At 68.7% G+C, this 44,732-nt stretch carries 38 protein-coding genes and 1 pseudogene; 28 read left to right on the top strand and 11 right to left on the bottom strand.

Going from position 1 to position 44,732, the window contains the following annotated elements:
• Positions 1 to 94 precede the first annotated feature (94 nt).
• From ACWDNU_RS29600 to ACWDNU_RS29570, 7 genes and pseudogenes are all read left to right on the top strand, one after another.
• Positions 95 to 730 (top strand): annotated as a pseudogene (locus tag ACWDNU_RS29600) (SRPBCC family protein); the annotation flags it as partial.
• Positions 731 to 951: 221 nt separating this feature from the next.
• Entirely contained in the window at positions 952 to 2,166 is a 1,215-nt protein-coding gene (locus ACWDNU_RS29595; protein WP_449671318.1) for a diguanylate cyclase, read from the top strand.
• A 38-nt stretch (positions 2,167 to 2,204) separates the two neighbouring features.
• Positions 2,205 to 3,260 (top strand): NAD(P)-binding domain-containing protein, encoded by a 1,056-nt coding sequence (locus ACWDNU_RS29590; RefSeq protein WP_449671317.1) that lies wholly within the window; start codon positions 2,205 to 2,207, stop codon positions 3,258 to 3,260.
• 280 nt (positions 3,261 to 3,540) lie between these two features.
• Positions 3,541 to 5,184, top strand: a complete 1,644-nt coding sequence (locus ACWDNU_RS29585; protein WP_449671316.1) for a discoidin domain-containing protein — start codon at positions 3,541 to 3,543, stop codon at positions 5,182 to 5,184.
• 9 nt (positions 5,185 to 5,193) lie between these two features.
• A complete protein-coding gene (locus ACWDNU_RS29580) occupies positions 5,194 to 6,429 on the top strand; it encodes an MFS transporter (protein ID WP_370939519.1) in 1,236 nt (411 codons plus the stop codon).
• Positions 6,426 to 7,370, top strand: a complete 945-nt coding sequence (locus tag ACWDNU_RS29575; protein ID WP_449671315.1) for a hypothetical protein — start codon at positions 6,426 to 6,428, stop codon at positions 7,368 to 7,370. Before ACWDNU_RS29580 ends, ACWDNU_RS29575 begins: the two co-directional genes overlap by 4 nt.
• Positions 7,371 to 7,437: 67 nt before the next feature.
• Positions 7,438 to 8,256 (top strand): alpha/beta fold hydrolase, encoded by an 819-nt coding sequence (locus ACWDNU_RS29570; RefSeq protein ID WP_449671314.1) that lies wholly within the window; start codon positions 7,438 to 7,440, stop codon positions 8,254 to 8,256.
• A 31-nt stretch (positions 8,257 to 8,287) separates the two neighbouring features.
• Here ACWDNU_RS29570 and ACWDNU_RS29565 read toward each other — a convergent pair whose 3' ends face one another.
• The 4 genes from ACWDNU_RS29565 to ACWDNU_RS29550 are packed head-to-tail and all read right to left on the bottom strand — an operon-like array spanning position 8,288 to position 11,974.
• On the bottom strand, positions 8,288 to 9,058 hold the full coding sequence (locus ACWDNU_RS29565) for an ATP-binding cassette domain-containing protein (protein ID WP_449671313.1): 771 nt from the start codon (positions 9,056 to 9,058) through the stop codon (positions 8,288 to 8,290).
• Complete coding sequence (locus ACWDNU_RS29560; RefSeq protein WP_370939515.1) at positions 9,055 to 10,083, bottom strand: ABC transporter permease; 1,029 nt, start codon at positions 10,081 to 10,083, stop codon at positions 9,055 to 9,057. The genes ACWDNU_RS29565 and ACWDNU_RS29560 overlap by 4 nt, the downstream gene beginning before the upstream one ends.
• A complete protein-coding gene (locus ACWDNU_RS29555; RefSeq protein ID WP_449671312.1) occupies positions 10,080 to 11,072 on the bottom strand; it encodes a sugar ABC transporter substrate-binding protein in 993 nt (330 codons plus the stop codon). Before ACWDNU_RS29555 ends, ACWDNU_RS29560 begins: the two co-directional genes overlap by 4 nt.
• A gap of 29 nt (positions 11,073 to 11,101) precedes the next feature.
• Positions 11,102 to 11,974: a sugar phosphate isomerase/epimerase family protein gene (locus tag ACWDNU_RS29550; RefSeq protein WP_449671311.1), complete on the bottom strand. Its 873-nt coding sequence runs from the start codon at positions 11,972 to 11,974 to the stop codon at positions 11,102 to 11,104.
• Positions 11,975 to 12,072: 98 nt separating this feature from the next.
• Between ACWDNU_RS29550 and ACWDNU_RS29545 the strand changes: the two genes are divergently transcribed.
• Complete coding sequence (locus ACWDNU_RS29545) at positions 12,073 to 13,083, top strand: LacI family DNA-binding transcriptional regulator (RefSeq protein ID WP_449671310.1); 1,011 nt, start codon at positions 12,073 to 12,075, stop codon at positions 13,081 to 13,083.
• Positions 13,080 to 14,081 (top strand): Gfo/Idh/MocA family protein, encoded by a 1,002-nt coding sequence (locus ACWDNU_RS29540; protein WP_449671309.1) that lies wholly within the window; start codon positions 13,080 to 13,082, stop codon positions 14,079 to 14,081. The genes ACWDNU_RS29545 and ACWDNU_RS29540 overlap by 4 nt, the downstream gene beginning before the upstream one ends.
• A 1-nt stretch (position 14,082) precedes the next feature.
• On the opposite strand, the gene ACWDNU_RS29535 is transcribed toward ACWDNU_RS29540, so the two are convergent.
• Positions 14,083 to 14,817: a hypothetical protein gene (locus tag ACWDNU_RS29535; protein WP_449671308.1), complete on the bottom strand. Its 735-nt coding sequence runs from the start codon at positions 14,815 to 14,817 to the stop codon at positions 14,083 to 14,085.
• 121 nt (positions 14,818 to 14,938) lie between these two features.
• Positions 14,939 to 15,535 (bottom strand): TetR/AcrR family transcriptional regulator, encoded by a 597-nt coding sequence (locus tag ACWDNU_RS29530; RefSeq protein WP_449671307.1) that lies wholly within the window; start codon positions 15,533 to 15,535, stop codon positions 14,939 to 14,941.
• A gap of 61 nt (positions 15,536 to 15,596) precedes the next feature.
• Here ACWDNU_RS29530 and ACWDNU_RS29525 point away from each other — a divergent pair, with 61 nt between their 5' ends.
• Together ACWDNU_RS29525 and ACWDNU_RS29520 are read left to right on the top strand one after the other, a co-directional pair.
• On the top strand, positions 15,597 to 16,256 hold the full coding sequence (locus ACWDNU_RS29525; protein ID WP_449671306.1) for an SDR family NAD(P)-dependent oxidoreductase: 660 nt from the start codon (positions 15,597 to 15,599) through the stop codon (positions 16,254 to 16,256).
• 53 nt (positions 16,257 to 16,309) lie between these two features.
• Entirely contained in the window at positions 16,310 to 16,813 is a 504-nt protein-coding gene (locus tag ACWDNU_RS29520; protein WP_449671305.1) for an N-acetyltransferase family protein, read from the top strand.
• Positions 16,814 to 16,925: 112 nt separating this feature from the next.
• On the opposite strand, the gene asnB is transcribed toward ACWDNU_RS29520, so the two are convergent.
• Complete coding sequence (gene asnB / locus ACWDNU_RS29515) at positions 16,926 to 18,767, bottom strand: asparagine synthase (glutamine-hydrolyzing) (RefSeq protein WP_370939507.1); 1,842 nt, start codon at positions 18,765 to 18,767, stop codon at positions 16,926 to 16,928.
• A 424-nt stretch (positions 18,768 to 19,191) separates the two neighbouring features.
• Here asnB and kdpF point away from each other — a divergent pair, with 424 nt between their 5' ends.
• The 12 genes from kdpF (at position 19,192) to ACWDNU_RS29455 (ending at position 33,715) form a co-directional block, all read left to right on the top strand.
• Positions 19,192 to 19,293, top strand: coding sequence for a K(+)-transporting ATPase subunit F (kdpF, locus tag ACWDNU_RS29510; RefSeq protein WP_037358287.1), 102 nt, complete (start codon positions 19,192 to 19,194; stop codon positions 19,291 to 19,293).
• 1 nt (position 19,294) lies between these two features.
• A complete protein-coding gene (kdpA, locus tag ACWDNU_RS29505) occupies positions 19,295 to 20,956 on the top strand; it encodes a potassium-transporting ATPase subunit KdpA (protein WP_449671304.1) in 1,662 nt (553 codons plus the stop codon).
• Entirely contained in the window at positions 20,953 to 23,046 is a 2,094-nt protein-coding gene (kdpB, locus tag ACWDNU_RS29500) for a potassium-transporting ATPase subunit KdpB (protein ID WP_449671303.1), read from the top strand. Before kdpA ends, kdpB begins: the two co-directional genes overlap by 4 nt.
• A 1-nt stretch (position 23,047) precedes the next feature.
• A complete protein-coding gene (locus tag ACWDNU_RS29495) occupies positions 23,048 to 23,659 on the top strand; it encodes a potassium-transporting ATPase subunit C (RefSeq protein WP_449671302.1) in 612 nt (203 codons plus the stop codon).
• Positions 23,660 to 23,663: 4 nt separating this feature from the next.
• On the top strand, positions 23,664 to 26,222 hold the full coding sequence (locus ACWDNU_RS29490; protein WP_449671301.1) for a DUF4118 domain-containing protein: 2,559 nt from the start codon (positions 23,664 to 23,666) through the stop codon (positions 26,220 to 26,222).
• Positions 26,219 to 26,917, top strand: a complete 699-nt coding sequence (locus ACWDNU_RS29485; protein ID WP_370939502.1) for a response regulator — start codon at positions 26,219 to 26,221, stop codon at positions 26,915 to 26,917. Before ACWDNU_RS29490 ends, ACWDNU_RS29485 begins: the two co-directional genes overlap by 4 nt.
• A 75-nt stretch (positions 26,918 to 26,992) precedes the next feature.
• A complete protein-coding gene (locus ACWDNU_RS29480; RefSeq protein WP_449671300.1) occupies positions 26,993 to 27,574 on the top strand; it encodes a hypothetical protein in 582 nt (193 codons plus the stop codon).
• 269 nt (positions 27,575 to 27,843) lie between these two features.
• On the top strand, positions 27,844 to 28,140 hold the full coding sequence (locus ACWDNU_RS29475; RefSeq protein ID WP_370939500.1) for an acylphosphatase: 297 nt from the start codon (positions 27,844 to 27,846) through the stop codon (positions 28,138 to 28,140).
• A gap of 179 nt (positions 28,141 to 28,319) precedes the next feature.
• On the top strand, positions 28,320 to 31,922 hold the full coding sequence (smc, locus tag ACWDNU_RS29470; protein WP_370940538.1) for a chromosome segregation protein SMC: 3,603 nt from the start codon (positions 28,320 to 28,322) through the stop codon (positions 31,920 to 31,922).
• Positions 31,923 to 32,059: 137 nt separating this feature from the next.
• Positions 32,060 to 32,593 (top strand): hypothetical protein, encoded by a 534-nt coding sequence (locus tag ACWDNU_RS29465; RefSeq protein WP_449671299.1) that lies wholly within the window; start codon positions 32,060 to 32,062, stop codon positions 32,591 to 32,593.
• Positions 32,594 to 32,761: 168 nt separating this feature from the next.
• On the top strand, positions 32,762 to 33,103 hold the full coding sequence (locus tag ACWDNU_RS29460) for a beta/gamma crystallin domain-containing protein (RefSeq protein ID WP_449671298.1): 342 nt from the start codon (positions 32,762 to 32,764) through the stop codon (positions 33,101 to 33,103).
• Positions 33,104 to 33,226: 123 nt separating this feature from the next.
• Positions 33,227 to 33,715: a hypothetical protein gene (locus tag ACWDNU_RS29455; RefSeq protein WP_370939497.1), complete on the top strand. Its 489-nt coding sequence runs from the start codon at positions 33,227 to 33,229 to the stop codon at positions 33,713 to 33,715.
• 51 nt (positions 33,716 to 33,766) lie between these two features.
• Here the strand turns inward: ACWDNU_RS29455 and ACWDNU_RS29450 are convergent, their stop codons facing one another.
• Both ACWDNU_RS29450 and ACWDNU_RS29445 read right to left on the bottom strand, forming a co-directional pair.
• Positions 33,767 to 35,332: a sodium:solute symporter gene (locus ACWDNU_RS29450; protein WP_449671297.1), complete on the bottom strand. Its 1,566-nt coding sequence runs from the start codon at positions 35,330 to 35,332 to the stop codon at positions 33,767 to 33,769.
• Positions 35,333 to 35,341: 9 nt separating this feature from the next.
• Positions 35,342 to 36,556 carry an anhydro-N-acetylmuramic acid kinase gene (locus tag ACWDNU_RS29445; RefSeq protein ID WP_449671296.1) on the bottom strand — a complete coding sequence of 405 codons (1,215 nt, stop codon included), beginning with the start codon at positions 36,554 to 36,556 and terminating at the stop codon, positions 35,342 to 35,344.
• 140 nt (positions 36,557 to 36,696) lie between these two features.
• Here ACWDNU_RS29445 and ftsY point away from each other — a divergent pair, with 140 nt between their 5' ends.
• Both ftsY and ACWDNU_RS29435 read left to right on the top strand, forming a co-directional pair.
• Positions 36,697 to 38,058: a signal recognition particle-docking protein FtsY gene (gene ftsY / locus ACWDNU_RS29440; RefSeq protein WP_449671295.1), complete on the top strand. Its 1,362-nt coding sequence runs from the start codon at positions 36,697 to 36,699 to the stop codon at positions 38,056 to 38,058.
• A complete protein-coding gene (locus ACWDNU_RS29435; protein WP_449671294.1) occupies positions 38,006 to 38,548 on the top strand; it encodes a GNAT family N-acetyltransferase in 543 nt (180 codons plus the stop codon). Before ftsY ends, ACWDNU_RS29435 begins: the two co-directional genes overlap by 53 nt.
• On the opposite strand, the gene ACWDNU_RS29430 is transcribed toward ACWDNU_RS29435, so the two are convergent.
• Positions 38,541 to 39,305, bottom strand: coding sequence for an IclR family transcriptional regulator (locus ACWDNU_RS29430; protein ID WP_370939493.1), 765 nt, complete (start codon positions 39,303 to 39,305; stop codon positions 38,541 to 38,543). The genes ACWDNU_RS29435 and ACWDNU_RS29430 overlap by 8 nt on opposite strands.
• Before the next feature lie 108 nt (positions 39,306 to 39,413).
• Here ACWDNU_RS29430 and aceB point away from each other — a divergent pair, with 108 nt between their 5' ends.
• Together aceB and ACWDNU_RS29420 are read left to right on the top strand one after the other, a co-directional pair.
• On the top strand, positions 39,414 to 40,988 hold the full coding sequence (aceB, locus tag ACWDNU_RS29425) for a malate synthase A (RefSeq protein ID WP_449671293.1): 1,575 nt from the start codon (positions 39,414 to 39,416) through the stop codon (positions 40,986 to 40,988).
• On the top strand, positions 40,988 to 42,184 hold the full coding sequence (locus tag ACWDNU_RS29420; RefSeq protein WP_449671292.1) for a DUF6986 family protein: 1,197 nt from the start codon (positions 40,988 to 40,990) through the stop codon (positions 42,182 to 42,184). Before aceB ends, ACWDNU_RS29420 begins: the two co-directional genes overlap by 1 nt.
• Positions 42,185 to 42,203: 19 nt before the next feature.
• Here the strand turns inward: ACWDNU_RS29420 and ACWDNU_RS29415 are convergent, their stop codons facing one another.
• A complete protein-coding gene (locus ACWDNU_RS29415; RefSeq protein ID WP_449671291.1) occupies positions 42,204 to 42,623 on the bottom strand; it encodes a nuclear transport factor 2 family protein in 420 nt (139 codons plus the stop codon).
• A gap of 127 nt (positions 42,624 to 42,750) precedes the next feature.
• Between ACWDNU_RS29415 and htpG the strand changes: the two genes are divergently transcribed.
• The gene (gene htpG / locus ACWDNU_RS29410; RefSeq protein WP_449671290.1) at positions 42,751 to 44,637 is read left to right on the top strand and encodes a molecular chaperone HtpG; all 1,887 of its coding nucleotides are present in this window, start codon (positions 42,751 to 42,753) and stop codon (positions 44,635 to 44,637) included.
• The last annotated feature ends 95 nt before the right edge of the window (positions 44,638 to 44,732 follow it).

Genomic DNA, 44,732 nt, shown 5'->3' with positions numbered 1-44,732 from the left:
CAGGTCGGCGCGGAGGTGCGGAGCGCGCTCGCGCTGATCCGCCGCGTGTATGACGACCTCGGCCTGAAAGCCGCACGCTACCGCCTTTCCTTGCGCCCCGTGCATGCCGGGCGCCTCGCTCACCAAGGTGGAGGGCGACACCTTCGCGGGCACGGTCAAGGTCAAGCTGGGGCCGATTTCGCTGCTGTACAAGGGAACCGGCGAGTTCCTGGAGAAGGACGAGGCGGCCCGCAAGGTCGTCATCAAGGCGTCCGGCAAGGACTCGCGCGGCGGCGGCACCGCGGCCGCGACGGTCACCCTCACGCTCACCGAACGCGACGGCGGCACCCACGGCGCGGTCGCCACCGACCTGGCGATCACCGGACGTCCGGCGCAGTTCGGGCGCGGGCTGATCTCCGAGGTGGGCGGCAAGATCCTGGACACCTTCGCGGGGAATCTCGCGGCCTCGCTGGAGACTCCGGCCGAGGACGCCCCGGCTGCGGCTGCGGCTCCGGCTTCCGAGGAGAAGGCCGCGGAAAAGCCTGCCGAAAAGCCCGCTGAAGCACCGGCGCCCGAGGAGAAGCCGCACTTGCGGAGCGTCCCGGCAGGCGGTTCGACCGGCGAGACCGAGGCGATCGACCTGCTCGACTACGCGGGCCAGTCCGTCGCGAAGCGGCTCGCCCCGGTGGCCGCGGGCGCGGTCGTGCTGCTGATCGTGCTGGCGATCGTGCGGAAGCTGCGCCGCCGGTAACCGGCCAGGAGGTTGCCCGGTCGCTCTACTCAGAGCGTGCCCAGCGGGCAGTGAACAGGGTGGTTTTTCCCTCGGTTCGGCTAGATCCGGAGCGGACCCGCTACCCTGGGCAACTTCCGTAGGCCGAATTTCGCGTGGGGGCGCCCGTGACGCAGGCACCTGTCCCCATCGGGGTGCGCGGCGCGGTGACGGCCTGGCGCGGCTGGCCGCCGCGCTGGACGATGTGGGCGGTCGCGCGGCGGCGCTGGATCGGCTACGCCATGGTGTGCGAGGCCGTCGCCGTGGCGCTCACGGTGACGGGTCTCGCGACCGGCTTCGGCGGCCCGGTGCAGTTCAGTTCGTTCGGGGTGCTCGTCGGGCTCGGCATCGCGCAGGCCGAAATGTCGCGGCGGATCGAACGCCTGCGGCGGTGGATGAGCGGGCAGACGCACATCAACGTCACGTCCGTCTGGTACCTCGCCGGCGCGTTCCTGCTTCCGCCGGCGTGGGTGGCGTTGCTGGCGTTGGTGCTGTATCTGCATCTGTGGCTGCGAGTGTGGCGACACGTGCGTACGCGGCCCGCGCATCGCTTCGCGGCGAGTACCGCGTGGGCGATGCTGTCGTGCTTCGCGGCGTCTGCGGTGTTGACCATCGGCGGTCTGGATCAAGCACGGCTCGACACTGCGTACGGCGTCCTCGCGCTCGTACTGGCGGCAGTTGCCTTTGAACTGGTGAACGTCGTGCTTGTCGCGACGGGCATCTACCTGTACACGAACAGCCGCTCTCCCGCGGACCTCATCGGCACCTGGGAGGACAACGCCTTCGAGATCGCGACGCTCTGTCTCGGCGGGCTCGCGGCGCTGGCGTTCGTCCATCAGCCCGTGCTGGTGGTGTTCGTGCTGCCGCCGTTGTTGTTGCTGCACCGCTATCTCCTGCTGAAACAGCAGTTGCAGGTGGCGGTCGTGACCGACGAGAAAACCGGGCTGCTCAACACCGCGGGCTGGCACGAACTGGCGACCCGCGAGTTCACTCGCGCCCGGAGACGGGGGACCGGCAGCGGGTTCGCCGTCTTGATGATCGATCTCGACCACTTCAAGCGCATCAACGACACGTACGGTCACCTCACCGGCGACGAGGTGCTGGCCGCGGTTGCCGTCGCGATCGAGGCTTCGGTGCGGCAAAGCGACACCGTCGGCCGGTTCGGCGGCGAGGAATTCGTGGTCCTGCTGCCCGCGACCGGCGACACCGACGTGCTCGGGATCGCCGAACGGGTGCGGATCGCGGTGGGGGAGCTGACGGTCGCGGTGGGAGGTCCGCTGCGGATCAGCGGACTCTCCGTGTCCGTCGGCGTCGCGTGCTACCCGCAGGCGGGCGCCACGCTCGACGAGGTGTTGCGGTCGGCCGACGCCGCGTTGTACCGGGCGAAGGACGGCGGCCGGAATCGCGTGGCGGTCTGAGCCGGAAATACCGGGCGCGGGCAATTGTTGAACGTTGTATGAGCACTGCGGATCACGAGACCGACGTCGTGGTGATCGGGGCCGGGCAGGCCGGGCTGTCGGCGGCGTATCACCTGCGCCGAGCCGGGTTCGCCAACGAACGCGGGTTCGTCGTGCTCGACCACGGCAAGCGCGCGGGCGGCGCTTGGCAGTACCGGTGGCCGTCGCTGGTGGTCGGGAAGGTGCACGGGATCCACGACCTGCCGGGGATGGCGTTCGGGACCCCGGATCCGACGCGGCCGGCGAGCGAGGCGGTGTCGGAGTATTTCGGGCGCTTCGAGAAGACGTATGACTTGCCGATGCACCGTCCGGTCGACGTGACCGCGGTGCGGCGCGCGGGGGAGCGGCTGGTGGTCGAATCGCCCGCGGAGACGTGGGCGGCGCGTGCGGTGATCAGCGCGACGGGGACGTGGGACCGGCCGTTCTGGCCGCGGTATCCCGGGACTTTCGCCGGACGGCAGTTGCACACGGCGGATTACCGCGGTGCGGAGGAATTTCGTGATCAGCGCGTGGTGGTCGTGGGCGGCGGGACGTCTGCGGTGCAGTTGCTGATGGAGATCGGCCCGGTCGCGCGTTCGACGGTGTGGGTGACGCGGCGTCCGCCGGTCTGGCGCGAGGAGGAGTTCAGCGAGGACTGGGGACGCATGGCGGTGGCGAAGGTCGACGAGCGGGTGCGGGCCGGGCTGCCGCCGGAGAGCGTCGTGAGCGTGACGGATCTGCCGGTGACGCCGCAGGTGCTCGCCGGGCGCGCGGCGGGATATCTGGAGCGGCGGCCGATGTTCTCGCGGCTGGTTCCCGACGGGGTCGTCTGGGAGGACGGCAGTTTCGAGCCCGCGGACATGATTCTGTGGGCGACCGGGTTCCGGGCTTCGATCGATCACCTTGCGCCGCTGCACCTGCGGACGTCCGGCGGCGGGATCCGGATGGACGGGACTCAGGTGGTCGCGGAGCCCCGGTTGCATTTGGTCGGGTACGGGCCGTCGGCGAGCACGGTGGGGGCGAACCGGGCCGGGCGCGCGGCGGTGCAGGAAGTACGGCGGCTGCTGCGGAGCTGAGGTACGTGAAGGTGGCCCTCACTCACTGGCGCAAGTACGTGAGGGCCACCTTCACGGAATCTGATTCCCTCAGGGTTCCCCTCACGGCACTTCCGCGAGACAGGAGAGGGGCGTTCCGCTGATCGGGCGGTCTTGATCGTTTCACGTCCGTTCCGGGCTTGTCGGGAGAAACCGGGCCCGCTACTCTGCCGTTTTAGTTAGGAAACTTTCTTAACGCAACGAGACGCCGCAGAACCGTAACGCCGCCGCCCTGTTCCCGTCCGGCCCGAAGGAGTGCGACGTGTCCTCGTCCCGTGTCCGAAGTCTCGCCCGGTTCGCGTTACCGGCCGCCGCGGTGGTGCTGTTGCCCGCGGCGGTCTCGCCCGCGCGCGACGCCCATGCCGCTGCCGCCGATGTGCTGCTGTCCCAAGGGAAACCGGTCAGCACCTCGACGCTTGAGACGTCCACGCTCGGCGGCGACAACGCCGTCGACGGGAACCTCAAGACGCGCTGGGCCAGTGCGGTCAGCGCCGACGCGCAGTGGCTGCGCGTCGACCTCGGCCAGGCCGCCACGGTCCACCGGGTCAAGCTGAACTGGGAAGCGGCCTACGCCAAGAAGTACCGCGTCGAGATCTCCGACGACGGCGAGAACTTCAAGACGATCGCGACGATCACCAACGGCGACGGCGGCACCGACGACCTCACCGGGTTGTCCGGCCACGGCCGGTTCCTGCGCTTCGTCGGCACCGAGCGCGCCACGAAGTACGGCTACTCCCTCTGGGAGCTTCAGGCGTACGGCACCCCGGACTCGTCCGGCGACACCCAGGCGCCCACCACGCCGTCGAACCTCGCCGCGGGCGACATCGGCTCCAACAGCGTCGCGCTGACCTGGGCCGCCGCGACGGACAACGTCGGCGTCAGCGGGTACGACGTGCTCCGGGACGGCCAGTCCGTCGCCACCAGCACGTCCACGTCCTACACCGACAACGGCCTCTCGCCGGACACCGACTACACCTACACCGTCCGCGCGAAGGACGCCGCCGGCAACACTTCGCCGGCCAGCACTTCGGTCAAGGTGCACACGAAGCCGGGGACCGCGGGCAACACCTTCGTCCTCGCCGCAGCCGGCGACATCGCCGAGCAGTGCACCGCCAGCAGTTCCAGCTGCGTGCACCCGAAGACCGCGAAGCTGGTCCAAGGGATGAATCCCGCCGCCGTGATCACCATGGGCGACAACCAGTACGACGCCGAGGACACCGGTCTGACGCTGCAGAACTTCAAGGACTACTACGACAAGACCTGGGGCAAGTTCAAGAGCATCACGCACCCGATCCCGGGCAACCACGAGACCTACGACGACAACAAGCCGTTCGAGGCCTACCAGCAGTACTTCGGCAAGATCGCCACGCCGAACGGAAAGCGGTACTACAGCTGGGAAATGGGCAACTGGCACTTCATCGCGCTCGACTCCAACGGCTTCGTCGACGACAAGGACGGCGGCGAGCTCCAGGACACCGACCAGATGAACTGGATCAAGCAGGACCTGGCGAAGAACACCAAGGGCTGCGTCGCGGCGTACTACCACCACCCGCGGTGGAGCTCCGGCGACCACGGCGACCAGCGCGGTTCCAAGCAGCTGTGGGACCTGTTCGCGCAGAACAAGGTCGACCTGATCCTGAACGGCCACGACCACCACTACGAGCGGTTCGTCCCGCAGGACGCGAGCGGCAAGGCGAACCCGGCCGGTCCGGTCGAGATCATCGGCGGCATGGGCGGCGCGAACCCGTACCCGGTCCACTCCGCGCACCCGACCACGGCGAAGCTGCTCAAGGACACCTTCGGCGTGCTGAAGCTGACGATGACCGACAACACCTTCTCCGAGCAGCTCATCGGTCTCGACGGCAAGGTCCAGGACAGCAGCCCGACCTACACCTGCCACAACTAGGGGCCGGTCATGTACATCGCGACAAGCCGTAGTTCGGACGTCGCGGCGGGCACCGAGCGGAAGGCCGGCCTGCGCCGGGTGTCGGCGAACGTCGTCGCACTCGGCGCGGTCAGCCTGGTCACCGACATCTCCTCGGAGATGGTGACCGCGGTGCTCCCGCTGTATCTGGTGCTCGGCCTCGGGCTCAACCCGCTGCAGTTCGGCCTGCTCGACGGGCTTTACGCGGGAGCCACCGCCGTGGTCCGCGTGCTCGGCGGGCACCTGGCCGACCGGTGGAGAAGGCTCAAGGCGGTCGCCGGGTTCGGCTACGGCTTGTCCGCGGTGTGCAAGCTCGGCCTGGTCGCGGCCGGTTCGTCGGTCGCGGCGATCGGCGTGGTGCTCGCCGCCGACCGTACCGGCAAGGGGCTGCGCACGGCCCCGCGCGACGCGTTGATCTCGCTCAGCAGCGAGCCCGACACACTCGGCCGGTCGTTCGGCGTGCACCGCGCGATGGACACAGTGGGCGCGTTCCTCGGTCCGCTGGTGGCGATGGCCGTGCTCGCGTTAAGCCTCGGCAGCTACACATCGGTGTTCTTCACCAGCTTCTGCATCGCGGCGATCGCGGTGATGCTGCTGGTGTTGTTCGTCCGCGACCACAAACAGGAAATCGCTGACCGGGCTGCGGTGTCCGTGCGGGCGGCGTTCGGATTGTTGCGGGACCGCGGTTTCCGCCGCGTGGCGGTGTGGGCGGCGCTGCTCGGGTTCGTGACTCTCGGCGATTCCTTTGTGTACCTGGTTCTTCAGCGGCGCTGGGACGTCGCGGCGACGTTCTTCCCGTTGCTGCCGCTCGGCACCGCCGGGATCTATCTGGTGCTGGCCGTTCCGCTGGGCAAGCTGGCCGACCGGATCGGGCGCTGGCCGGTGTTCCTCGGCGGGCACGTCGCGCTCGTCGCCGCGCTGATCGCACTGTGCGGGCCGGTGTCCGGATTCTGGCTCGCGGCCTTGGCTTTGGGGCTGCACGGCGTGTTCTACGCGGCTACCGACGGGGTGCTGATGGCCGCCGCCGGACCGTTGGTGCCCGCTGATCTCCGGGCGACCGGTCTCGCGGTGGTCCAAACTGGACAGGCCGCCGCTCGGATGCTTTCGTCTGTCCTCTTCGGACTCGCTTGGACGTTGTGGGATCTCCAGCCCGCAGTTCTCGCGGCGGCCGGAGCGCTCGCTGTCGTGGCGCTCGGCGCCGCTTTCGCAAGGCCGGTGCGCAAATGAAAAAGGCTCTTCTTGCTGTTGTCGGCACTGTGGTGCTCGCGGCCGCGGCGGTGGTTTACACGGTTGCCGCGCGGCCTAGTCCGGCCGAACCCGCGAAGGTGGAGCATCTTTCGTTCGCGCCTGGGCAGTTGTTCTTTCGCAGCACGAAGACGGGTAACGTCGGGGTCGTTCCGCTGGCGAATCCTAGTGCGGCACCGAAGTTCAGCGATCTGAAATGCGACCGGTTCGCGGTGTCCGGCACGACTGGGATGTGTCTCGCGGTGCGTCCCGGCACCTTGCCCGCGGTGAGCGATTTCAGCGTCCTCGACCGGAATCTCACCACCACGCACAAGGACTATCTGCCGGGCACGCCGAGCCGGGCGCGCGTTTCGCCGGACGGCAAACGGGTGTACTGGACGCTGTTCGTCACCGGCGATTCCTATGCTGCCACTGGGTTTTCGACGCGCGCCGGGGTTTACCAGCTGGACAACGGCGAGCTGGAGAAAACGATCGAGGAGCTGCCGGTCCTGGTCGACGGGAAGCGCTACTTCTCCTCCGACGTCAATTACTGGGGCATCACGTTCGCCAAGGACGGCAAACGGTTCTTCTCGACGCTGGGTTCCAAGGGCAAGACGTATCTGATCGAAGGCGACTACGACACTTACCGCGGCAAGGCGCTCCGGGAGAACGTGGAATGCCCCTCGCTGTCGCCGGACGAGACACGGATCGCGTTCAAGAAGAAGGTCGGCGAGGGCGTCTGGCGGCTGTCCGTGCTCGACCTCAAGACGATGCACGAGACCGCGCTCGCCGAGACTCGCAGCGTGGACGACCAGGCGTTGTGGCAGGACGACCACACGATCCTGTACGGGCTGGAGAACGCCGTGTGGTCGGTGCCCGCGGACGGCTCCGGAGCCCCGCGCAAGCTGGTCGACGAAGCCTCCTCGCCTGCCGTCACCAGCTGATTCGACATCTCTTTACGTCGTATAGTACCCTCGTGCTCCGAGATACTTTACGACGTAAAGAGATGAGATGGCTGAAGCTGCTCTGCACGACGGAACGCGGATCGAAGCGCAGGTGCACGGGGACGGGCCGGTGTTGCTGCTCCCCGTCGACCCCAGGCCTGCCGAGGGACCGGAAGCTGAGGCGGCCCGGCAGTGGGGCACTGATCCGGAGCTGGGTCGCTCGCTGATCGAGGGATTCAGCGGGTTCCGGGTGGTGGCCTTCGACTACCAGGGGCATCGGATGGCGCATCCGGCCGACCTCACGCCGGACGTGCTCGCGGCCGATTTCCTGGCGGTGGCGGACGCGGTCGGGGCGGATCGGTTCTCGTATTACGGCTACTCGTGGCTGGCGTTGTCCGGGTTGCAGTTGGCGTTGCGCACGGATCGGCTGGACGCGTTGGTGATGGGCGGGTATCCGCCGTTGGACGGGCCGTATGCGGCAATGCTCGCGGTGACCCAGGCGACGCACGAGATGGCGCTCGCTGGCCCGTCGGCCGAAACTCAAGCTGAGCCGGGGGACTGGGATTCGGTGGACGTCACGTTGTCGACGGGCCAGACGAAGCAGTTCGTGACGTTGTACGAGGCGTTGCAGGACTTCGACGACCGGGCGGTCGAGCTGTCGTGCCCGCGGTTGTGTTTCGTGGGGTCGGAGGATCGGATCGTTTACAGCGAGCGGTGGGGCGGGGTGACCGTCGACATCGCCGGGCCGTTGCTGCGAGAGCGGGCCGAACTGGAGGCGCGTGGGTGGGCTGTCGAGGTGCTCGACGGGCTGGACCACATGAGCGCGATGCAGGCCGCCGCCGTCCTGCCGGTGGTGCGGCCGTGGCTGGAGAAAGTGACCTCGTGAGTGGAATCACGGTTCTAACCGCGATTGCCACTCACGACCGCAACTCGTGCTCCAGCGCTTCTAGTTCCGCGCCGCCCGCCATTTGCCGGGTCAGCTCGGCTAGTTCGATGTCTGGCTTTTCGTAGGAGCCGAGTGGCGCGCCGCGTTTGAGGAGCAGGAAACGGTCGGCCACCGGGTACGCGTGGTGCGGGTTGTGCGTGATCAGGACGACGCCCAGGCCCCGGTCGCGGGCCTGGGCGACGTACTTCAGCACCACTCCGGCCTGTTTCACGCCCAAGGCGGCCGTCGGCTCGTCCAGGATCAGCACCTTCGCGCCGAAATGGATGGCCCGGGCGATCGCCACGCACTGCCGTTCGCCGCCGGAGAGCGTGCCGACCGGTTGTTCGACGTCGCGCAGGTCGATGCCCAGGTCGGCGAGGGCTTTCTTCGTCAGCTCCCGGCCTTTGCGCCGGTCCAGCGCGCGGAACGGGCCGAAGCCGACGGTCGGTTCGGAGCCGAGGAAGAAGTTGCGCCACACGCTCATCAGCGGCACCACCGCGAGATCCTGATACACCGTGGCGATTCCGCGATCGAGCGCTTCGCGAGGCGAGGCGAACCGCACCGGGGAGCCTTCGACCAGGAACTCGCCTTCGTCGTGTTGGTGCACCCCGGCGAGGATCTTGATCAAAGTGGACTTTCCAGCGCCGTTGTCGCCCAGCACGCAGGTGACCTCGCCCGCGTTGACCACTGTGGACACTTCGCGCAGCGCGACGACGGTGCCGTAACGCTTGCCGACGTCCTTGACCTCGAGGAGAGCCTTCATCGCCGGACCCTTTCCGCGCGCCGCCGCAATGCGTTGTTGACCAGGACCGCCGCCAGCAGCATGATCCCGAGGAACAGCATGAACCAGTCGTTGTCCCAGCCGGCGAACACGATGCCCTGGCGCGCCATGCCGAAGATCAGCGCGCCGATCGCCGCGCCGACGGCCGAGCCGAAGCCGCCGGTCAGCAGGCAGCCGCCGATCACCGCGGCGATGATGTACTGGAATTCCAGCCCGATGCCCTGATTCGCCTGGACGCTCGCGAAGCGCAGGATGTTGATCGAACCGACGAGCCATCCGGCCAGTGCGGTGCCCATGAAGAGCAGGATTTTGGTGCGCACCACCGGAACGCCGACCGAACGGGCGCTGGCGGCGGAACCGCCGACCGCGAAGATCCAGTTGCCGAACCGGGTCCGCAGCAGCAGCCACGCGGCCACCGCGATCGCGCCGAGCCACCAGACGATGGAGATCTGGAACGGTGTCCCTCCGACGTCCACTGTGGAGGCGAAGACGAACCCGGCGGACGCGTAACCGTCGGTCGAGCGCATGCCCGACACCTGGACGGTACCGGTGACCAGCCGCGTTACGCCGAGGTTCAAGCCTTGCAGAGCAAGGAAAGTGCCGAGGGTGACGATGAAGCTCGGCAGGCCAGTTTTCATCACGAGCCAGCCGTTGAACGCGCCGACCGTCAGCGCGAACACCAGCGAGACGAGCAGCGCTAGCCACACGTTCCAGCCTGCTTGGGTGGCGAGGATCGCGGTGACCAGCGATGTCGACGCGGTCATCACGCCTGCTGACAGGTCGAATTCGCCGCCGACCATCAGCAGCGACACCGCGACCGCCATGATGCCCAGCGTCGCCGCGTCGTCCAGCCAGGTCGCGGCTCCGCTGGCGCTGAAGAACTTGTCGGTGGCGAAGGTGAAGAACAGGAACACCACGACCGCGCCGAGCAGCGCGCCGATTTCCGGGCGCACCACCAGCCGGTCGGTCAGCCGCGGTTTCGCCAGGCGTTCGTCGAGGGTCGTCATCGGGTGCCCCTTTGCACGTACTGGCCGACCTTGTCCACTGTGGATTTGTCGACCAGGTCGGGTCCGGTGAGCACCGGCTTGCCGCCGCCGACGATGTTCGCGTTGTCCCGGTACAGCTTCAAAAACTGCACCGGGAGATAGCCCTGTTCGTACTGTTGCTGGTCGACCGCGAACAGCACGTCGCCCGCCTTGATCGCGGCCACGACGTCGGAGTTGAGGTCGAAGGTGGCGACCTGAGCCTTCGAGTTCACCGACTTGATCGCGCTCACCGCACGGGCGGCGACCTGCGAGTTCAGCGTGAGGACCGCGTCGATCGACGAGTCGGTCTGCACCGCGCCGCGGATGCGGGACTCGGCGTCGGTCGGGTTGGAGATGTCCACCTGCAGGGTTTGGACGGTGCCGGCGAACCCGGTCTTCGCGCCATCGCACCGCTGCGCCTGTCCGACGTTTCCGGCCTCGTGGATCACGCACAACAGCTTGTGTTTGCCGAGGTCCTTGAACTTCCTCCCGGCTTCCTGACCGGCGATCGACTCGTTCTGCCCGACGTGCGTGAGCGCGCCGTACGCCGCGCTCTTTTCCTCGCCGGAGTTGATGGTGATCACCGGGATTCCGGCGCGCACCGCGGCCTCGATGGACGGGCGCAGCGCCTCTGGGTTCGCCATCGACACCACGAGTCCGCCGGTCTGCTGCGCGACTGCGTTGTCGATCAGCTTCGCTTGTGCGCCAGGATCGCCGTCCGAGGTGTATTCCACTTGCACGCCAAGGTCTTTGCCTGCTTGCTCGGCACCGTTCTTCACTACGTTCCAGAACGCGTCGCCCGCGGTGCCGTGCGTGATGACCGAAACCTTCAGCGGCCCGGACGGTGTCGGGGCCGCGGCGGGCGCGGTGGTCTTCGGCTCGGCGGCCGGACCGGTGCAGGCCGTCAGCAGCAAGCCCGCGGCCAGCAGGCTTGCCATCGCGCGGCCCGCGCGCTTCCAGCGATGGGACATCGTTGTCTCTCCTCGCTTGGTTTTCACGGTCAGCCGGTGATTTTCCGCAGGTACGAGAGGCTGGTCGCGACGTCCTGGCCGGGACGGTCCACTGGGCTGTCGTCGCTCAGCGCGGTGTCCTGCTCCAGCACGTACCAGCCGTCGTAGCCCGCTTCGGTGACGGAGCGGACCATGGCTTCGATGTCCACGTCGCCTTCGCCGAGCGGCACGTAGAGACCTTTGCCGACGGCTTCGGTGTACGGGAGCTTCCCGGTGCGGACGGCGTCGGCCAGTTCGCCGCGGACGTCCTTGAGATGCAGATGACCGACCCGCCCGGGGTGCCGCTGGGCGAGCGCGACCGGGTCGGTGCCGCCGATCAGGAGGTGGCCGGTGTCGAGGCAGAGCTGGAGATCGGAGTCGGCGAGGAAGCGTTCGACCTCGGCCTCGGTCTCCACGTGCGTGCCGACGTGCGGGTGCAGGACGGTTCGGAGTCCGTGTTTTGCCGCCGTGTCCCGGATCTTGGCCGCTGTGCTGACCAAAGTGGACCATTCGGCGTCCGTGAGAGTGGGCCGTTCGTCGTAACCGTCGAGGCCGGTTGCGGCGGCGAGGACGAGCGTTCCGCCACCACAGGCCGCGAAGAGCGCCGCCGATTCTTCTGCTTCGGCGATGGCCGAGTCCGGATTTTCGTGCAGTGGAACGGCGAGGAACCCGCCGACGAGTTCGAGCCGATGACTTCCCAGGAGCGTCTTCAGCTCGGCCGGTTCGCGGGGAAGGTAGCCCGGCGGACCCAATTCCGTTGCGGTGACGCCCAGTTCGGTCATTTCGCTGAGCACTTGCGGGGCGTCCAGCACTCGGCCCCAGCCGGGCACCTCGCAGACTCCCCACGAGATCGGGGCGGCGGCGACGCGGATCTTCGCGGTCATGGATCCCTCTCCGGTCGGGGGACACGCCTTGATTAGAGCGCTCTAAGCTTGTAGCGTCCGACCCGTCGCGTCAAGCGCTTCTCCGGGGAGGTTTTCAGATGGGGAAGCCCACCATGGAGGATGTCGCCGCACGCGCCGGGGTTTCCCGGGCGCTGGTTTCGCTCGTGATGCGCAACGCGCCGAACGTCTCGGCGCAACGGCGCGCGGCGGTGCTGAAAGCGGCTGAGGAACTGGGTTATTCGCCGCATGTGATGGCACGGTCGCTCGCGAGCCGGACGTCGACGGTGCTCGGCGTGATGGTGAACGACCTGCGCAACGCGTTCTTCGCCGATGTCGTGGAGGGCCTGGACGCGGCGGCCCAAGCGGCCGGTTTCGACTTGATCCTCAACACTGGCGGCCGAATCCCTTCGCGGGAAGGCGCGGCGCTGCGGAGTCTTCTGTCCTTCCGGCCCGCCGGCGTGGTGCTGCTGTCGCCAGTGGTTCCTGCCGCCGCGATCGAAGCTGCCGCGCGACAGTGTCCAGTAGTGTTGGTGTCACGAACTTCTCGATTGTCCACTGTGGATACCGTGAACGACGACGGCGAGGCTGGTGCGACGTTGGCCGTCGAACATCTGGTTCAGCTGGGACATCGCCGGATCGCACACCTCGACGGCGGGGGAGCGGCCGGTGCCGCGGCTCGGCGTCGAGGTTTCCGGCAGGCAATGCAGGCGCACGGTCTGGAACCGATCGTGGTGCGCAGCGAACACACCGACACCGCAGGCGAAAAGGCGGTGCAGGAGTTGCTGTCTTCGTATTCTCCGGCACCGACCGCGCTGCTGGCAGGCAACGACTTCAACGCCGTTGGCGCGATCTCAGCGCTCGAAGAACACGGTTTGCGGGTGCCGGAGGACGTTTCGGTCGTCGGCTACGACAACACGTCGCTGGCTTCGCTGCGGCACATCTCACTGACCACAGTGGACCAGCCGCGCGCGGAAATGGCACGGCTGGCCTTTGACGCGTTGTTGGAACGGGTACGGGGTGAACGCACTGAACCGGTGCGGCATCTGCTTCATCCGTCCCTGGTCGTTCGGGAGACCACGGGGCCGAACTCAGGGGAGGCACAGCGATGAGGTTGGGACTGGCCGGGGCCGGGCGGATCGGCGCCGCGCACGCGGAAACGCTGGCGGGCTTCGACGAGGTCACGTCGGTGGTCGTCGCGGACGTGGATCCTGCGCGCGCGCAGTCCGTCGCCGCTCAGCTCGGGACCGAGGCGGCCGAAGGAATCGACGCACTGTTCCGGGCTGACCTCGACGGCTTGGTCATCGCGGCAGCCACGGACGCGCATCCGGAGCTGATCATCCAGGCGGTCGACGCGCGGGTGCCGGTGTTCTGCGAAAAGCCGGTCGCCGCGGACATTCCCGGCACGCTCGCGGTGATCGACCGGATCGCGGACTCGGATGTCCCGGTGCAGATCGGCTTCCAGCGCCGGTTCGACGCGGGCTACCAGGCCGCGCGGGTCGCGGTGGAGAGCGGGGAACTGGGCTGGCTGCACAGCGTCCGGGCGACCACTTTGGACCCAGCGCCGCCGCCTGCCGCCTATATCGCGCATTCCGGCGGCCTGTTCCGGGACTGCGGGGTGCACGACTTCGACATCCTCCGCTGGGTGACCGGGCGGGAGGTCGAGGAGGTATTCGCGTTGGGGCACAATAAAGGCGAGCAGTTCTTCGCCGACGCTGGAGACGTCGACACAGCGGCGGTCGCGATGACCCTCGACGACGGAACCCTCGCGACGGTCTCCCTGACGCGCTACAACGGCGCGGGCTACGACGTGCGCTTCGAGGCCCTCGGCTCCTTGGGGAATGTCGTGGTGGGCTTGGACGACCAAGCTCCGCTGCGGTCGGTGGAGCCTGGCGTCGAGCCGTTGCCGGGACCGGCGTATCCCGGGTTCATGGAACGCTTCCGTCCGGCGTATGCCGCCGAGTTGCGGACCTTCCTGGACGTGGCCGCTGGTCGGATGCCGTCGCCTGCGGGGGCGGGGGATGCGTTGGAGGCGTTCTACATCGCGGAGGCGTGCGAGGTCTCGCGACGGGAGAACCGCCCGGTGAAGGTGGCGGAGGTGCGGCGCTAGGTCATGGTTTCGGGAAGTAGGTGACGACCTCGGCGAGGGTGTTGAGTTCTTCGGCATCGAAGCGACCGGTGGCGGTGTCTGCCTCGCCGATGACGATCGTCCGCCCGAGATGCCTGGGGTGGTAGTGGAGGCCGGTGAAGCGGAATCCGGCCAGTTCGAGCGGCGCGCCGCCGAGCGGAGTCACGTCGCCGTTGCCTTGCACCTGCTCGACCCGCTCGAAGGCGGCGGCGTCTTTCTTGGTCCGGAATCCGACCCAGGCCACGGAAAGCACCGCGGCGTTGCCGTGCCCGTCGCCGACCGCGTACAACCGCATGACGAGAGAGGCGCACGGGGTGCGGGTGAAGAATTCCCGCACCTTGCCCGTGGAATTGAGCAGGCACTTCAGGTCGCGTTTCACCGTCCGCTTCAGCTCTTTGAGCTTGAACCTGCTGAACGTTTCGGCGGATTTCCCTCGTTGGGCGGACTTCCGGCCTTCCGTTTTCCTGACCGAGGGAGAACGGCCGGGCAGCGAATCGGCGACGTCCCCCGCGAGGTTGCCAGGCAGCGCCTCCGCGGCTATCCCCGCGCCTCCCTCGACCGCGGCACCGCCGCCGATCGCGCTGACCCCACCTGCTCCGATGGCGACGGCGACTCCAGCTGCGACGACGATTCCGCCGCCGCCGCGTTTCCCTCGCCCGTCGCCGTCGGGAATGCGGCGCCTGCGTCCGAACTTATCCGTATACCAGTCATCAGCCATGCCAGCGATCCCCTCCGTGCCCCTCGATCGGCTGTGCGTGGAGAAAATCCAACTCCGATGAAGGCGCGGAATGAAACGGAATCTGGCAAGTTCACCTAAATGTCGGAATCCGCTGATTAACTCAAGCTCGCGGACGAAGCAGCTTCTCCGCCAACGTATCCACCAAATCCCCCGGCACCGCGGCCCCCGTCAGTGCACAGTAGACGATCGGCCCCAGCAGAGCGTCCATTGTGGCCTCCGGATCCAGTACCGGAGAAATCTCGCCTGCCTCGGTGGCCGCCGTCAGCATCTCGCGTTCGGCGATCTGCCGCGGTTCCAGATAACGCTCATGGAACCGCGCGGCGGTCCCGACATCGTGCTGTGCCTCGGCCAGCAGGGTGAGATGACATTTCCCAGCCGGGTCCTCGGTGAGGAAATCCGCGAAATTCCGCAGGTACGCACGGATGCTCTCCGCCGTAGGGAGTTCCGTCGGCACGGGCAGGCGTTTGGCGCTGTCCTCGATCAGCGTGTCCAGCAGGATTTCGACCTTGGACGGCCACCAGCGGTAGATCGTCTGTTTCGCGACCCCGGCGCGGCGCGCGATCGCTTCGACAGTCAGCGCGCCGAAGCCGTGTTCGACCAAGAGATCGTCGGCGGCGTGGAGCACGGCCAGGCGCGCGGCCTCGTCCCGCCGGTTGCCGGAGCGTGCCCTGCGGGGCTGGGAATTCACTGCGGGCATACCGGGCACCTTACCGTGCTACTGTCTAGACGTGACGTCTCGTCTAGACAAGGGAGGGGCCATGGCGATACGCCGGGCATTGGTGGTCGGAGCTTCGCGGGGGCTGGGATTGGTGCTGGTCACCGAGCTGGACCGGCGCGGGTGGGAGGTCATCGCGACCACTCGCGACGGTGCGGTGCCGTACGAAGGGATGCGGACCGAACAGCTCGAGATGACTGACGAAGCACAGATCGCGGCGCTAAGAGACAGAGTGGACGGTCCGCTCGATCTGCTTTTCGTGAACGCGGCGATCAACCAAGGCAATCTGCCGATCAGCGAAGTGCCGACGACGATGTTCACCGAAGTCATGATCACCAACGCGTTGAGCCCGCTGCGCGTCCTCGAAGGACTGCGCGATCTCGTCGCGCCGGGTGGCACGGTCGCGGTGATGTCGTCCGAGCAGGGCAGCATCTCGATGAACGTCGAACCCGGATACGAGCTGTACAAGGCGAGCAAGGCCGCGCTCAACCAGTTCATGCGCAGCTACGCCACCCGCCACGAGGGCGACGGGCACACCAAACTGCTCATCGACCCCGGCCACAACCGGACGCGGCTCGGCGGGCCGGACGCGCCGTTGCTGCCCGAGGAAAGCGTTCCGGCGGTCGTCGACGTGCTGGAAGCGCAGGCAGGCGAGCCGGGGCTGCAGTTCCTCGACCGGTTCGGCAAGCCGGTTCCCTGGTAACGACTGGGCCGATCGGGTAGCGCACGGCGGCTTCGCGTGCCAAGCTGCGGGGCGTGCCTGGATCCGGAGAATCCGAGATCGTGCTGATCCCGCTCGACGAGCCGGGGCTCGAGCGGCTTCTGGAAGCCGCGGTGGCCGACGCCGAACCGACCGAGGTCATGCCGCCGGTGGAAGGTCCCGCCGGCTGGACCGAAGCCCGCCGCGAAGCGTTTCTCGCGTTTCACCGCCGACGATCCCTCAACCCGGACACCGCGATCGAGACGACGTGGGTCGTGGAGGTCGACGGCCGGGTCTGCGGGGCGGCCCGGCTGCGACCGGTGTCCGGGCGGTCCGCGCTGGAGGTCGAGGCCGGGGTCTGGCTCGGCCGTTCGGCGCGCGGACGCGGAATCGGCCGCAAGGTGACCGCGGTGCTGCTGGACGCGGCCCGCGACGGCGGCGCGGCGAAGTTCGTCGCGACGACCACTGTGGACAATGCCGCGGCCCGGCGGCTGCTCAGCGGAACCGGCGCGGAGCTGGACGTCCGCGGCACCGAGATCGACGCGCACCTCGACTTCTGACCGCCCGCCCCGCAAGCGCCCCAATGTGGCATTGGGTGCGTTAGACGCACCGAACGCCGCATTGGGTGCGGGGGATGCACCCAATGCGGCATTGAGGGGCGAGCGGAGCGGGTCAGTCGATTTCCAGCTCCGGCGAGTACATGTCGAACCAGTGGTGCAGGTCCAGCGCCCGGTCCATGCCGACGCGCTGCGCCTGGCTGATCGCCGACGGGTCAGTCTCCGCCGACTGCTGCAGCCATTCCCGGCCGACCATCTGGAACACCGGGTTGTCCTTCTGCGCCAAGGCTTCCTTGATCTGCTGCTGCAGCGCGATCGCGTACCCCGGGTCCTGAGTGGACGGATACGGGCTCTTCACCCGGTCCCGCACCGACGCGGGCAGCACGTGCTTCGTCGCGTGCCGCAGCAGGCTCTTTTCCCGGCCGTCGTAGGTCTTCAGCGACCACGGCGTGTTGTAGACGTACTCCACGAGCCGGTGGTCGCAGAACGGCACGCGCACTTCCAGGCCCACCGCCATCGACATCCGGTCCTTGCGGTCGAGCAGCTGCCGCACGAAACGGGTGAGGTGCAGGTGGCAGATGACCCGCATCCGGGACTCCTGCTCGGATTCGCCGTCCAGAAGGTCCACTTCGGACACCGCGGTCCGGTACTGGTCGGCGATGTAGGAATCGAGATCCAGCTTCGCGGCGAGACCCGGTTCGAGCAGCGAACCCCGCTCGTCCATCAGGCTGTTGCGGAACGCCAGCCACGGGAAGGTGTCGGCCTTGACCGCGGCCTCGTCGTGGAACCAGCGGTACCCGCCGAACACCTCGTCGGCCGATTCGCCGGACAGCGCGACCGTCGATTCGCCGCGGATCGCCTTGAACAGCAAGTACAACGACGTGTCCATGTCGCCGAGCCCGGACGGGATGTCGCGGGCGCGCAGCACCTTGCGGCGCACCTCGGGGTCGCTCAGGTCGGCCGGGTTCAGCATCACGTCCTGGTGCGCGGAACCGACGAGCTTGGCGACGTCGCGGATGTAGGGCGAGTCGGGGGTGTCGCGCATCTCGTCGGGCTGGAAGTTCTCCTCCTGCCCGAAAAAGTCGACCGAGAACGTGCGCAGCTGTTCGCCCTGCTCGGCCAGCCGGGCGGCGGCGAGGCCGGTGACCGCGCTCGAGTCGAGACCGCCGGACAGCAGCACGCAGCGCGGGACGTCGGCGACCAGCTGCCGGTGGACGATGTCGGTCATCAGCTCGCGCACGCGCGCGACCGTGGTCTCCTGGTCGTCCGTGTGCTGCTTCGCGTCGAGCTTCCAGTAGGTGCGGGTGTTGATGCCCTCGCGGGTCACGGTCACGACGGTGGCCGGGTCGACCTCGTACATGCCCTTCCACAGCGACCAGCCGGGCCGCTTCGTGAAGCCCATCAGCTCGCGCAGGCCGTCGGCATCGACCACCTTGCGCGCCAACGGGTTCGCCAGGATCGCCTTCGGCTCGGAGCCGAACAGGACGCCGTCGCGGGTGGGGTAGTAGTAGAACGGCTTGATGCCCATCCGGTCGCGGATCATCACGAGCTTCTGGTCGCGCTCGTCCCAGATCGCGAACGCGTACATGCCGTTGAGGTGGTCCACGACCTCCGTGCCCCACTGCAGGTACCCGTGCAGCACGACCTCGGTGTCGCTGTCGGTCTCCCAGCGGTGGCCCAGTTTGGTGAGTTCTTCACGAAGTTCGGAGAAGTTGTACGCCTCGCCGCTGTAGACCATCGCGACCTCGCCGTTCGGCGTCTTCACGCTCATCGGCTGCCGGCCGCCCGGCAGGTCGATGATCGCGAGCCGGCGATGACCGAGCGCGACCGAACGGCGGACCCAGGTTCCGCGGTCGTCGGGTCCTCGGCAGGCCATGGTCTCGGTCATCGCGTCCGCGATCTCCTGCTGCTGCGTGAGATCGGTGTCGTAGGAAACCCAGCCCGCGATTCCGCACATACGAGCCCTCCCTGAACCTAGTTAGTTAGTTGATACAACTATTGGTTACTCAGGTGTAACACGGACCCCCGAACCTTGTCTGCCCGAATTGCACTCTCTGTCCTTGATCCGCTACCAGCTGTGCCGCAAGTCACCCACCAACTACGGACAGTCACGTGGTCCCGCTAACCCGGATGGCGCTTGACGTAGTGGCGCGGGTCACCGGCCGTCAAGATCGCGTAAACGCCCCCAGGTCACCGCGTCAAGGAGGCGTCAGACGAGGGTGCTCACCCTCCGCGACGACCGCACAGTGGCACTCGACCGACGGTCGCCCGTGCCGGGTGACCCTTCCTGAGAGGTGCCTCGTGGCGGATTTGCTGTACGCCCTATTGCTCATCGGCGTTTTCGTGGTGCTCGCCGGTGTCCTGCGCGGGCTGGAGAAGCTGTGAGCGGCGCGGGCACCGTGGCCAACATCGTCGGCGGACTGCTGGCGCTCGGCCTTCTCGGCTACCTGTTCGTCGCCCTCGTGAGGCCGGAGAAATTCTGAGATGAGTGACGTCGCGGCCGGCTTCCTGCAAGCCGGCGTGCTCCTGGTCGCCCTCGCGGTGGTCTACAAACCCCTCGGCGACTACCTCGCCCGCGTCTTCTCCACCGAGAAGCACCTGCGGGTCGAGAAAGCCCTGTACAAGATCGTCCGGGTCGACCCGAACACCGAGCAGCACTGGAAGACCTACGCCTCGGGCGTGCTCGGCTTCTCGTTCGTCTCGGTGATCCTGCTGTACCTGTTGCAGCGCCTGCAATCGATCCTGCCGTGGAACTTCGGCCGCGGCCCGGTGTCGCCCGCGGTCGCGTTCAACACCGCGGTTTCCTTCGTGACCAACACGAACTGGCAGTCCTACACGCCCGAGACGACCATGGGCCACTTCGTCCAGATGGCCGGGCTCACCGTGCAGAACTTCCTGTCCGCCGGTGTCGGCCTGGCCGTGGCCATCGCGGTGACGCGCGGGTTCATCCGCTCGCGCACCGACCGGCTCGGCAACTTCTGGGTGGACCTCACGCGCGGCACGATCCGCGTGCTGCTGCCGATGGCGTTCGTGTTCGCGCTCGTCCTCGTCGCGCTCGGCGTGGTGCAGAGCCTGCGTTCCGGCGTCGCCGTGACGAATCCGGACGGCAGCACCAGCACGATCGCACTGGCGCCGACGGCGAGCCAGGAAGTGATCAAGGAACTCGGCACGAACGGCGGCGGCATCTTCAACGCCAACTCCGCGCATCCGTTCGAGAACCCGAACGTCTGGACCAACGTCATCGAGATGTTCCTGATCCTCGTGATCCCGGTCTGCCTCACCCGCGCCTTCGGGCAACTGGTCGGCAACCGCAAGCAGGGCTACGTCCTGCTGTCGGTGATGGCCGGTCTGTGGGCGGCGATGCTCGCGGTGATCTGGACGTCCGAGGCGCGCACGAACAGCCCGTCGGCGCTGGCCGCGGGGGCGAATCTCGAGGGCAAGGAACAGCGGTTCGGGATCGGCGGCACGTCGTTGTTCGCCGACACCACCACCGGCACGTCGACCGGTGCGGTCAACGGCGCGCACGACAGCCTGTCCGGCCTCGGCGGCGGGGGCACGATGCTGAACATGCTCTTCGGCGAGGTTTCGCCGGGCGGCGTCGGCACCGGGCTGTACGGGATTCTCGTGATGGCCGTGATCGCGATGTTCCTGGCCGGGCTGATGGTCGGGCGCACGCCGGAGTACCTGGGCAAGAAGCTCGGCAAGCGCGAGGTCACCTGCGCGGCGATCTCGATGCTGGCGATGCCCGTCGTGGTGCTGCTCGGCTCCGGCATCGCCTTGATGATCCCGAGCACGCGAGACGCGCTCAGCAACTCTGGCCCGCACGGGCTGTCCGAAGTCCTTTACGGCTACACGTCCGCGGGCAACAACAACGGCAGCGCGTTCGGCGGGCTCACCGCGACCAGCGACTGGTTCCAGGCGTCGCTGTCGGTGGCCATGCTGATCGGCCGGTTCGTGCCGATCGTCGCGGTGCTCTGCCTGGCGGGTTCGCTTGCCTCGCAGAAGAAAGTTCCCGAAACCTCGGGCACGCTGCCCACCACCGGGCCGCTGTTCGGGACGTTGCTGACCGGCACCGTCGTCCTCGTCGCGGCCCTCACGTTCATCCCGGCGCTCGCGCTGGGGCCGATTGCAGAGGCATTGGCATGACCATCACCCAGGAGCGGACTCCCGAAGAGGAGACGCAGCACCACGTAGAAAACGCCGGACGCGTCGGGGCAGGCGTCTTCAGCCCGAAGCAGCTGTGGTCGTCCATGCCGGACGCATTGCGCAAGCTGAACCCGAAGCATCAGCTCAAAAACCCGGTGATGTTCGTGGTGTGGGCCGGTTCGGTCCTGACCACCGTTTTCGCGATCACCGACCCGAGCGTGTTCTCCATCCTCATCGCGGTGTGGCTGTGGTTCACCGTCGTGTTCGCGAACCTGGCCGAAGCTGTTGCCGAGGGGCGCGGCAAGGCGCAGGCAGAGTCGTTGCGGCGGACTAAGAAGGAGACTGTCGCGCGGCGGCTCACCGAGGACGGCTCCGAGGAGCAGGTGCCGGGCGTGGATCTGCGCGTCGGCGACCGCGTGGTGGTCGAGGCCGGGCAGGTGATCCCCGGTGACGGCGACGTCGTCGAAGGCATTGCCACGGTGGACGAATCGGCCATCACCGGCGAGTCGGCCCCGGTGATCCGCGAGTCCGGCGGCGACCGGTCGGCGGTCACCGGCGGCACCACGGTGCTGAGCGACCGGATCGTCGTGCGGATCAGCACCAAGCCCGGCGAGTCCTTTGTGGACCGGATGATCGCGTTGGTGGAGGGCGCTTCCCGGCAGAAAACGCCGAACGAGATCGCGCTGACCATCCTGCTGTCGACGCTGACCATCATCTTCCTGCTCGCCGTCGTGGCGCTGCAGCCGATGGCGGCCTACTCCGGCAGCGAGCAGTCGGTGATCGTGCTGACCGCGTTGCTGGTCTGCCTGATCCCGACCACGATCGGCGCGCTGCTGAGCGCGATCGGCATCGCCGGGATGGACCGGTTGGTGCAGCGCAACGTCCTCGCGACTTCCGGCCGCGCGGTCGAAGCCGCCGGAGACGTCTCAACGCTGCTGCTGGATAAGACCGGCACGATCACCTTCGGCAACCGGCGCGCGACTGAACTGATCCCGGTCGGCAAGTCCACTGTGGACGACCTGGCGCGTGCGGCCCGGCTGTCCAGCCTCGCCGACGGAACACCGGAAGGCCGCAGCATCGTCGAGCTGATCGCCGAGCAGCACGGGCTTCCCGGGGCTGCGGACGACAGCGAGAAGCTCGCCGAGTTCGTGCCGTTCACCGCGCAGACCCGGATGAGCGGCGTCGACCTCGACGGCCGCGAAGTCCGCAAGGGCGCGACTTCGGCGGTGCGCCAGTGGGTCCGCGAACGCGGCGGCGACGTCCCGGACGAGACCGAACGCGTCGTGGACGAGATCAGCCAGCAGGGCGGAACCCCGCTGGTGGTCGCGGAAGCCGCGGGCGGTACGGCGTTCGTCCGCGGCGTGATCCGGCTGTCGGACGTGGTGAAGCCGGGCATGAAGGAGCGCTTCGAGGAACTGCGCTCGATGGGCATCAAGACGGTGATGATCACCGGCGACAACCCGCTCACCGCGCGCGCGATCGCGCAGGACGCGGGCGTCGACGACTATCTCGCCGAGGCCAAGCCCGAGGACAAGATGGCGCTCATCAAGAAGGAGCAGGAGGGCGGGCGGCTCGTAGCGATGACCGGCGACGGCACGAACGACGCGCCCGCGCTCGCGCAGTCCGACGTCGGCGTGGCGATGAACACCGGGACCATGGCGGCCAAGGAGGCCGGCAACATGGTCGACCTCGACTCGAACCCGACCAAGCTGATCGAGATCGTCGGGATCGGCAAGCAGCTGCTGATCACCCGGGGCGCGCTCACCACGTTCAGCGTGGCGAACGACCTGGCCAAGTACTTCGCCATCCTGCCCGCGATGTTCACCGGCATTTTCGCCCAGCTCGGCGCGCTGAACATCATGCACCTGGCGACGCCGAAGTCGGCGATCCTCTCCGCGGTCATCTTCAACGCGCTGATCATCGTCGCGCTGATCCCGCTCGCCCTGCGCGGCGTCCGGTACCGGCCGTCGTCGGCGTCCGCGCTGCTGCGCCGCAACCTGCTCGTCTACGGCCTCGGCGGGATCGTCAGCCCGTTCCTCGGGATCTGGGTGATCGACCTGATCGTGCGCCACATTCCAGGGATTGGCTGACATGAACGTTTTGCTCAAGCAGACCTGGGCGGGCCTGCGCCTGCTCCTCGCGATGACCGTGCTGCTCGGCGTCGTCTACCCGCTGGGCGTGTGGGCGGTGTCCCGCATTCCCGGACTCCAGGGGAACGCCGAGGGCTCGGTGGTGACGCAGAACGGCCAGGCCGTCGGCTCGTCGCTGATCGGGATCGACCCGGTGCCCGCCGACGCCGCGCACGACCCGTGGTTCCACAACCGGCCCTCCGCCAGTTCGAAGGACGTGCTCGGGCCGGGCGACCCGTCGACCTCGGGACCGTCCAACAAGGGGCCGTACAACGAGGATCTGACCAAGGCCATCGCGGAGCGGCGGGCGCTGATCGCCAAGCGCGAGGGCGTCACCCCGGCGGAGGTGCCCGCGGACGCGGTGACCGCCTCGGGCTCGGGCCTCGACCCGGCGATTAGCGTCGCGTACGCCGATCTGCAGGTGCTTCGCGTGGCCCGCAACACCGGGCTGAGCGAGGAGAAGGTGCGGCAGCTGGTCGCGGACAACACGACCGGCAACGGGATCGGCGTGCCGGGCGTGAATGTGCTCCGGCTCAACCTTGCCGTGCATTCGGCCGCTCCTGGCGCACACTGACACAGTGAGCACCTCTGACACACCCCCGAAGCCGCGCCGAGGCGAACTGCGGATCTATCTCGGCGCGGCTCCGGGCGTCGGCAAGACCTTCGCCATGCTCGGCGAAGCGCGCCGCCGCCTCGACCGCGGCACCGATGTGGTCGTCGGCCTGGTCGAGACGCACGGCCGCAAGAAAACCGCCGACCTGCTCGACGGGCTAGAGGTCGTGCCGCGGCGCACGGTCAGCCACCGCGGGCACGAGTTCGCCGAAATGGACCTCGACGCGGTGCTCGCCCGCGCGCCCGAGGTCGTCGTGGTGGACGAGCTGGCGCACACGAACGTGCCCGGGGGACGGCACGAGAAACGCTGGCAGGACATCGACGAGCTGCTCGAAGCGGGCATCGACGTGCTGTCCACGGTCAACGTCCAGCATCTGCAGAGCCTCAACGACGTCGTCGAGCGCATCACCGGCGTCACCCAGCAGGAAACCGTGCCGGACGAGGTCGTGCGCCGCGCGGAGCAGCTGGAGCTGGTGGACATCACGCCGGAGGCGCTGCGGCGGCGGCTCGCGCACGGCAACGTCTACCCGGCCGAGCGCATCGACGCCGCGCTGGGCAACTACTTCCGGCCCGGCAACCTCACCGCATTGCGCGAGCTGGCGCTGCTGTGGGTGGCCGACCAGGTCGATGTCGCTCTGCAGCGGTACCGCGCCGAGCAGAAGATCACCGACACGTGGGAGACCCGCGAACGGGTGGTCGTGTCGATCACCGGCGGTCCGGAAAGCGAGACGCTGATCCGGCGTGCCAGCCGGATCGCCAACCGGGCGGGCGCGGAGCTGCAGGTCGTGCACATCCTGCGCGGCGACGGTCTCGCCGGGCTCGGGCCGACCGCGATGGCTCGCTGCCGCACGCTGGCCGAGGAGGTCGGCGCGACCTTCCACGCGGTGGTCGGCGACGACGTGCCGACCGCGTTGCTCGACTTCGCGCGCGGGGTCAACGCGACTCAGCTGGTGATCGGCACCTCGCGACGATCTCGGGTCGCGCGGCTTTTCGACGAGGGCATCGGCGCGACGGTGATCCAGCAGTCCGGGCCGATCGACGTGCACATGGTCACGCACTCCTACGCCGGCGGACGGCTGCGTGCGCGGCTCGGCACGAGCCCGCTGGCGCCGTCGCGGCTCGTGATGGGCTGGGTGCTGAGCATCCTGCTGCCGGTCGTCGCGACCGGGCTCGGGGTGCTGCTGCGTGACGCGGTCGAGTTCTCCACGGACGTGATCCTCTTCGTGCTCTCGACGGTCATCGTCGCTTTGGTGGGCGGGCTCGGTCCAGCTTTGGTGGCGTCGATTTTCGGTGCTGGGCTGCTGAATTTCTTCTTCACACCGCCGCTGTACACGCTGGATGTGCACAGTCCGCAGAACGTCGTGACGCTGATCGCGATGATCGTGGTCGCGGTGATGGTGGCTTTGGTCGTCGCTTCCGCGGCCCGGCGGGGTGTCGCGGCGGCTCGGGCGCGGACGGAGGCGTCGCTGCTGGCTTCATATGCGCGGACCGTGCTGACCGATCCGAATCCGATCGAGCGGTTGCTGGAGAAGGTGCGGGAGAACTTCGGCCTCACTTCCGTGACGCTGCTGGAGAAACGCAACGGCAAGTGGGACAAGGTCGCATTGTCCGGCGGCGAACCGTGTGCTGACCCGGATGAGGCCGATGTGGACATCGCGGTGACCGCCGACGTGCACCTGACCCTGCGCGGTCGCGCCTTGCCCGCCGCAGACCGTCGCGTGCTGGAAGCTGTTGCGGGACAAGCTTTGCTCGCCTTGCGGCAGCAACGGATGGCCGCAGCCGCGGCAGCCGCCGAACGTAAAGCCGAAGCGACCGAACTGCGCACGACGCTGCTGTCCGCAGTCGGGCATGACCTGCGGACGCCGCTCACGTCCATCAAGGCGGCGATCGGCAGCCTGCGCGCGCCGGACCTGTCACTGTCCGATGAGGACACTGAGGAATTGATGGAAGCCGTGGAACTTTCCGCGGACCGGCTCGCTGGGCTGATCGACAACCTGCTCGACTCCTCGCGGCTGGCGACCGGGGCCGTCACCCCGCACCTGCGGCCGGTCGGCTACGACGAGGTGGTCGCACACGCATTGTCCAATGTGGACAATACGCAGGGCGTTCAGGTCTTCGTGGACGCACACTTGCCTTCGGTGCAAGCGGATCCCGGCTTGCTGGAACGGGTGATCGCGAACGTGCTGGACAACGCTCTCCGCCACGGCGGCGGTGATGTCTCAGCACGGGCGAGCGCGCATTCGGAATTCGTGGAACTGCGGATCGTCGACCACGGCAAGGGTCTGCGGAAGGGCGCTGCGGAATCCGCTTTCGCGCCCTTCCAACGACTGGGCGGAGACCGCGACTCGACGCCGGGCGTGGGTCTGGGGCTGTCCGTAGCGAAGGGGTTCACCGAGGCGATGGGCGGTACGGTTCGTGCCGAGGACACTCCAGGCGGAGGGTTGACGGTGGTGATCTCGCTGCCGGCCTGTACCGGCCGGGAATTGGTGGAAGCTGAATCGGCTGAGGAGGGCGTGGCGCGATGACTGCCGACCCAACGGCGACGGTACTGGTCGTCGACGACGAACCGCAGATCGTGCGGGCGCTGCGGATCAACCTCAACGCGCGCGGGTACAAGGTGATCACCGCCCACGACGGCACCGCTGCGCTGAAAGCAGTCGCTGAAACGAAACCCGACGTGGTGGTGCTGGACCTCGGCCTGCCTGACCTCGACGGCACCGAGGTGATCGCGGGCCTGCGCGGCTGGACCACGGTGCCGATCATCGTGCTGTCCGCGCGTGGCGATTCGGCGGACAAGGTGCAAGCGCTAGACGCGGGCGCCGACGATTACGTGACCAAACCGTTCGGAATGGACGAACTGCTGGCCCGGCTGCGGGCGGCGGTGCGACGTTCGTCGGTGGCGGGCACGGACGGTGCGGAAGCCGTGGTGGACACCGGATCGTTCACGATCGACCTGGCGGCGAAGAAGGTGCTGCGCGAGGGCCGCGAGGTGCACCTGACCAAGACTGAGTGGGGAGTCTTGGAGCTGCTGGTGCGCAACCGGGGGCGGTTGGTGGCGCAGAAGCAGCTGCTCCACGAGGTGTGGGGGCCGTCGTATGAGACGGAATCCCATTATCTGCGGGTGTATCTGGCGCAGTTGCGGCGGAAGCTGGAGCCGGAGCCTTCCCGGCCGCGGCATCTTTTGACGGAACCCGGCATGGGCTACCGCTTCGAAGCCTGACTTGGCCGAAAAGCCGTGAGGGGAACCCTGAGGGAATCAGATTCCCTCAGGGTTCCCCTCACGTACTTTCAGCGGGTGGTGGAACTCGTCGGGTTGGAGTCCGAAGTGGACGCGCTCGGCGACGAGGACGACGACGGCTGCCCGCCGGTGGAGCTGCTGCCGGGCGGCTTCGTCGGCGACGAGCTGTCGGGCGGCGGGGTCGGGGTCGTGCTGTCCGGCGGGTTGCTCGTTGTGTCCGGCGGCGGCGTGACCGTCTTCGTGGTCGGCGGGTCGCTGCGCGGCGTGCTCGAGGAATTGCCCGGGTTCCCGCCAGGGGGCGGCACCGGCTGCCCGCCGCCAGGCTGCCCGCCGGGCTGCCCGGCGTTCGGCGGAGGAGTGAGCACGCTCGTCGTCGGCTTCCCGTCCGGACCGACGGCCACCACGGTGGTCGGCGTCGGCGGGGCGGTCTGGCCGGGCGTCGGCGAGCCGGGGACGGTCATCGGGCCGCCGGGGACGGCGTTGCCCGGGACGACGACCTGCGAGCTGCCCTGCAGACCGCCCTGGCCGCCGCCGGTGCTGTTCGTCGCGGTGTCGGTGACCGAGCCGGGGCCGGCCAGTTCGGCGACCGCGGCGAAGGCCGTCGCGACCACGAGGCCGCTGACGCCCAGGATCGCGTAGCCGGAGCGGCTGAGCCGCCCGCTCGCGCCCTTCGGCGGAGCGGTGGGGGCAGCGCTCACCGCGATCTCGGGCGACGCTGAGCTTGGTTCAGGCCCGTCGGGACGGGACATGCAGGCTCCTTAGAAGAGTCAACGCTCAAGTCGAGGGGCGGCACGGGGGAGCGGGGCTCCGGCCCCGGATGCCAGGCGGGAGATTATCACTGCTCAGCACCCGTTCGCGCGACCGAGGGACGGGACCGTCACCGTCCGCAGCCGCGGGCGTGCGGCAGGATGGGGCCGGTGAACGAGCAGGAATCGCCCGTCCGGCTGGCCGCTTGGGTGCACGGGCAGGTGCAAGGTGTCGGTTTTCGCTGGTGGACCCGGAGCCGGGCGCTCGAACTCGGGCTGACCGGATTCGCCAGGAATCTCCCGGACGGGCGTGTTGAGGTCGTCGCGGAGGGTAGCCGGGACAACTGTGGGCAACTGCTGGCGGCGCTGCGCTCGCGAACCTCACCCGGACGAGTGGATCAGGTAGTTGAACGCTGGACCGCCGCGAAGGGCGGGCTCGAAGGATTCCTCGAACGCTGAGCCGGGTGGGGCGGCTGCGGCTGATGGGGTGCTTGGGGTTGCCGGGGCGGTCGAACGTGTGCTAGGCGCGCCCGGGCGGCCTGGCCTCCCACTGCGCCCGGGAACCCCCGGGTAGCCTGTCCCGAACCGGGGGAACCGGTAGCCATCCAGTACCCGTGGCCAAGAGGGGTCGGCAGCACGTGCACCTGAAAAGCCTGACGCTCAAGGGCTTCAAGTCCTTCGCCTCGGCGACCACGCTGCGCTTCGAACCCGGCATCACCTGCGTGGTCGGCCCGAACGGCTCCGGAAAGTCGAACGTCCTCGACGCGCTGCGCTGGGTCATGGGCACCCAGGGCGCGAAGGACCTGCGCGGCGGCAAGATGGAAGACGTCATCTTCGCCGGGACCGCGGGCCGCGCGCCGCTCGGCCGCGCAGAGGTCACGCTCACCATCGACAACGCCGACGGCGCGCTGCCGATCGAGTACGCCGAGGTCTCCATCACCCGCCGGATGTTCCGCGACGGCGCGAGCGAGTACGAGATCAACGGCGACCGCTGCCGCCTGATGGACGTGCAGGAGCTGCTCTCGGACTCCGGCATCGGCCGCGAGATGCACGTCATCGTCGGGCAGGGGCAGCTCTCGGCGATCCTCGAGTCGAAGCCCGAGGAGCGGCGCGCGTTCATCGAGGAGGCCGCCGGCGTCCTCAAACACCGCAAGCGCAAAGAGCAGACCCTGCGCAAGCTCAACAACATGCAGGGCAACCTCGACCGGCTCACCGACCTCACCACCGAGCTGCGCCGCCAGCTGAAGCCGCTGGGCAAGCAGGCCGAGATCGCGCGCAAGGCCCAGTCGGTGCAGTCCGACCTGCGCGACGCCCGGCTCCGGCTCTTCGCCGACGACCTGGTCACCCAGCGCCAATCCATCGCCCGCGACGAGGCCGACGAGCGCACTGCCCGCCAGCGCCGCGCCGAAGTCGAGCAGGCGCTGGAACTCGTCGCCGCCGAGGAAGCCGAGCTGGAAGCGTCGCTCGCCGAGGACGCGCCGCGGCTGCAGATCGCGCAGGAGACTTGGTACAAGCTCTCGGCGCTTACCGAGCGGCTGCGCGGCACCGTGCGGCTGGCTGTGGAGCGGCAGCGGCACCTTTCTTCCGATGTCTCCGCGCCCACCGGCGGCCGTGACCCGGAGGAGCTGCTTGCCGAGGCCGAGCAGGCCGCGGAGCGCGAGCAGGAGCTGACCGAAGCGGTCATGGAGGCCCGCGAACTTCTCGCGGAAACCGTGCTGCGCCGGGAAGATCTCGAACAGCGGGTGCAGGCCGCGGAGCGCGCGCACTGGGCCGCGGTCCGGGCGATCGCCGACCGCCGTGAGGGCATGGCGAAGCTGACCGGTCAGGTCGAAGCGCTGCGCAGCAAGAACGGCGCGACCGCGGAAGAGGTCGACCGGCTCACGGTCGGTCTGCAGGAAGCGGCCGAGCGCGCCGAGATCGCGGTCGAGGAGCTGGAAGAAGCGAAAGCCGTTGGCGGCACGGAGGAATCCGACGACGCCGACCTGCAGCAGCGCCACGACCGCGCGGTGGAGGCGAACAACGCCGCCAAGGCCCGCGTCGAAGAGCTGGTGAAGGCCGAGCGCGGTTCGGAGCGCGAGATCGCGTCGGAAAAGGCGCGTGTCGAGGCGCTGTCGATGGGGCTCAAGCGCAAGGACGGCGCGGGCGCGCTGCTGGGTGCGTCGGCGGAATTGCCGGGCCTGCTCGGTTCGGTCGCCGCGTTGCTCACCGTGCAGCCGGGCCACGAGGTCGCGCTGGCCGCCGCGCTCGGACCGATCGCGGACGCGGTCGCGGTTTCCGGCGGCGAGAACGCGCTGTCCGCGCTGAAGTACTTGAAGGAGACCGATTCCGGTCGCGCCGGGATCGTGCCGGTCAGCGCTGGGTCCACTGTGGACACTAGCGCGTGGCCGATGCTGCCCGAGGGCGCGCGGTGGGCCCGCGAGGTCGTCAACGCGCCGGAGCAGCTGCGGCCCGCGGTGGAGAAGGCGCTGGACCGGCTCGCGCTGGTGCCGGATCTGGACGCCGCGCGGCAGCTCGTGGCCCAGCATCCGCAGGTGCGGGCGGTCACCGCCGAGGGCGATGTCTTCGGGGCCAACTGGATTGCCGGCGGTTCCGCCGCTCGCGAGAGCGTGATCGAGGTCCAGGCGGCGGTCGACGAGGCGCAGGAACGCTTGCGCACGGCCGAACGCGCGCTGGAGCAGTACTCCGCCGAGCTGGAAGGCGCGCGCGCCGAGCAGCAGTCCCGGCGCGAAGAGGTCGGCCAGGCGAAGGACGCGCTCGGCGAAGCCAAGGTGCGCAAGGCTCGTTCGTCCGAGCGGCTCAACCGGTTGCAGCAGGCCGCGCGGTCCGCGCAGGCCGAGGTCGAACGGCTGACCCAGCAGCGCGCGAAAGTCGAGCAGAGCCGCGAGCAGGCGCTGGAACAGTTGGCAGAGCTGGAAGAACGGCTCGCCGCGGTCGCCGAGCAGCCGGTCGAGGACGACCCGGACACCGCCGAGCGCGACGAGGCCGCCGAGCAGCTTGCCGTGGTACGGCAGGAAGAAGTCGAAGCGCGGCTCGCACAGCGCACCGCCGAGGAACGCGCGCGCAGCATCGCCGGGCGTGCGGAGTCGTTGCGCCGTGCGGCTTACGCCGAGCAGCAGGCCCGTGAGCGCGCGGCCAAGGCCCGGGAAGCGCGCGAGCGTGGTGCGGAAATCGCGAACGCGGTCGTGAACGCCGGTGAGTTCGCGCTGGAGCGGATCGAACTGAGCGTGCAGCGCGCGGCCGCCGAACGCGACGAAGCCCAGGCGCAGCGCCAAACCCGCGAAACCGCGCTCACCGCGGTACGGGCGAAGGTGCGCGAGCTGTCCGGCGAACTGGAGAAGCTGACCGACGCCGTGCACCGCGACGAGGTGCTGCGCGCCGAGCAGAAGCTGCGGCTGGAAACGCTGGAAGCCAAGATCGCCGAGGACTTCGGCATCGGGCTGGCGGACCTGGTCGAGGAGTACGGCCCGGACGTGCCGGTGCCGCCGAGCGCGGGCGAGATGGCCGAGTACGAGGCGGCGAAGGAACGCGGCGAGGACGTCACGCAGCCGCCGCCGATGCCGTTCGACCGCGACACCCAGGCCCGCCGCGCCAAGCGCGCGGAGAAGGACCTGACCCTGCTGGGCAAGGTGAACCCGCTGGCGCTGGAGGAGTTCGCGGCGCTGGAGGAGCGCTACAAGTTCCTGTCCACCCAGCTGGAAGACCTCAAGGACACCCGCAAGGACCTCGAGGCCGTCATCAAGCAGGTCGACGAGAAGATCCTGGAGGTCTTCGCCTCGGCCTACGCCGACGTGGCGCGCGAGTTCGAGACCGTCTTCGGCGTGCTGTTCCCCGGCGGCGAGGGCCGGATGGTGCTCACCGAGCCGAACGACCTGCTCGCCACCGGCGTGGACGTCGAGGCGCGCCCGCCGGGCAAGAAGGTCAAGCGGCTTTCGCTGCTGTCCGGCGGCGAGAAGTCGCTGGTGGCGGTCGGCATGCTGGTCGCGATCTTCCGCGCCCGCCCTTCGCCCTTCTACGTGATGGACGAGGTCGAGGCGGCGCTGGACGACACCAACATGCGCCGGCTGATCGGCCTGCTGGAGCAGCTGCGCGATTCGTCGCAGCTGATCATCATCACGCACCAGAAGCCGACCATGGAGATCGCCGACGCGCTGTACGGCGTGAGCATGCAGGGCGACGGCATCACCAAGGTGATCTCGCAGCGGCTGCGCGCCGCGGACGAGGAACCGGTCCCGGCTTCCTGAGGGGGGTTGCGCCGTTCGGGGCGATCCTGCCCGAACGGGCAGCTCTGCCCGGACAGCCGTCCGGTCGGCCAACTGCCGCGGCGTCCGCGCGTCTTCAGGGGTGTTCGAAAGAAACACATCCTGGAGGGGATTCGACAATGCGCACCATGGTGGCCCGCACCCTGATTTCCGGTTCGATGCTCGGCGTTGCGCTGGCAGCAGGCGCGTGCGGCGGCGGTCCGCAAGCCGGGCAGGCCGCGGCGGTGCAGAGTCCGCTCTCCGCCGCGCCGACCGCTTCGTCGGTGGCCGCGCCGAGTTCTTCCGCGACGCCCTCGCCGGCTCCGACGCACACGAGCAAGCCCAAGCCGCACCCGACCCCGGCCAAGCAGCAGCCCAGCGACCGGTTGCCGGGCAAGGGCGAACTCGGCAACGGCGCGGACTGCGGCCCGATCGACGGCCCCGGCGGCAAGGTCGACGTGGTGACCGAGGCGATGCCCGCCGGAACCGTCGGCTGCACCGAGGCGATCAACGTGATGTCCGACTACCTGACCCAGGCGCCGACCAAGGCGCAGGGCACCGGGCGCTTCCTCGACGTCGACGGCTGGAACTGCGGCTACGACGGCGGAAACGGCGGCAGCAAGCAGATTTTCTGCGGCAGCAAGGGACTTTCGTTCCACGGCAAGGCCGTCTGAGCGAGGCCCGTTTCTCTCGCACCCCGGGTACGAAAGGGTAGAAGCGGGCGCGACGGCTGTCCGGGGCGGGCCCGCTGCTGGCACGGTCGATCTCGTCCGGCGGCGCGGTTTCCCCGCGGGCCGGGCGCACTTTCAAGGCAGCACTGGGAGAAAGGTTCCACAGCGATCATGCCTTCACTCGTCAAGAGACTCGCGATCGGCGGCGCCGCGGCGCTCGCGCTGGCCGGCACCGTTCCGGCCGGTCAGGCGTTCGCCATCGACCGGGTCGCCTGCAACGGGCGCACCGACTTCGTCCAGCTGCGCCTCGCGGGCGGAAACCCTTGGGACGGCAGCGATGTCGCCTGCTTCGCCAACGGCGGCGCGACGTATGTGGACCTGGGCGGCGTCACCCGGGTCGACTCCGGCAACAACTCGGTCACCCTGTACTGGGACGGCGGCCAGGCCAGCCTCGGCCACTGGCAGGGCGCCGACCTGAACTTCGTGCACGTGCGGCAGGTCTGGATCCACTGACGGATTTCTCGCGGACGGCCCGGCTTCCCGCCGGGCCGTTTCGCTGCCGCGCTGCCGACCCGGCGCGGGCCCCTTAGGGTGATTTCGGCCGATCGGCGGCCGAAGCCCGGGGAGGGATTCTTCATGCGCTCGAAGCTGTCCAAAGCCGTTGTCGCAGCGTCGATTCTCGCGTTCGGCGCGCTGGCCTCGGCTTGCGGCGGGAGCAACGACACGGCGGGTGAAGTCTCGTCCCCGCCGTCGGTCGCGCTCACTGCCACGTCCGCACCGGCGAGCCCGCTGCCGAGCAGCAAGGCCGCGCCTTCAAGCAAGACACCTGGCCCGGACAGTTCGGACAACGGCGAAACGGTCGGCCCGCCGGTCGAGTGCGGCCCGATCGACGCGCCCAACGGCAAGGTCGGCCTGGTCGCCGCCGAGACCAAGGCCGGTCGCCCTGGCTGCACCGAGGCGATCAACGTGATCACCCAGTACTTCGCGGACGCGCCGAAGAAGGCCGAGGGCACCTCGCACGTGCTGAACGTCAGCGGCTGGCGCTGCATGGCCGACACCGGCGCGCAAGGCAGCGGCCGGATCGGCTGCGACAAGGACGGGCTGGCCTTCTATACCCAGCCGTAGAACGCAGTCTCGCCGGGTTCCCGCAGGAACCCGGCGAGAGCAAATCCCTTGTTACGCAGGGGTTTCCGCGGGTTCTTCGACCTTCTCGACGTTCGGGTCCGCGCCGCGCCGCCGCAGCGACAGCAGACCGCCCACGATCAGCGTGATCAGCACGCCGGCGAAGGTGTACCAGTAGGTCGCCAGCGGCACGAGCGTCTTCGTGGCCGCGCCGAAGCGGATGTGCACCTCGGTCGTGGCCTTGTCGAATTTCACGAACAGGATCAGGAACGCCATGCCGACCACCGAGCAGGCGAACGCGATCACCGCGTCGGACTGGCGGGCCTTGCGCACCAGCAGGCCGAGGAAGAACGAGCCGAGCAGCGCGCCGTAGGTGTAGCCGACGATCCCGAGTCCCTGCTGGATCACCGGGTCCTTCGAGTTCGTGAACATCGAGGCGAACACCGCGAAGACCGCCGCCCAGATGAGTGTCCACATGCGACCGTGCCGGAGCAGCTTCGCGTCCTCGATCGACTTGTGCGTGAACCGCTGGTAGAGGTCGGCGATGGTGGACGTGGACAGCGCGTTGAGCGCGGACGCGAGCGCGCCCATCGTCGACGCCAGGATTCCGGCGATCAGCAGCCCGGCCAGGCCGACCGGAAGGTCGTTGACGATGAAGTTGGAGAACACGTCGTCGCCGGACATCTTCCCGGCCGCGACCGCGGTGGCCGTCGAGCCGGTCTTGCCGCCGGTGTAGACCCACAGCATCGCGCCGACGAGCAGGAACAGCGCGAACTGGACGAACACCACGATCGACGAACCGATCAGCGCGCGCTGGCCGTCGCGCAGGTTCCGGCACGACAGCAGGCGGCCGACGATCAGCTGGTCCGCGCCGTGCGAAGCCATCGACAGGAACGCGCCGCCGACCACCGCGCAGAGGAACGCGTACGGGTTGGTGAGCAGATTCGACGCGAAGTCGGTGAGCTGGAACCGGCCCTGGCTCGAAGCGATCTGCGTCCAGCCGGACGGCAGCTTCGTGGACAGGAAGATCACCGCGCCGATCGCGCCGAGGATGTAGAGCGACCACTGGATGACGTCCACCCAGATCACCGACTTGATGCCGCCGACGAACGCGTAGATCACGGTGAGCGCGGTCAGCAGGACGACGATGTGCCAGTACTCGGTGTGGATGCCGTAGTGGCCGAGGATCGCCTTGATCGGGATCGCCCCGGCGAACAGCCGCAGCCCCTCGGCGAGCAGCCGCGTCACCACGAAGGTGACCGACGCGGTGCCCTGCAACCCGCGCCCGAAGCGGCGGCCGAGGAATTCGTACGCGCTCACGTAGTTGCCGCGGAAATAGCGCGGCAGCAGCACGAACGCGGCGATCACGCGGCCGATGATGTAGCCGAAAGCCACCTCCAGGAACAGGAAGGCGCTGCCGAACACGAGCCCGGGCGTGGAGATCACGGTGAGCGTGGACGTCTCGGTGGCCACCACCGAGAGCGTGACCGCCCACCACGGCATGCTGCGCTCGCCGACGAAGTAGTCGTTCGCGGACTTCTGTCTGCGCCCGATCAGCACGCCGATGATCGGCATCGCCGCGAGGTACACGATGACGATCACCAGATCGACTGGATTCATGGGGTTCTCCTACCGTGGTTGCCCGGATTCCGCGACCCGGAGCCGGGTCGCGGCGCCCCCCAGCGGGGCGGGGAGATTCAGGGGAGCCGCGCCCGGCGTCAGCGCGCCGAGCAGGCGGGGACCGCTCGCGCCGGTGGCTGAGGGCAGCGTCGCCGGGACGCCGCACCAGCTCAGCCAGCCGAGCAACGCGGTCAGGTAGGCCTCTTTGCCGGAGCCGGGGAGGCCGAGGTCGTCGCTGGTGCGGAGCGCGCCGTCGGGCAGGAGCTGGGCGAGCGCGGCCATCGTGGCGGGGTTCGCGACGCCGCCGCCGGACGCGACGACGGTCGCGACGCCGTGCCGCCGGCATTCCGCGGCGACCGTCGCGGCGGTCAGTTCGGTGAGCGTAGCCAGCAGGTCCTCCGGGGACAACGGCGGCAGTCCGGACAGGGCCGCGTCAAGGTATCCGCCGTGGAAGTGCTCTTTGCCAGTGGATTTCGGGGGAGGGGCGGCGAAATAGGGGTCGGCGAGCAGCCGGTCGAGCAGGTCTTTCCGGACTGAACCGGCGAGCGCGAGCCGTCCGTCGACGTCGGCGGACAGCTTGCCGTCGCTGACGTGGGCGGCGGCGAGATCGAGCAACGCGTTGGCCGGGCCGGTGTCGTACGCGAGCACCTTGTCCGACTGCGTGACGACGGTGATGTTCGCGATGCCGCCGAGGTTGAGCGCGGCCACCGGACTTCCGGTCTCTTCGGCGAGACCGCGCAGCCACATCGCGTCGAGCGTGCTCGCCAGCGGCGCGCCCTGGCCGCCCGCGGTGATGTCGCGGATGCGGAGGTCGGCGATCACCGGCACTCCGGTGCGCTCGGCGATCCACGCCGGCTGGCCGAGCTGGAGCGTGCCGAGCGCGACGCCGTTCTCGACCCAGTGGTAGACGGTCTGGCCGAGCGAGGCGATCACGTCCACCGGCCCGTACGCCGCGATCCCGCGCGCGGCGGCGTCCGCGAATGCCTGGCCGACCCGGGTGTCGAGGACGGTCAGCTGCCGCGCGCTGCTCGGCCGCGGCGGGAGGGCGTCGAGGAGATCCGTGCGGAGGTCGGCGGGATAAGGCACGTCGAGCTCGCCGAGCGGGGTGAGGACGACTGTCCCGTCGTCTTCGCGGATTTCGGCGACCGCGACGTCGATCCCGTCCACGGACGTGCCCGACAGCAGCCCGAGGACGCGGAAACAGTGGCCGGCGGGGGTGGTCATCCGATGTGGTCTAGTCAACACCGAAGGGGTGGCGCAAGACGCCTCGTGGAGTCTTGGCCGAATCGGAACCGTTCGCGTTACTCGTTGGCCTCGCGGTGGGGTGTCCCGTGGCTTGTGCACGCGGATGACAGGATGGTGGCGTGTCGAGCACCTGGTTCTGGATCGTTGTCGTCGCCGTCGTCGTCCTGGTCGCCGTGCTGGTGTCCGGGCTGCTCATCGCGCGCAAGCGGCGGATCAGCATGGCCGAGCGGCGCGAGGTCGAGGAGAAGCCGAAGGGCGGCGGGTACGCCGCGAGCGGCGGGATCTCCTTCGCGTCCGGCGGGACGGCGGTCGAGGAGAAACCCGAGCCTTCGCCTGAGCCCGAGCCTGCTCCTTCGCCGGAGCCGGTGGTCGAGCACCCCGTCGAAGACCGGCCGGAAGTCGACGGCCAGCCCGCGGTCGGCGACGACGCCGCGGTCCCGCGCGACTCCGACCAGCGCACGGTGCGCGACGTCAAGCTCCCCGAGCCGGTCGAAGAAGAAGCCCCCGAAGCCGTTGTGCCGGGAACGGTCGAGCCCATCGAGGAGATCGAGTCTCCGGCCGGTCGCCTCGAGCGCCTGCGCGGCCGTCTGTCCAAGTCCCGCTCGGTGTTCGGCCAGAGCCTCCTGGGCCTCCTCGGCGGCGGCGACCTGGACGAGGACTCCTGGCAGGACGTCGAAGACACCCTGCTCCTGGCGGACCTCGGCGCCGCCACGACGACCCAGATCGTGGACCGCCTGCGCGACGAACTGAACCGCCGCGCGGTGCGCACGTCGGACGAGGCGCGCGAACTGCTGCACGAGGTGCTGACCGCGGCGCTGTCCACGGACGCCGAGCGCTCGGTCCGCGCGCTGCCGCACGAGGTAGACGGCAAGAAGCAGCCCGCGGTCGTGCTGGTGGCCGGCGTGAACGGCACCGGCAAGACCACGACGACCGGCAAACTGGCGCGAGTCCTGGTGGCACAGGGCGGAACCGTGGTCCTCGGCGCGGCCGACACGTTCCGCGCCGCCGCCGCCGAACAGCTCCAGACATGGGGCGACCGCGTGGGCGCGTCGGTCGTGCGAGGCAAGGAAGGCGCGGACCCGGCGGCAGTCGCGTTCGACGCGGTCAAGCAGGGCATCAGCGAGGGCGTGGACACGGTCCTGATCGACACCGCGGGCCGCCTGCACACGAAGACCGGCCTGATGGACGAACTCGGCAAGGTGAAGCGGGTCGTCGAGAAGCAGGCGCGGGTGGACGAGGTGCTGCTCGTGCTGGACGCCACGACCGGACAGAACGGCCTCGCGCAGGCGCGGGTGTTCGGCGAGGTCATCGACGTGACCGGGATCGTCCTGACGAAGCTCGACGGCACGGCCAAGGGCGGGATCGTGTTCCAGGTCCAGCGGGAGCTGGGGGTGCCGGTGAAGCTGGTCGGACTCGGTGAGGGGCCGGATGACTTGGCGCCGTTCGAGCCTGGTGCGTTCGTGTCCGCTTTGCTGGGCTGATGAAGTGAACCGCGTCACCCTTCGCACGTTGACCGGAGCAGACCGGTCGCGAGTGCACGAGATCCTCTCCACGCCCGAAGTAGCGCAGTGGTGGGGCGAAGCCGACGAAGAGACCGACGGCCTGCTCTCGAAAGAGGGCGACCAGCACGCTTACGCCATCGAGTACGAGGGCCAGACCGTCGGCGTGATCCAGAGCTGGGAAGAGCCCGGTCACCGCTACCGGCACGCCGGAATCGACCTCGCCGTGCACCCGGACCACTACGGGCTCGGGCTCGGCGCGGAGGCGATCCGGATCCTCGCCCAGCGCCTGTTCGACCAAGGCCACCACCGGCTCACCATCGACCCGGCGGCGGCCAACGTCCGCGCGATTCACGTGTACGAGAAGCTCGGCTTCCGGCGCGTCGGGATCCTCCGCGACTACGAGCAAGGGCCCGACGGGACCTGGCACGACGGACTGCTGTTGGACCTCCTCAAGGGCGAACTCAAGTAACCGGCAGCTGCTGCGAAAGCCGGTCCGCGATCTTCTGCACCACCGGCGCGATGTGGCTCACCGCGTCCGCCGTCAGCCGTCCGGACGGGCCGGAAACCGAGACCGCCGCGGGCACCGGTGCGCCGGGGATCGCGACGGCGATGCAGCGCACCCCGAGCTCTTGTTCCGCCTCGTCCAGCGCGTAGCCCTGTCCGGCGATCTTCTTCAGCTCCACCGCCAATGCGTCCGCGTCCGTGAAGGTGTGCTCGGTGTACGCGGGCATTCCGGTGCGTTCCAGCAGCGACGAGACCTCGTCGGCGGGCAGTTCCGCCAGCATCGCCTTGCCCACACCGGTGCCGTGCGGCAGCAAACGCCGGCCGACCTCGGTGAACATGCGCATCGAGTGCTTCGACGGCACCTGTGCGACATACACCACCTCGTCGCGTTCCAGCACCGCCAGGTTCGCCGTTTCGCCGACCTCCTCGACCAGCTCCACCAGCAGCGGCCGCGCCCACGCGCCGAACTGCATGCTCGCGTTCTCGCCCAGCCGGATCAGCCGGGCGCCGAGCGCGTAGTGCCGGTTGGTGTTCTGCCGGACGTAGCCCAGCGACACCAGCGTGCGGATCAGCCGGTGGATCGTCGGCATCGGCAGCCCGGACAGGGTCGCCAGCTCCGACAGGCTGGCCTCGCCGCCAGTGTCCGCCAGGTGCTCCAGCAGCTCGAACGCGCGCTGCAGGGACTGGACGCCGCCGTCTCGTCCGCTCTTCTCAGCCGCCACCAGTGGTCCTCCTCACAGACCCGATTGATGTTCCGCTATGCAGAAACTATAGTCCGTCAGGTAAAAACCGTAGGGACGTTATCCAAAGCACTACTCGGGGTGTTGCGCATGTCTGAGGTCCAGGTTCTCGGCGGGTCCGTCGAGCGTGGGGACGAGATTCTGACGCCGGAAGCCCTCGCTTTCGTAGCGGGCTTGCACGACGAGTACGCCGCGCGGCGCGACGAACTCCTCGTCGCGCGGGGCAAGCGGCGCGAGGAGGCCCGCACCACCGGCCGCCTCGATTTCCTCGCCGAGACCAAGGAGGTCCGCGAGAGCGACTGGCAGGTGGCCGGCGCTCCGGCCGCGCTGCGCGACCGCCGCGTGGAGATCACCGGTCCGACCGATCGCAAGATGACCATCAACGCCCTCAACTCCGGCGCCAAGGTGTGGCTCGCCGACTTCGAGGACGCCAACACGCCGCACTGGGCGAACGTCGTGGGCGGCCAGGTCAACCTGTCCGACGCGATCCGCGGCACCATCACGCTCGACCAGAACGGCAAGCACTACGAGCTGAAGCCGGACGTCGAGCACGCCACCATCGTGGTCCGCCCGCGCGGCTGGCACCTCGACGAGCGGAACCTGACCTTCGGCGGCCGCAAGGGCGTCGGCGCGCTGGTCGACTTCGGCCTGTACTTCTTCCACAACGCGCAGGAACTGCTCAACCGCGGCAAGGGCCCGTACTTCTACCTGCCGAAGATGGAAAGCCACCTCGAAGCGCGGCTGTGGAACGACGTGTTCACGCACGCGGAGAAGGCGCTCGGCATCCCGCACGGCACCGTCCGCGCGACCGTGCTGATCGAGACCATCCCGGCCGCGTTCGAGATGGAAGAGATCCTCTACGAACTGCGCGAGCACGCCTCGGGCCTCAACGCGGGCCGCTGGGACTACCTGTTCAGCGTCATCAAGTACTTCCGCGACGCGGGCGAGAAGTTCGTGCTGCCGGACCGCAACTCGGTCACCATGACCGCGCCGTTCATGCGCGCCTACACCGAACTGCTGGTGCGCACCTGCCACAAGCGCGGCGCGTTCGCGATCGGCGGCATGGCCGCGTTCATCCCGAGCAAGGACCCGGAAGTCAACAAGGGCGCCTTCGACAAGGTGCACGCCGACAAGTCGCGGGAGGCCGGGGACGGCTTCGACGGTTCGTGGGTCGCGCACCCGGGCATGGTCGCACTCTGCAAGGAAGAGTTCGACAAGGTCCTCGGCGACCAGCCCAACCAGCTGGGCCGCACCCGCGACGACGTGCAGGTGACCGCCGACCAGCTGCTGGACGTCGCCTCGACGCCGGGCAGCGCCACCGCGGCGGGGCTGCGCGCGGCGGTCGACGTCGGCATCCGCTACCTGGCCTCGTGGCTGGGCGGCAACGGCGCGGCGGCGATCCACAACCTGATGGAAGACGCCGCCACGGCCGAGATTTCGCGGTCGCAGGTGTGGCAGTGGGTCAAGAACGGCACGCAGCTGGACAACGGCGAGAAGGTCACCGCGGAGCTGGTGCGCGGGGTCGTGGCCGACGTCCGCGGCGAGCTGGCGGCGGAGGTTTCCGACGATCTGCTGAAGCCCGCGGTCGAGCTGTTCGAGCAGGTCGCGCTGGCTGACGAGTTCCCGGACTTCCTGACCCTGCCGGCGTACGAGCACATCCAGTAATGGGCGGCGGACGGCTCGCCGAGGACGTCTACGCCGCCGCCGACACGCGGTTGGCCGAGGCCGACGCGCGCGTGGCGGCGCGGTATCCCGGCGAGTCTCCGGGCCGTCGTCCGGTGCACACGGTGTACGTGCCGGCGTCGCAGTACCGCACGCGCCTGGTCGCCGATTGGGGCAAGCAGGCGATGCGGGTCTTCGTCGAACACGGCGACCTGCTGAACCTCGACCCGGCGGTGGCCGAGCGGGTCCGCGAGAAGCTCCTCACCGAGCCGATCGAGGACCTCCGCATCGACTTCGAGGACGGTTACGGCCATCCCGGCGACGAAGCGGAGGACGCGGCCGCGGAAGCCGCCGGGCGCACCCTCGCGACCACCGGCGGCACCCCGTTCGTCGGAATCCGGTTCAAGAGCTTCGAAGCCGCGACGCGGCGGCGGGGCATCCGGACGCTCGATCTGTTCCTGTCCGGCTTGCTGTCCGAAGGCTCGCTGCCGGACGGATTCGTGGTGACGCTGCCGAAGGTCACCGCGGTCGAGCAGGTCGAGGTCGCCGCGGAAGTGTTGGGGCGGCTGGAAACCGCGTACGGACTGGCGGACCGCGCGTTGCGGTTCGAGGTGCAGATCGAGACCGCGCAGTCGATCCTTTCGACCGACGGCACGGTCTCGGTGGCGCAGATCATCCAGGCCGCCGACGGCCGGTGCTCCGGGCTGCATTACGGGACCTACGACTACAGCGCGGGTCTTGGCATCAGCGCGGCGTACCAGAGCATGGCGCACCCCGCGGCCGATTTCGCGAAGCAGGTGATGCAGGTCGCGGCTGCCGGAACGGGCGTGCGGCTGTCCGATGGTTCGACCAACCGGCTCCCGGTTGGCGACGACCTGCCGGGCGCGTGGGCGGAGCATCTGCGTCTGGTGCGACGGTCGCTGGAGAACGGGTTTTACCAGGGCTGGGACCTGCATCCGCACCAGCTGCCGACCCGGTACGCGGCGACCTACGCCTTCTATCGCGAAGGTGCTCCGGCAGCGGCCAAGCGGTTGCAGGACTACGCGTCGAAGACGGCCGGGGGAGTGCTGGACGAACCCGCGACGGCGGAGGCGCTGGCCCGGTATCTGCTCGGCGGGTACAACTGCGGAGCGTTGGCGGAGTCGGAGTTGCCTTTTGAACCGGCGCGGCTGGACGCGTACGCGCGGCGGCAAGCCTGAACGATCGCGAGTGCCTGCGCTACTCGGCGCAGGCGCTCGCGATCGCCGCGGTGTCCCAGTAGAACGGCCGCACGTCGGCGATCCGCCCGTCCTCGATCCGCAGCGCCTGCAGGATCGGGAACTCCAGCTCCCGCCCGGTCGCCCGCGCCCGGGCCCGAACCTGGGTGAGCACCACCGACGTCGCGCCGAGGGCGAGGAACTCCTGTTCGCCGATCTCGAACGACTCCCAGACCCGGCTCATCTCGAGGAAGAACTTCTCCAGCCCGGCGTGGCCGTGCCAGTCGCCGCCGAACGGCAGCCCGTCCGCCTGGTGCAGTACGACATCCTCGGCGAAATACGGGGCCAGCGGGGCGAAAGAGGCCGAACCGGGGCCGCCGGCGGCGAAATACTCGGCTTCGGCTCGATACATGCCGTGCAGCACGGCAGCGGGATCAGTCACGGTCGCCAGCCTGGCCCGGCCGCGAGGGAGCCGCTGGCGGCAATCGGACTTCGCGGTCTCCGTACGTTCTGCCGGTCGCCCTGGGTAGACTTCACGCCGGTCTTTTCAGGGGCGGGAAAGGAAACACATGGCTGAGGAAACCGGGACGGTCGAGACGCTGGAGTTCCAGTCCGAGGCGCGCCAGCTGCTGCAGCTGATGATCCACTCGATCTACTCGAACAAGGACATCTTCCTGCGCGAGCTGGTCTCCAACGCCTCCGACGCGCTGGACAAGCTGCGGCTGGAGACGTACCGCGACAAGGATCTGCAGGCCGAGACCGAGAACCTGCACATCGAAATCCTCCTCGACGCCGAGGCGCGCACTCTCACCGTGCGCGACAACGGCATCGGGATGAGCCGCGACGACGTCGTCAACCTGATCGGCACCATCGCGAAATCCGGCACCGCCGACTTCCTGCGCAAGCTGAAGGAGTCGAAGGAATCCGCGGGCCAGGACCTGATCGGGCAGTTCGGCGTCGGCTTCTACTCCAGCTTCATGGTCGCCGACAAGGTCACGCTGGTGACTCGGCGCGCGGGCACCGACGAGGGCGTCTGCTGGGAGTCGACCGGCGAGGGCACCTACACGATCGAATCCCTCTCGGACGCGCCGCAGGGCACCTCGGTGACGCTGCACCTCAAGCCCGCCGACGACGAGGACCACCTCTACGACTACACGTCGCCGTGGAAGGTCCGCGAGATCGTCAAGCGCTACTCCGACTTCATCACCTGGCCGGTGCAGATGGCCAAGGAAACGAAGGAAGACGAAGAGAGCGGTCTCGAGACCGTCAACTCGATGAAGGCGCTCTGGGCGCGGTCGAAGGACGAGGTCTCCGACGAGGAGTACCACGAGTTCTACAAGCACATCAGCCACGACTGGACCGACCCGCTCGAGACGGTCCGGATGCAGGCCGAGGGCACCTTCGAGTACCAGGCACTGCTGTTCCTGCCCTCGCGCGCGCCGGTGGACCTGTTCATGCGGGACGCGAAGCGCGGCGTGCAGCTGTACGTCAAGCGCGTGTTCATCATGGACGACTGCGAAGCGCTGATGCCGAACTACCTGCGCTTCGTGAAGGGTGTCGTCGACGCGGCGGATCTGTCGCTGAACGTGTCGCGCGAGATCCTGCAACAGGACCGGCAGATCCGCGCGATCCGGCGGCGGCTGGAGAAGAAGATCCTCTCGACGGTCAAGACGATGATGACCGAGGAGGCCGAGAAGTACGCGACGTTCTGGCAGGAGTTCGGCCGCGCGGTCAAGGAAGGCCTGATCGACGACCCGGAGAACCGGGAGCAGATCCTCGAGATCTCGTCGTTCGACTCGACGCACCACGCGGAGAAGCCGACCTCGCTGCGCGACTACGTGTCGCGGATGAAGGACGGCCAGGAGCACATCTACTACCTGACCGGCGAATCGCGCACCGTCATCGAGAACTCGCCGCACCTGGAAGCGTTCCGCGCCAAGGGGTACGAGGTGCTGATCCTCACCGACCCGGTCGACGAGATGTGGACGGAGTCGGCGAGCGGCTTCGACGGCAAGACGTTCCAGTCGATCGCGAAGGGCGAGGTCGACCTCGGCGACGAGACGTCCGAGGAGAAGAAGGCCGAGTACGCGGACCTGCTGAAGTGGATGTCGGCGACGCTGACCGACACCGTCAAGGAGGTCCGGCTGTCCTCGCGGCTGACGACGTCGCCGTCCTGCATCGTCGGCGACGCGGGCGACCTGACGCCGACGCTGGAGAAGATGTACCGCGCGATGGGACAGGAACTGCCGCCGGTGAAGCGGGTTCTGGAGCTGAACCCGGAGCACGTGCTGGTGACCGGCCTGCGCAAGGCGTTCGCCGAGCACCCGGAGGACACCTCGCTGGCGGAGACGGCGGAGCTGCTGCACGGCATGGCGTTGCTCGCCGAGGGCGGCGAGCTGAAGGATCCGAGCCGGTTCCTGAACCTGGTGGCGGATCGCGCGGCCAAGGCGTTGTGAGCCAATCGGCATCCCGGTCGACGACAAAGGCATCAACGTCGACGCACTGTCTACTTCAGACTATTCCGTCGTGCTGGTGACCGCCGCGCACCAGT

It is taken from the genome of Amycolatopsis sp. NPDC003676, from assembly GCF_053587275.1.
This window is presented reverse-complemented; position numbering and strand designations above follow the sequence as displayed.

Coding starts and splice junctions, on each gene's coding strand:
- ACWDNU_RS29595 (WP_449671318.1), top strand. CDS start 952: ATGTGGGCGGTCGCGCGGCGGCGCTGGATCGGCTACGCCATGGTGTGC.
- ACWDNU_RS29590 (WP_449671317.1), top strand. CDS start 2,205: ATGAGCACTGCGGATCACGAGACCGACGTCGTGGTGATCGGGGCCGGG.
- ACWDNU_RS29580 (WP_370939519.1), top strand. CDS start 5,194: ATGTACATCGCGACAAGCCGTAGTTCGGACGTCGCGGCGGGCACCGAG.
- ACWDNU_RS29575 (WP_449671315.1), top strand. CDS start 6,426: ATGAAAAAGGCTCTTCTTGCTGTTGTCGGCACTGTGGTGCTCGCGGCC.
- ACWDNU_RS29570 (WP_449671314.1), top strand. CDS start 7,438: ATGGCTGAAGCTGCTCTGCACGACGGAACGCGGATCGAAGCGCAGGTG.
- ACWDNU_RS29565 (WP_449671313.1), bottom strand. CDS start 9,058: ATGAAGGCTCTCCTCGAGGTCAAGGACGTCGGCAAGCGTTACGGCACC.
- ACWDNU_RS29560 (WP_370939515.1), bottom strand. CDS start 10,083: ATGACGACCCTCGACGAACGCCTGGCGAAACCGCGGCTGACCGACCGG.
- ACWDNU_RS29555 (WP_449671312.1), bottom strand. CDS start 11,072: ATGTCCCATCGCTGGAAGCGCGCGGGCCGCGCGATGGCAAGCCTGCTG.
- ACWDNU_RS29550 (WP_449671311.1), bottom strand. CDS start 11,974: ATGACCGCGAAGATCCGCGTCGCCGCCGCCCCGATCTCGTGGGGAGTC.
- ACWDNU_RS29545 (WP_449671310.1), top strand. CDS start 12,073: ATGGGGAAGCCCACCATGGAGGATGTCGCCGCACGCGCCGGGGTTTCC.
- ACWDNU_RS29540 (WP_449671309.1), top strand. CDS start 13,080: ATGAGGTTGGGACTGGCCGGGGCCGGGCGGATCGGCGCCGCGCACGCG.
- ACWDNU_RS29535 (WP_449671308.1), bottom strand. CDS start 14,817: ATGGCTGATGACTGGTATACGGATAAGTTCGGACGCAGGCGCCGCATT.
- ACWDNU_RS29530 (WP_449671307.1), bottom strand. CDS start 15,535: ATGCCCGCAGTGAATTCCCAGCCCCGCAGGGCACGCTCCGGCAACCGG.
- ACWDNU_RS29525 (WP_449671306.1), top strand. CDS start 15,597: ATGGCGATACGCCGGGCATTGGTGGTCGGAGCTTCGCGGGGGCTGGGA.
- asnB (WP_370939507.1), bottom strand. CDS start 18,767: ATGTGCGGAATCGCGGGCTGGGTTTCCTACGACACCGATCTCACGCAG.
- kdpA (WP_449671304.1), top strand. CDS start 19,295: ATGAGTGACGTCGCGGCCGGCTTCCTGCAAGCCGGCGTGCTCCTGGTC.
- kdpB (WP_449671303.1), top strand. CDS start 20,953: ATGACCATCACCCAGGAGCGGACTCCCGAAGAGGAGACGCAGCACCAC.
- ACWDNU_RS29495 (WP_449671302.1), top strand. CDS start 23,048: ATGAACGTTTTGCTCAAGCAGACCTGGGCGGGCCTGCGCCTGCTCCTC.
- ACWDNU_RS29485 (WP_370939502.1), top strand. CDS start 26,219: ATGACTGCCGACCCAACGGCGACGGTACTGGTCGTCGACGACGAACCG.
- ACWDNU_RS29475 (WP_370939500.1), top strand. CDS start 27,844: ATGGGGCCGGTGAACGAGCAGGAATCGCCCGTCCGGCTGGCCGCTTGG.
- ACWDNU_RS29465 (WP_449671299.1), top strand. CDS start 32,060: ATGCGCACCATGGTGGCCCGCACCCTGATTTCCGGTTCGATGCTCGGC.
- ACWDNU_RS29460 (WP_449671298.1), top strand. CDS start 32,762: ATGCCTTCACTCGTCAAGAGACTCGCGATCGGCGGCGCCGCGGCGCTC.
- ACWDNU_RS29455 (WP_370939497.1), top strand. CDS start 33,227: ATGCGCTCGAAGCTGTCCAAAGCCGTTGTCGCAGCGTCGATTCTCGCG.
- ACWDNU_RS29450 (WP_449671297.1), bottom strand. CDS start 35,332: ATGAATCCAGTCGATCTGGTGATCGTCATCGTGTACCTCGCGGCGATG.
- ACWDNU_RS29445 (WP_449671296.1), bottom strand. CDS start 36,556: ATGACCACCCCCGCCGGCCACTGTTTCCGCGTCCTCGGGCTGCTGTCG.
- ACWDNU_RS29435 (WP_449671294.1), top strand. CDS start 38,006: ATGACTTGGCGCCGTTCGAGCCTGGTGCGTTCGTGTCCGCTTTGCTGG.
- aceB (WP_449671293.1), top strand. CDS start 39,414: ATGTCTGAGGTCCAGGTTCTCGGCGGGTCCGTCGAGCGTGGGGACGAG.
- ACWDNU_RS29420 (WP_449671292.1), top strand. CDS start 40,988: ATGGGCGGCGGACGGCTCGCCGAGGACGTCTACGCCGCCGCCGACACG.
- htpG (WP_449671290.1), top strand. CDS start 42,751: ATGGCTGAGGAAACCGGGACGGTCGAGACGCTGGAGTTCCAGTCCGAG.